This is a genomic window from Sphingomonas sp. Marseille-Q8236, assembly GCF_965112005.1.
Genome location: NZ_CBCOPO010000001.1, coordinates 2,105,132 through 2,160,150, shown reverse-complemented (window position 1 = coordinate 2,160,150; position 55,019 = coordinate 2,105,132). Strand labels below are relative to the sequence as shown.

60 protein-coding genes and 1 pseudogene (2 of these 61 running past the window's edge) are annotated in these 55,019 nt (G+C 66.6%); 11 read left to right on the top strand and 50 right to left on the bottom strand.

The genetic code is table 11. From position 1 onward, the window contains the following. The 4 genes from ilvC to ACWPWT_RS10390 all read left to right on the top strand — a co-directional run. On the top strand, positions 1-215 hold the end of the coding sequence (gene ilvC / locus ACWPWT_RS10405) for a ketol-acid reductoisomerase (protein WP_261270961.1). Its footprint begins 805 nt before the window's first position; 215 of the gene's 1,020 nt are visible here — the last part of the coding sequence; the start codon falls outside the window, past its left edge; the stop codon is at positions 213-215. 213 nt (positions 216-428) lie between these two features. Next, complete coding sequence (locus ACWPWT_RS10400) at positions 429-1,043, top strand: YceI family protein (protein ID WP_261270960.1); 615 nt, start codon at positions 429-431, stop codon at positions 1,041-1,043. A 300-nt stretch (positions 1,044-1,343) separates the two neighbouring features. Continuing rightward, on the top strand, positions 1,344-3,002 hold the full coding sequence (gene leuA / locus ACWPWT_RS10395; protein WP_454279572.1) for a 2-isopropylmalate synthase: 1,659 nt from the start codon (positions 1,344-1,346) through the stop codon (positions 3,000-3,002). 137 nt (positions 3,003-3,139) lie between these two features. Continuing rightward, positions 3,140-3,973, top strand: a complete 834-nt coding sequence (locus ACWPWT_RS10390) for a hypothetical protein (RefSeq protein WP_454279571.1) — start codon at positions 3,140-3,142, stop codon at positions 3,971-3,973. A gap of 66 nt (positions 3,974-4,039) precedes the next feature. On the opposite strand, the gene ACWPWT_RS10385 is transcribed toward ACWPWT_RS10390, so the two are convergent. From ACWPWT_RS10385 to ACWPWT_RS10345, 9 genes are all read right to left on the bottom strand, one after another. Then, on the bottom strand, positions 4,040-5,491 hold the full coding sequence (locus ACWPWT_RS10385; protein ID WP_454279570.1) for a porin: 1,452 nt from the start codon (positions 5,489-5,491) through the stop codon (positions 4,040-4,042). 102 nt (positions 5,492-5,593) lie between these two features. Further along, a complete protein-coding gene (locus ACWPWT_RS10380; RefSeq protein ID WP_454279569.1) occupies positions 5,594-5,947 on the bottom strand; it encodes a dihydroneopterin aldolase in 354 nt (117 codons plus the stop codon). Further along, entirely contained in the window at positions 5,944-6,690 is a 747-nt protein-coding gene (locus ACWPWT_RS10375) for an SDR family oxidoreductase (protein WP_454279568.1), read from the bottom strand. The genes ACWPWT_RS10380 and ACWPWT_RS10375 overlap by 4 nt, the downstream gene beginning before the upstream one ends. Continuing rightward, a complete protein-coding gene (gene folE / locus ACWPWT_RS10370; RefSeq protein ID WP_307100183.1) occupies positions 6,687-7,313 on the bottom strand; it encodes a GTP cyclohydrolase I FolE in 627 nt (208 codons plus the stop codon). The genes ACWPWT_RS10375 and folE overlap by 4 nt, the downstream gene beginning before the upstream one ends. Positions 7,314-7,502: 189 nt before the next feature. Continuing rightward, on the bottom strand, positions 7,503-8,345 hold the full coding sequence (gene fghA / locus ACWPWT_RS10365) for an S-formylglutathione hydrolase (RefSeq protein ID WP_454279567.1): 843 nt from the start codon (positions 8,343-8,345) through the stop codon (positions 7,503-7,505). Beyond that, positions 8,342-9,205: a formyltetrahydrofolate deformylase gene (gene purU, locus ACWPWT_RS10360; RefSeq protein WP_454279566.1), complete on the bottom strand. Its 864-nt coding sequence runs from the start codon at positions 9,203-9,205 to the stop codon at positions 8,342-8,344. Before purU ends, fghA begins: the two co-directional genes overlap by 4 nt. After that, complete coding sequence (locus tag ACWPWT_RS10355; protein ID WP_454279565.1) at positions 9,202-9,591, bottom strand: VOC family protein; 390 nt, start codon at positions 9,589-9,591, stop codon at positions 9,202-9,204. The genes purU and ACWPWT_RS10355 overlap by 4 nt, the downstream gene beginning before the upstream one ends. Before the next feature lie 22 nt (positions 9,592-9,613). Then, a complete protein-coding gene (locus tag ACWPWT_RS10350) occupies positions 9,614-10,000 on the bottom strand; it encodes a VOC family protein (RefSeq protein WP_261270950.1) in 387 nt (128 codons plus the stop codon). Then, a complete protein-coding gene (locus tag ACWPWT_RS10345) occupies positions 10,000-11,112 on the bottom strand; it encodes an S-(hydroxymethyl)glutathione dehydrogenase/class III alcohol dehydrogenase (RefSeq protein WP_454279564.1) in 1,113 nt (370 codons plus the stop codon). The genes ACWPWT_RS10350 and ACWPWT_RS10345 overlap by 1 nt, the downstream gene beginning before the upstream one ends. A 107-nt stretch (positions 11,113-11,219) precedes the next feature. Between ACWPWT_RS10345 and ACWPWT_RS10340 the strand changes: the two genes are divergently transcribed. Beyond that, positions 11,220-11,423, top strand: a complete 204-nt coding sequence (locus ACWPWT_RS10340) for a hypervirulence associated TUDOR domain-containing protein (RefSeq protein WP_261270948.1) — start codon at positions 11,220-11,222, stop codon at positions 11,421-11,423. A gap of 56 nt (positions 11,424-11,479) precedes the next feature. Then, the gene (locus ACWPWT_RS10335; protein WP_261270947.1) at positions 11,480-11,740 is read left to right on the top strand and encodes an SWIB/MDM2 domain-containing protein; all 261 of its coding nucleotides are present in this window, start codon (positions 11,480-11,482) and stop codon (positions 11,738-11,740) included. A 54-nt stretch (positions 11,741-11,794) separates the two neighbouring features. Here the strand turns inward: ACWPWT_RS10335 and ACWPWT_RS10330 are convergent, their stop codons facing one another. From ACWPWT_RS10330 to ACWPWT_RS10300, 7 genes and pseudogenes are all read right to left on the bottom strand, one after another. Beyond that, positions 11,795-12,223 (bottom strand): hypothetical protein, encoded by a 429-nt coding sequence (locus ACWPWT_RS10330; protein WP_454279563.1) that lies wholly within the window; start codon positions 12,221-12,223, stop codon positions 11,795-11,797. A 159-nt stretch (positions 12,224-12,382) separates the two neighbouring features. Next, the gene (xth, locus tag ACWPWT_RS10325) at positions 12,383-13,159 is read right to left on the bottom strand and encodes an exodeoxyribonuclease III (protein WP_454279562.1); all 777 of its coding nucleotides are present in this window, start codon (positions 13,157-13,159) and stop codon (positions 12,383-12,385) included. A gap of 1 nt (position 13,160) precedes the next feature. After that, complete coding sequence (erpA, locus tag ACWPWT_RS10320; RefSeq protein WP_454279561.1) at positions 13,161-13,499, bottom strand: iron-sulfur cluster insertion protein ErpA; 339 nt, start codon at positions 13,497-13,499, stop codon at positions 13,161-13,163. Positions 13,500-13,681: 182 nt separating this feature from the next. Then, a pseudogene (locus ACWPWT_RS10315) lies at positions 13,682-14,278 on the bottom strand (M23 family metallopeptidase); the annotation flags it as partial. A gap of 237 nt (positions 14,279-14,515) precedes the next feature. Then, positions 14,516-15,343, bottom strand: a complete 828-nt coding sequence (locus ACWPWT_RS10310; protein WP_454279560.1) for a ferritin-like domain-containing protein — start codon at positions 15,341-15,343, stop codon at positions 14,516-14,518. After that, positions 15,340-15,798, bottom strand: coding sequence for a peroxiredoxin (locus ACWPWT_RS10305; RefSeq protein ID WP_454279559.1), 459 nt, complete (start codon positions 15,796-15,798; stop codon positions 15,340-15,342). The genes ACWPWT_RS10310 and ACWPWT_RS10305 overlap by 4 nt, the downstream gene beginning before the upstream one ends. A 4-nt stretch (positions 15,799-15,802) precedes the next feature. Beyond that, complete coding sequence (locus ACWPWT_RS10300) at positions 15,803-18,469, bottom strand: bifunctional [glutamine synthetase] adenylyltransferase/[glutamine synthetase]-adenylyl-L-tyrosine phosphorylase (RefSeq protein WP_454279558.1); 2,667 nt, start codon at positions 18,467-18,469, stop codon at positions 15,803-15,805. A gap of 114 nt (positions 18,470-18,583) precedes the next feature. Between ACWPWT_RS10300 and ACWPWT_RS10295 the strand changes: the two genes are divergently transcribed. Next, positions 18,584-18,775, top strand: a complete 192-nt coding sequence (locus ACWPWT_RS10295) for a hypothetical protein (protein ID WP_261270940.1) — start codon at positions 18,584-18,586, stop codon at positions 18,773-18,775. On the opposite strand, the gene ACWPWT_RS10290 is transcribed toward ACWPWT_RS10295, so the two are convergent. From ACWPWT_RS10290 to ACWPWT_RS10275, 4 genes are all read right to left on the bottom strand, one after another. Beyond that, on the bottom strand, positions 18,754-19,350 hold the full coding sequence (locus tag ACWPWT_RS10290) for a class I SAM-dependent methyltransferase (RefSeq protein WP_454279557.1): 597 nt from the start codon (positions 19,348-19,350) through the stop codon (positions 18,754-18,756). The two genes, ACWPWT_RS10295 and ACWPWT_RS10290, sit on opposite strands and share 22 nt — an antisense overlap. Positions 19,351-19,423: 73 nt before the next feature. Next, positions 19,424-20,062: a sigma-70 family RNA polymerase sigma factor gene (locus tag ACWPWT_RS10285; RefSeq protein WP_261270939.1), complete on the bottom strand. Its 639-nt coding sequence runs from the start codon at positions 20,060-20,062 to the stop codon at positions 19,424-19,426. Between the two features lie 106 nt (positions 20,063-20,168). Continuing rightward, positions 20,169-20,306: a hypothetical protein gene (locus ACWPWT_RS10280; protein ID WP_261270938.1), complete on the bottom strand. Its 138-nt coding sequence runs from the start codon at positions 20,304-20,306 to the stop codon at positions 20,169-20,171. A 63-nt stretch (positions 20,307-20,369) separates the two neighbouring features. Next, positions 20,370-21,170 carry a response regulator gene (locus ACWPWT_RS10275; protein ID WP_454279556.1) on the bottom strand — a complete coding sequence of 267 codons (801 nt, stop codon included), beginning with the start codon at positions 21,168-21,170 and terminating at the stop codon, positions 20,370-20,372. A gap of 264 nt (positions 21,171-21,434) precedes the next feature. On the opposite strand from ACWPWT_RS10275, the gene ACWPWT_RS10270 reads away from it, so the two are divergent. From ACWPWT_RS10270 to ACWPWT_RS10260, 3 genes are all read left to right on the top strand, one after another. Continuing rightward, complete coding sequence (locus ACWPWT_RS10270; protein WP_454279555.1) at positions 21,435-21,590, top strand: NepR family anti-sigma factor; 156 nt, start codon at positions 21,435-21,437, stop codon at positions 21,588-21,590. A gap of 11 nt (positions 21,591-21,601) precedes the next feature. Next, positions 21,602-23,188: a sensor histidine kinase gene (locus ACWPWT_RS10265; RefSeq protein WP_454279554.1), complete on the top strand. Its 1,587-nt coding sequence runs from the start codon at positions 21,602-21,604 to the stop codon at positions 23,186-23,188. Positions 23,189-23,453: 265 nt separating this feature from the next. Further along, complete coding sequence (locus ACWPWT_RS10260; protein ID WP_007405456.1) at positions 23,454-23,588, top strand: entericidin A/B family lipoprotein; 135 nt, start codon at positions 23,454-23,456, stop codon at positions 23,586-23,588. 264 nt (positions 23,589-23,852) lie between these two features. Here the strand turns inward: ACWPWT_RS10260 and tatC are convergent, their stop codons facing one another. From tatC to argS, 8 genes are all read right to left on the bottom strand, one after another. Further along, positions 23,853-24,638: a twin-arginine translocase subunit TatC gene (tatC, locus tag ACWPWT_RS10255; protein WP_454279553.1), complete on the bottom strand. Its 786-nt coding sequence runs from the start codon at positions 24,636-24,638 to the stop codon at positions 23,853-23,855. After that, positions 24,635-25,069, bottom strand: a complete 435-nt coding sequence (gene tatB, locus ACWPWT_RS10250; RefSeq protein ID WP_454279552.1) for a Sec-independent protein translocase protein TatB — start codon at positions 25,067-25,069, stop codon at positions 24,635-24,637. The genes tatC and tatB overlap by 4 nt, the downstream gene beginning before the upstream one ends. A gap of 29 nt (positions 25,070-25,098) precedes the next feature. Then, on the bottom strand, positions 25,099-25,335 hold the full coding sequence (locus ACWPWT_RS10245) for a Sec-independent protein translocase subunit TatA (RefSeq protein ID WP_261270932.1): 237 nt from the start codon (positions 25,333-25,335) through the stop codon (positions 25,099-25,101). A gap of 141 nt (positions 25,336-25,476) precedes the next feature. Further along, on the bottom strand, positions 25,477-26,097 hold the full coding sequence (gene scpB, locus ACWPWT_RS10240) for an SMC-Scp complex subunit ScpB (RefSeq protein WP_454279551.1): 621 nt from the start codon (positions 26,095-26,097) through the stop codon (positions 25,477-25,479). Then, positions 26,094-26,816, bottom strand: a complete 723-nt coding sequence (locus tag ACWPWT_RS10235) for a segregation and condensation protein A (protein WP_454279550.1) — start codon at positions 26,814-26,816, stop codon at positions 26,094-26,096. Before ACWPWT_RS10235 ends, scpB begins: the two co-directional genes overlap by 4 nt. Before the next feature lie 141 nt (positions 26,817-26,957). Then, the gene (locus tag ACWPWT_RS10230) at positions 26,958-27,962 is read right to left on the bottom strand and encodes a glycoside hydrolase family 3 N-terminal domain-containing protein (RefSeq protein WP_454279549.1); all 1,005 of its coding nucleotides are present in this window, start codon (positions 27,960-27,962) and stop codon (positions 26,958-26,960) included. Between the two features lie 52 nt (positions 27,963-28,014). Further along, positions 28,015-28,755 (bottom strand): SPOR domain-containing protein, encoded by a 741-nt coding sequence (locus ACWPWT_RS10225; protein WP_261270928.1) that lies wholly within the window; start codon positions 28,753-28,755, stop codon positions 28,015-28,017. Further along, on the bottom strand, positions 28,755-30,488 hold the full coding sequence (gene argS, locus ACWPWT_RS10220; protein WP_454279548.1) for an arginine--tRNA ligase: 1,734 nt from the start codon (positions 30,486-30,488) through the stop codon (positions 28,755-28,757). Before argS ends, ACWPWT_RS10225 begins: the two co-directional genes overlap by 1 nt. A 232-nt stretch (positions 30,489-30,720) precedes the next feature. Between argS and ACWPWT_RS10215 the strand changes: the two genes are divergently transcribed. Then, positions 30,721-31,017: a hypothetical protein gene (locus ACWPWT_RS10215; protein WP_454279547.1), complete on the top strand. Its 297-nt coding sequence runs from the start codon at positions 30,721-30,723 to the stop codon at positions 31,015-31,017. Positions 31,018-31,100: 83 nt separating this feature from the next. Here the strand turns inward: ACWPWT_RS10215 and ACWPWT_RS10210 are convergent, their stop codons facing one another. The 22 genes from ACWPWT_RS10210 to ACWPWT_RS10105 all read right to left on the bottom strand — a co-directional run. Continuing rightward, positions 31,101-31,280, bottom strand: a complete 180-nt coding sequence (locus ACWPWT_RS10210) for a hypothetical protein (protein ID WP_454279546.1) — start codon at positions 31,278-31,280, stop codon at positions 31,101-31,103. A 343-nt stretch (positions 31,281-31,623) separates the two neighbouring features. Then, complete coding sequence (locus tag ACWPWT_RS10205) at positions 31,624-32,790, bottom strand: deoxyguanosinetriphosphate triphosphohydrolase (protein ID WP_454279545.1); 1,167 nt, start codon at positions 32,788-32,790, stop codon at positions 31,624-31,626. Between the two features lie 8 nt (positions 32,791-32,798). Continuing rightward, entirely contained in the window at positions 32,799-34,838 is a 2,040-nt protein-coding gene (locus ACWPWT_RS10200) for an SPOR domain-containing protein (protein ID WP_454279544.1), read from the bottom strand. A gap of 519 nt (positions 34,839-35,357) precedes the next feature. Then, positions 35,358-36,902, bottom strand: coding sequence for a cell division protein FtsZ (gene ftsZ / locus ACWPWT_RS10195; protein WP_454279543.1), 1,545 nt, complete (start codon positions 36,900-36,902; stop codon positions 35,358-35,360). A gap of 119 nt (positions 36,903-37,021) precedes the next feature. After that, entirely contained in the window at positions 37,022-38,281 is a 1,260-nt protein-coding gene (ftsA, locus tag ACWPWT_RS10190; protein ID WP_454279542.1) for a cell division protein FtsA, read from the bottom strand. 7 nt (positions 38,282-38,288) lie between these two features. Further along, entirely contained in the window at positions 38,289-39,245 is a 957-nt protein-coding gene (locus ACWPWT_RS10185; protein ID WP_454279541.1) for a cell division protein FtsQ/DivIB, read from the bottom strand. Then, positions 39,242-40,216: a D-alanine--D-alanine ligase gene (locus tag ACWPWT_RS10180; RefSeq protein WP_454279540.1), complete on the bottom strand. Its 975-nt coding sequence runs from the start codon at positions 40,214-40,216 to the stop codon at positions 39,242-39,244. The genes ACWPWT_RS10185 and ACWPWT_RS10180 overlap by 4 nt, the downstream gene beginning before the upstream one ends. Further along, on the bottom strand, positions 40,183-41,070 hold the full coding sequence (gene murB / locus ACWPWT_RS10175) for a UDP-N-acetylmuramate dehydrogenase (RefSeq protein ID WP_454279539.1): 888 nt from the start codon (positions 41,068-41,070) through the stop codon (positions 40,183-40,185). Before murB ends, ACWPWT_RS10180 begins: the two co-directional genes overlap by 34 nt. Continuing rightward, complete coding sequence (gene murC / locus ACWPWT_RS10170) at positions 41,067-42,482, bottom strand: UDP-N-acetylmuramate--L-alanine ligase (protein WP_454279538.1); 1,416 nt, start codon at positions 42,480-42,482, stop codon at positions 41,067-41,069. The genes murB and murC overlap by 4 nt, the downstream gene beginning before the upstream one ends. Then, a complete protein-coding gene (murG, locus tag ACWPWT_RS10165; RefSeq protein ID WP_261269064.1) occupies positions 42,479-43,630 on the bottom strand; it encodes an undecaprenyldiphospho-muramoylpentapeptide beta-N-acetylglucosaminyltransferase in 1,152 nt (383 codons plus the stop codon). The genes murC and murG overlap by 4 nt, the downstream gene beginning before the upstream one ends. Beyond that, complete coding sequence (locus ACWPWT_RS10160) at positions 43,627-44,859, bottom strand: FtsW/RodA/SpoVE family cell cycle protein (protein WP_261269065.1); 1,233 nt, start codon at positions 44,857-44,859, stop codon at positions 43,627-43,629. The genes murG and ACWPWT_RS10160 overlap by 4 nt, the downstream gene beginning before the upstream one ends. Continuing rightward, positions 44,856-46,142, bottom strand: coding sequence for a UDP-N-acetylmuramoyl-L-alanine--D-glutamate ligase (murD, locus tag ACWPWT_RS10155; protein WP_454279537.1), 1,287 nt, complete (start codon positions 46,140-46,142; stop codon positions 44,856-44,858). The genes ACWPWT_RS10160 and murD overlap by 4 nt, the downstream gene beginning before the upstream one ends. Next, positions 46,139-47,209: a phospho-N-acetylmuramoyl-pentapeptide-transferase gene (gene mraY, locus ACWPWT_RS10150; RefSeq protein ID WP_261269067.1), complete on the bottom strand. Its 1,071-nt coding sequence runs from the start codon at positions 47,207-47,209 to the stop codon at positions 46,139-46,141. The genes murD and mraY overlap by 4 nt, the downstream gene beginning before the upstream one ends. Before the next feature lie 5 nt (positions 47,210-47,214). Beyond that, a complete protein-coding gene (locus ACWPWT_RS10145) occupies positions 47,215-48,588 on the bottom strand; it encodes a UDP-N-acetylmuramoyl-tripeptide--D-alanyl-D-alanine ligase (protein WP_454279536.1) in 1,374 nt (457 codons plus the stop codon). Beyond that, positions 48,585-48,716 (bottom strand): hypothetical protein, encoded by a 132-nt coding sequence (locus ACWPWT_RS10140; protein WP_261269069.1) that lies wholly within the window; start codon positions 48,714-48,716, stop codon positions 48,585-48,587. Before ACWPWT_RS10140 ends, ACWPWT_RS10145 begins: the two co-directional genes overlap by 4 nt. Next, positions 48,713-50,143: a UDP-N-acetylmuramoyl-L-alanyl-D-glutamate--2,6-diaminopimelate ligase gene (locus ACWPWT_RS10135; RefSeq protein WP_454279535.1), complete on the bottom strand. Its 1,431-nt coding sequence runs from the start codon at positions 50,141-50,143 to the stop codon at positions 48,713-48,715. The genes ACWPWT_RS10140 and ACWPWT_RS10135 overlap by 4 nt, the downstream gene beginning before the upstream one ends. A gap of 10 nt (positions 50,144-50,153) precedes the next feature. Continuing rightward, complete coding sequence (locus ACWPWT_RS10130) at positions 50,154-51,872, bottom strand: peptidoglycan D,D-transpeptidase FtsI family protein (protein WP_261269071.1); 1,719 nt, start codon at positions 51,870-51,872, stop codon at positions 50,154-50,156. Next, on the bottom strand, positions 51,869-52,534 hold the full coding sequence (locus tag ACWPWT_RS10125; protein WP_454279534.1) for a hypothetical protein: 666 nt from the start codon (positions 52,532-52,534) through the stop codon (positions 51,869-51,871). Before ACWPWT_RS10125 ends, ACWPWT_RS10130 begins: the two co-directional genes overlap by 4 nt. Next, complete coding sequence (gene rsmH, locus ACWPWT_RS10120; RefSeq protein WP_454279533.1) at positions 52,531-53,511, bottom strand: 16S rRNA (cytosine(1402)-N(4))-methyltransferase RsmH; 981 nt, start codon at positions 53,509-53,511, stop codon at positions 52,531-52,533. The genes ACWPWT_RS10125 and rsmH overlap by 4 nt, the downstream gene beginning before the upstream one ends. Further along, on the bottom strand, positions 53,508-54,032 hold the full coding sequence (locus ACWPWT_RS10115; RefSeq protein ID WP_454279532.1) for a division/cell wall cluster transcriptional repressor MraZ: 525 nt from the start codon (positions 54,030-54,032) through the stop codon (positions 53,508-53,510). The genes rsmH and ACWPWT_RS10115 overlap by 4 nt, the downstream gene beginning before the upstream one ends. Positions 54,033-54,459: 427 nt before the next feature. Beyond that, on the bottom strand, positions 54,460-54,687 hold the full coding sequence (locus ACWPWT_RS10110; protein WP_454279531.1) for a hypothetical protein: 228 nt from the start codon (positions 54,685-54,687) through the stop codon (positions 54,460-54,462). A 108-nt stretch (positions 54,688-54,795) separates the two neighbouring features. Then, positions 54,796-55,019, bottom strand: partial view of a cysteine synthase A gene (locus ACWPWT_RS10105; protein WP_454279530.1) — the 3' portion only. The gene runs 742 nt beyond the window's last position; 224 of the gene's 966 nt are visible here — the last part of the coding sequence; the start codon falls outside the window, past its right edge — the gene reads right to left on this strand; the stop codon is at positions 54,796-54,798.

Below are 55,019 nucleotides of genomic sequence, written 5' to 3'. Positions count from 1 at the left end.
AAGAGACCAAGAAGGAAATGAAGCGCGTCCTGGCCGACATCCAGTCGGGCCGCTTCGTGAAGGACTTCGTCCTCGACAACCGCGCCGGCCAGCCCGAACTGAAGGCCAGCCGCATCGCCGCCAAGCGCCACCAGATCGAACAGGTCGGCAGCGAACTGCGCGCGATGATGCCGTGGATCGGCGCGAACAAGCTGGTGGACAAGGAAAAGAACTAAGTCGTCCCGCATGGTGGAGGGGTGTCCCGCTCTCGAGAGGGCGACACCCCTCCGTCAGGCCTTCGGCCTGACACCTCCCCTTGCAGGGGAGGAAATGAAGGCGTCAGAGCCTCTCGGATCTGACCCCAACGGAAACGCATCGTTGCGACCTTGGCCTTTGACGTGCGTTATGCGCACCGGCCACACAGTCACGGTCCAACAGGGAGTTTACCCATGCGTTTCGTCCTTCCCGCCGCCCTGGCGCTCGCCTTCGCTGCCCCCGCCATTGCCCAGACCGCGCCGACGGGTACGCCGGGCGCGCCGGTTGCCTCGCGCGTCGTCGCGGGCACCTATGCGGTCGATCCTGCCCATACCCAGGTCACCTGGTCGCTGAACCATATGGGCTTCTCGATGCTGGAGGGGCAGTTCGGCGCGTCCGAAGGCACGCTGACCCTCGACCCGGCCCGTCCGCAGGCCGCCAAGGTCGATGTCACCTTCAAGATCGATGATCTGTCGGTCACCGCCGCCCCGTTCGCCAATCACCTGAAGTCGAAGGATTTCTTCGACGCCGCAACCTATCCGACCGCGCGCTTCGTCTCGACGGGCGTTAAGGTGATGGGCAACAAGGCAGTCATCACCGGCAACCTGACCATCAAGGACCAGACCAAGCCGGTCACGCTGAACGCGACCTTCTTCGGTGCTGGGACGAACCCGATGTCGAAGAAGCTGAACATCGGCTTCCGCGCGACCGGCAAGATCAAGCGTTCGGACTTCGGCGTTGGCGCCTATGTGCCGGTCGTCGGCGACACGGTCGACCTGACGATCAACGCCGCCTTCACCGCGCAGTAATTCACCCGTTCACACCCGAAAGGCGAGGTCGCATTCCCCGGCGGCCTCGCCTTTTTCATGTCCGATGATGATCGGCGTCAGGCGGCCGTCATCATTCTCGATATGGACAAGTGCGCGGCGACACGGCATGACCCCGCCATCATGATCGCCGTGCTGCCGCTTCGTTCGCTTCGACTTATCCGCCCTTAGGGGAGGATCGGCGTGGCCATGCGCGACTTCCCTAAGGGCTGAATGAACCGATAAGCCTGTCCCCGCCGTGCCTCTGGCCAGACGCGGCCGAGAATGTTGGAAGACCCGATCATGTTGCGCGATCCTTCGACCAAATACCGCCCCTTCCCGACCATCGCCCTGCCCGACCGGCAATGGCCGAACCGCACGATCACGAATGCACCGCGCTGGCTGTCGACCGATCTGCGCGACGGCAACCAAGCGCTGATCGACCCGATGGACGCCGAGAAGAAGACGCGGATGTTCGACCTGCTGGTCAAGGTCGGGCTGAAGGAGATCGAGGTCGGCTTCCCCTCTGCGGGCGCGACCGAGTTCGACTTCATCTCGGGCCTGATCAAGAACGACCGCATCCCCGAGGATGTGACGATCCAGGTGCTGACCCAGTCGCGCCGCGACCTGATCGAGCGCAGCTTCGAGAGCCTGGAGGGCGCGCGCACCGCGATCGTCCATCTCTACAACGCGGTCAGCCCGGCCTGGCGCAAGATCGTGTTCGGCATGACCCGCGACGAGGTTCGCCAGATCGCCGTCGAGGGCGCCAAGATCCTGCGCGACGAGGCGGCCAAGCGGCCGAACACCGACTGGTTCTTCGAATACAGCCCCGAAACCTTCTCGACCGCCGAACTGGATTTCTCGGTCGAGGTCTGCGCCGCCGTCATGGACGTGCTGAAGCCCACGCCCGAGCATCCGCTGATCCTGAACCTGCCCGCCACCGTCGAATGCGCGACGCCGAACGTCTATGCCGACCAGATCGAATGGTTCGGGCGCAACATCCCCAATCGCGATTCAGTGGTCATCTCGCTCCATACGCATAACGACCGCGGTACCGGCGTCGCCGCCGCCGAGCTGGGCGTGATGGCGGGGGCCGACCGAGTCGAGGGCTGTCTGCTGGGCAATGGCGAGCGGACCGGCAATTGCGACCTCGTGACCGTCGCGCTCAACATGTACACCCAAGGGGTCGATCCGGGCCTGAACCTGTCCGACATCGACGAGGTGGTGAACACGGTCCAGTACTGCACCAACCTGCCCGTCCATCCGCGCACACCCTATGCGGGCGACCTGGTCTTCACCGCCTTTTCGGGCAGCCATCAGGACGCGATCAAGAAGGGCTTCGCGGCGCAATCGGCGCGCAACGACGATCTGTGGGAAGTCCCCTACCTCCCCATCGACCCCGCCGATCTCGGCCGCTCTTACGAAGCGGTCATCCGCGTCAATTCTCAATCGGGCAAGGGCGGTGTCGCCTGGGTGATCGAGCAGGACAAGGGCCTGAAGCTGCCCAAGCGGCTCCAGGCCGATTTCAGCCGCCATGTCCAGGCGATGGCCGATGCGACCAGCCGCGAACTTAACGCCGCCGACATTTGGGGTGGGTTCGAGGCGGCCTATCTGCCTCGCGAAGGCGACCGCTTCGTCCTGCGCGATTATGAGGAAAGCGGCTCCACGGGCCAGCGGATCTTTATCGGTCGCGTCCAGGTGGATGGCGAGGAAAAGTCGATTTCGGGGCGCGGCAACGGCCTGATCTCCAGCGTGATCGCGGCACTGGCCGACACGACCGGGCCGAACCTGGAGGTGATCGACTATAACGAACATGCGATCGGCCATGGCGCCGATGCGCAGGCCGCCGCCTATGTCGAGGCGCGGACCGCCGATGGCCGGATCGTGTTTGGTGTCGGCCTCGACACCGACATCGCCACCGCCAGCGTCCGGGCGGTCCTGTCCGCCGCCAACCGGGCCTGATCCGGTGTTCCACGCCCAACTCGGCTAAGACGGCGACCGGTGAACGCGATCGGCCTGTCGCCTCTTCCTCCCCTGCATGGGGAGGTGGCAGGCCGAAGGATTGACGGAGGGGTATCCCGGCTGGTGATGAGTCGATCATGAGCGGCGATTCCCCTCCACCATCCGTCGGATCGCCGCCCTCCCCCGCCGCCAAAGACAAATGGGCGTTTATTCCCGAACGCTATCGCGAGACGCTGCGGGAACGGGGGGCATCGATCACGCTGACCGTGCTGGCGCATCTGCTGCTCGCATGGCTGCTCTTCCATATCGCGCCCAAGCTGATCGACCCGGAAACATCCTCGTCGCTCAGCACCTTTTCGGTGTCGCCTTCCGATCAGGATGCCGGTGCGCCGGTGCCGAAGACGCGCACGGTTACCCGCAAGCCAGCGGCGGCGGGGGGATCCAAGGCCCCCGCCCCGCCCAAACAGCCCGACACCCCCACGCCGCCCGCAGAGAAACAGGCCGACACCTCCGCGCCGACGCCGTGGCAATGGGGGGACAAGTCGCTGTTCGCGGCGGGTGACATCGGCGCTTTGCCCAAGGGTGAGGGCAAGGGTGTCGGGTCGAGCAAGGGCGACGATCGCGGCGAGGACAGCGCCTCGGCCTATGGCCCCGGTGAGGGGCCGGGCGGCAAGCGGCTCTACAATGCCGAATGGTTCCCCCGCCGTCCGACCAATGCCGAACTCTACGGCTATCTGCGCAGCCCGCCACCACCGGGCGGCTGGGCGCTGATCGCGTGCCAGACCGTCCCGGACCATCGGGTCGAGAATTGCCGAATGCTGGACGAATCCCCCGTCGGATCGGGCCTGGCGCGAGCGATGCGCGAGGCCGCCTGGCAATTCCGCGTCCGCGCGCCCCGCATCAACGGCAAGGAGATGGTCGGCGAATGGGTGCGCATCCGCATCGACTTCACCACCAAGGGCGGTGACTGAGGCCGTTCACGCTCTACCCCAGCAAAAGTAGCTATCCGGCGACGGATGGTGATCGTGCCGTGCGCCTCAGTAGGTGAACTGCAACTGCGTGCGGATCAGGTCGCCCGTCGCACGGCCGGTCCGCCGGGCATCCGCCTCTCGCCGTTCCATCCGGGCATAGGCCAGCGTCAGCTCCAGCGCATCGATCAACTGGATTTCGGTGCCGAGTTCCCATTCATCGGTTTCCATGCGGGGCGCATCGACATTGGCCTTCCACCCGCCGCGATAGCGTTGCCAGCGCGCATAGGGGATCATCCGGCCAAGCGGGGTCCGCCCCATATCCGCCATCAGCTGGACATAGCCGCCGCCCGCCCGGCTGGACCGGATCGTCCGCAGATCCCCGTCATATTGGGGGGCCCAGCCGGTCGTCCATTCGGTCTGGATGCCGAAGGGCTGCGGATAGAGGATGGCGTGGAACGCCACCCGGTCGTCGCGATAGTCGATCGGGCTGACGCCGCCGCTGCGAATCTCCGGGCGGAAGCGGTTGAACATCGCCGAGCCCCCCAGTTCCAGCACCTGTCCCTGGAATAGCGGACCCAGCCCATCGAGCGCGAAGGGCCAGGTCGCCATCGCGACCTTCATCAAACTGCCGTTGCGCTCGGTCCGGTTGGTCCCCTGCCCGTTGTACAGCGCCACGCCGAACGCACCGTAATTGCCGAACAGCTTCTGCTTGCTCTTGGTCAACCGGTCCCAGATCGCTTGGACGGCATCGGGGGTATAATAGGCATTGACGCCGACGTCGCGCTCGCCCGGTACTCCGCTGTTGATCGCGTCCGATCGGTCGAGCGGCACCCGGTTGGATGAGGATTGAAGATTCTCCCACCCGAACGGCACCTTGGACTGGCCGAAGCGCAACCGCAGACGGCGTTCGGGATCCAGGAACCAGTCGACATAGACGTCGCGCAGCTGCCCGAAATTCTCGCGCCGCTCGGTGCTCGACTGGTTGTTCACCGCCGCACCGAAGTCATGCTGGAAATAGAGTTGCAGCCGGTCGGTAATGTCGCCCTGAAGCACCAACCGCACGCGACGAAGCAGGAAGCCGCCATCGTCGTTGATCGACGTGTCGTGGACCGAGCGAAGCCGCGAGCCCGTGGCGGACAGTGGCTCGTCGTCGTCCAGCACCGCATTATAGCGAAGCTGCGTATAGCCGCGCAGCCGCATCCGCTCATACCAGGGGGGGCGGGCCGATGGTGGCTTGGCGACCGCGACGACGCGTGGGCTCGGGCTGGGAGTCGCGGGGGTGGATGCCGCCAGTTGCGGCGCGGGTGTGGGTGCGGGCGCGGCGGCGGTCGGCGGCGGCGCCGCTGCCGTCGCCCCTTTCTGCGCGTCGGTCAGCGCCTTGATCTGCGCCTTCAACTCATCAATCTGGCGCTGTAGTTCCTGCACCGTCTGCGCGGCCGCAGGGACCGGGCAGGTTGCCAGCAGCATGGCAGCGACAACCCGGTAGCGCGCCGGGAGAGGTTTTGCCTTGATCGCCATGCTCGTTCCGCCCTGTTTCCGGCGGCGGCTTAGGCCTGCTCCAGCCCCGTTCGCAACAAATTGATGACAGTCCGGTGATATTTTCGTGACAACGACGCGCCGTCACCGCGTCCGTTCGATCTCGCACCCCACCTGCGCATCGGGATAGATGCCCGTCTTCATCGATCGCACCCGGACCGCGACCACGCGAGGATCGGCCAGGCAGAGCGCCGCGACCGCCTCGCACAGGCTTTCCTGCAAGGCGAAACCGGGGCCCTGCGCCATTGCCACGATGCCCTCGCGCAGGAAATCATAGTCGAGCACCTCCTCGATCCGGTCGGCGCTGGGCGGGGCGGGATAGGCAACGGTCATCGCGACCGACAGGGTGACCGGCTGCGGCTCGGTCTCGTACGGGTGGATGCCCAGGCGCATCGCGACGCGGAGTTCGTCGAGCAGGATGGTGTAGGTCGCGCTCATCCCCGCCCCTCAAACATCACATCGCCGTCGCGGCGGCAGAAGCGCTGTCCGCAATCGACATGGAGGACCTGTCCTCTGATTCCCCGCGCGGTCAACAGGAAGGACACGGCCTCCGCCACCGCCGCCGCACCGATCGGGCGGCCAAGCAGGTTCTTGACCGAGGCCGTGGCGAATTCCGCATCCGACTGGTCGCCGCTTTGCAGGGTCAGGCCGGGCGCGATCGCATTGACCGCGATACGCGGCCCCAGCGCCTGGGCCAGCATCATGTTCGCCCCCGCGAGCGCGAACTTGGCGCAGCTATAGGCGAAGAAATCGGGGTTGGGATTGGCGAGCTTCTGGTCGAGGAGATCGACCACCGCCCCGTCCGTCACCTCGTCCTGCCGAGCCAATGCCGAGGTCAGCAGCGCAGGCGCGGCGGCATTGATCGCGTGGAGCCTTGCCATCAGTGCCGCATCCACCTGTGGCGGACGGTCGAAGACAAAGGCCGATGCACTGTTGACCAGCCCATCGATCGGCCCGCCCGCCGCGTCGCGCGCACGGGCGAAGAGCGCGTCAATGCCATCAAGATCGGCTAGATCCCCCTGCACCGTCGGCGCATCCAGTTCCTCGGCGAGCGCTTCCGCCTCGTCCTGCGAACCGTTGTAATGGAGCACCGCCCTGTGCCCGTCCGCCGCCAGCCGGCGCGCGATCGCCGCGCCCAGCCGCTTGGCCGCGCCGGTCACCAGGACGGTGCGGGTCGTCATCCGCCCAGGCCCATCAGCGACAGCACTTCCTTGCGGCTGCGGTCGTCGTCGCGGAACACGCCCATCATCCGGCTGGTCACCATCGACACGCCCGGCGTGCGCACCCCGCGCGCGGTCATGCAGGCATGGGTCGCCTCGATCACCACCGCGACGCCCAGCGGCTTCAGGTTCTGCCAGATGCAGTCGGCGACCTCGGCGGTCAGCCGCTCCTGCACCTGCAACCGGCGCGCGAAGCCGTGCAGCACGCGGGCGAGCTTGGAAATGCCGACGACATGGTTGCGCGGCAGATAGGCGATATGCGCGCGGCCGATGATCGGCGCCATGTGATGCTCGCAGTGCGACTGGAAGGGGATGTCCTTCAGCAGCACGATCTCGTCATAGCCGCCGACCTCCTCGAACACGCGCGACAGGTGGACAGCCGGGTCATCGCCATAGCCCGCACAATATTCGCGCCATGCCCGCGCCACCCGCTTCGGCGTATCGACCAGCCCCTCCCGCGCAGGGTCGTCGCCCGCCCAGGCGATCAGCGTGCGGATGGCCTGCGCCACATGATCGGGCACGACGACCTTGCCGTCCTCTCCGATCAGGTCGCCATCCTCCGGGTCGCCATGCGCGCAGCTCATATCATGTCCTTCACGTCAAAGCCGGTGCGATAGCGGATCGATTGTCGGGGTGCAAAACTCCGTCCCCCCGTAACCCATGGCCCCGCATTCCGTTCAGCCTGAGCGACGTCGAAGGCCAAGGGAATCTGCCCAGGTTCAGGCGATACAGCGTGGCCTTCGACGATGCTCAGGCTGAACGGCGGTCGGGATTTACCCGCGCAACCGCTCCGCCGCCCAGGCGACATGGTCGCCCATGAAGGTGGAAATGAAGTTGTAGCTATGGTCGTACCCCGGCTGCATCCGCAGGGTCAGCGCAATCCCAGCCTTCTCGCAGGCTTCTGCCAGCAGTTCCGGCCGCAATTGCTCGGTCAGGAACTGGTCGGCATCGCCCTGATCGACCAGCAAGTCCGGGACCCGCGCACCGTCCTCGATCAACGCGACCGCGTCAGCCTGTCGCCATGCCGCACGATCGGGGCCCAGATAACCGCCGAGCGCCTTCTCGCCCCATGGCACCTGGCCCGGCGCAGCGATCGGCGCGAAGGCCGACACGCTGCGGAACCGATCCGGATTGCGAAGTCCGATGGTCAGCGCGCCGTGGCCGCCCATCGAATGGCCGGTAATGGCTTGCGCGCCCATATCGGCGACGGGGAAATGCGCGGCGATCAGCGCGGGCAGTTCCTGTTCGATATAGCTCCGCATCTTGAAGTGCTTTGCCCAGGGCTCCTGCGTCGCGTCGACATAGAAGCCCGCGCCCTGCCCCATGTCATAGGCGTCGTCATTCGCCACGCCTTCGCCGCGCGGCGAGGTGTCGGGCGCGATGAAGATCACCCGGTGCTCCGCGCACGGCCCCCGGAACTCGCCCTTGTCGGTGACATTGGCATGGGTGCAGGTCAGACCCGACAGATACCAAAGGATGGAGAGTTTCTCCCCTTCCTCATGCGCGGGTACGAAGACCGAGAAGGTCATCCGCGTCCCCGTTACCGCGCTGTCATGGGCATAGACGCCCTGAATGCCGCCATGAGTCTTGGAGGTCGAAATCGTCTCGATCGTCATCGGAACACCACCGTCCGGTTGTCATTGAGGAAAACGCGCCGCTCGCCCACCCAGGCCACCGCGCGGGCCAGCACCTGCGCCTCGATATCGCGGCCGATGCGGATCAGGTCGTCGACGCTGGCACGGTGATCGACGCGTTCGACCGCCTGTTCGATGATCGGCCCTTCGTCGAGGTCCGCCGTCACGAAATGCGCGGTCGCGCCGATCAGCTTCACGCCGCGCGCATGGGCGCGGTGATAGGGCTGCGCGCCCTTGAAGCCGGGCAGGAAGCTGTGATGGATATTGATGCACCGCCCCGGCAGCGCCGCGACCAGCCGCTCGCCCAGCACCTGCATATAGCGGGCGAGGACGAGGTAATCGGCCCGGCTTTCGTCCATCAGGGCGAGCATCGCCGCCTCCTGCTCCGCGCGATTGGCGTCGCTGACGGGGAGGTGGTGCCAGGGCAGGCCATGCCACTCGACCAGCGGGCGAAGGCTGTCATGGTTGGAGACGACCCCGGCGATTTCGACCGGCAGTGTGTTGGTCCGCCAGCGATGGAGCAGGTCGTTCAGGCAATGCGAGCCCTTCGACACCGCGATCAGCATGCGGGGGCGTTCGCTGGCGGGCGCGACATGCCAGTCGAAGCCGAACCGCGCCGCCGGTTCGTTCAGCGCGTCCTTCACCCCCTCGACCGAGGCGGGAAAACGCGCCCCCTGGCCGGTGAAGACGATGCGCAGGAAGAACCGCCCCGTCTCCAGATCGGCATATTGCTGGCTGTCGAGGATGAACCCGTCAATCCCCGCCAGCGTGCCCGACACGGCGGCGACGATGCCGACCCGGTCCTGGCACGCCAGCGTCAGGATATAGTCGGCGTCGCTCATGCGGCGGGCAGGCGGCAGCCGAGACAGAGCTTGTTGCCGTCCGGATCGCGCAGATAGCCGAGATAGGCCTTGCCCAGCCCGGTGTCCCGCTCGCCGAGCGGCCCCTCGATCGCGGTGCCGCCATGGGCGATCCCGGCGGCATGCGCTGCGTCGACCTGCGCCGGATCGACCGCGCCCAGCCCGATCGTGCCGCCATTGGCATGGGTGGCGGGCTGGCCGTCGATCGGCCGGGTCACGATGAACACCGCACCATTGTGCAGATAGAGGACACGCTCGGCACCTGACGCCTGCCGACCCGGTTGGCCGCCCAGCGCGGCGAACAGCCCGTCATAGAAGGTCTTGGACCGCGCGATGTCGTTCGATCCGACCATGATATGGGTGTACATGTCCATTCCCCCCTTGGAACCGTCAGGCGGCGGGCACCAGATAGCGCGCGCACAGCTTGTTGCCGGTCGGATCGCGCAAATACGCCAGATAGATCTTGCCGACCGGCGGATAGCGATAGCCGGGCGGGTCCTCGATCGCGGTGCCGCCATGCGCCAGCCCGGCGGCATGCCAAGCGTCCGCCTGCTCGATCGACGTCGCCGCGAAGCCCAGCGTCCCGCCATTGGCATGGGTCGCAGGCTCGCCGTTCAGCGGCCGGGTGAGCAGGAAGCGCGAGCCTTCATGGCTATAGACCAGCCGCCCCCAGGGATCGATCACCCCCTCGGGCGCGCCGAGCACGCCCAGGATCGCGTCGTAGAAGCGCTTGGCCTCCGCGATATCGTTCGCGCCCAGCACGACATGGCTGAACATCAGAAGATCACCACGCTGCGGATGCTTTCGCCCTTGTGCATCAGGTCGAAGCCCTTGTTGATCTCCTCCAGCGTCAGCCGGTGGGTGATCATCGGGTCGATCTCGATCTTGCCGTTCATATACCAGTCGACGATCTTGGGCGTATCGGTTCGCCCGCGCGCGCCGCCGAACGCGGTGCCGCGCCAGTTCCGGCCCGTCACCAGCTGGAACGGCCGCGTGCTGATCTCCTTGCCCGCCTCGGCCACGCCGATGATGATCGAGGTGCCCCAGCCGCGATGGCACGCCTCCAGCGCGGTGCGCATCACCTCAGTATTGCCGGTCGCGTCGAAGCTGTAATCCGCGCCGCCATCGGTGAGCTCCAGGATCTTCGCGATCGTCTCTTCGCGCGACAGGCCCTTGGAATTGAGGAAGTGGGTCATGCCGAAGCGGCGGCCCCATTCCTCACGGTCGGGGTTGAGGTCGACGCCGATGATCCGGCCCGCGCCCGCCAGCTTGGCGCCCTGGATGACGTTCAGGCCGATGCCGCCCAGGCCGAAGACGACGATATTCTCGCCCGGCTGGACCTTGGCGGTGTTGACCACCGCGCCCACGCCCGTCGTCACGCCACACCCGATATAGCAGCTGGTGTCGAACGGCGCGTCCTCGCGGATCTTGGCGACCGCGATTTCGGGCAGGACGGTGAAGTTCGAGAAGGTCGAGCAGCCCATATAATGGAAGATCGGCTGGCCCTTATAGCTGAAGCGGGTCGTGCCGTCGGGCATCAGCCCCTTGCCTTGCGTCGCGCGGATCGCGGTGCACAGGTTGGTCTTGCCCGACAGGCACGACTTACACTGGCGGCATTCGGGCGTGTAGAGCGGGATGACATGGTCGCCGGGCACGACGCTGGTCACGCCCGCACCCACCTCGCGCACGATGCCGCAGCCTTCATGGCCGAGCACGCTGGGGAAGATGCCTTCGCTGTCCAGGCCGTCCAGCGTATAGGCGTCGGTATGGCAGATGCCGGTCGCCATGATCTCGACCAGGACCTCGCCCGCCTTGGGGCCTTCCAGATCGAGTTCGACGATTTCGAGCGGCTTCTTCGCTTCGAAGGCGACGGCGGCGCGGGTCTTCATGAATTCCTGTCTCCTTGGATGGCGTCCTGATGCCGTGTCATGGGCTCGCGTGCAACCAACGAAAGCCCCGGTGGATTGATACGCATCAGACCGATGGGAGAGCAGAGATGACCGAATTTAAAAAGGACGATCGCGTCACTTGGAACAGCCATGGCGGCACCGCCGAGGGCAAGGTCCTGAAAAAGCAGACCAGCGACACGCAGATCAAGGGGCACACCGTCCGCGCTTCCAAGGATGAGCCGCAATACATAGTAGAGAGTGACAATGGCGGAAAGGCGGCGCACAAGGCGGACGCGCTCAAAAAGGCGTGATTCACGCGCGGCCCGCCCGACGGCTGGGCCGCAGAAGGATTAAGGGAAGGAAACACATGGCCACCGCAACCACGGGCACCGGCATCCACGCGCCGGTTCAGCCGTCCGAGGAACTCGGCGCGATCGTCGGCAACGACAAGCTGCCGCGCAGCCAGGTCATCAGCAAGGTGTGGGATTACATCAAGTCCAACAACCTGCAGAACCCGGAGAACAAGCGCGAGATCCTGGCCGACGACAAGCTGAAGAAGGTGTTCGGCAAGGATAAGTGCACCATGTTCGAGATGAACAAGTTCATCTCGGCGCATCTGAAGAAGTAAGCCTTAGCAGACGCCTCGGTCGTTCGCACCGGGGCGCCTTTGCCCGCCGCGCCGTTATCGCAGGTCCAGGACCAGCGGCTTGCGCGCGGCGGGCGTAGCGGCCGGAGCCGGCATTTTCGCCCGGCCGCGCGTCGCAGACGGCGTCGCCGTCGCCGTCGCCGTCGCCGAGGGTGCCGGAGCCGGCGCATCCACAGCGCTCACCCGCCCCGCCTCGATCTGGTTGAGCCGCTGCTCGACCAGTTGCGCATCCAGCAGCTTGCGATCCCCCTGCATCGCCGCGACCTGCGCCTCCAATGTCGCGACGCGCTGTTCCAGCATCTTGACCCGCACCTGATCCTCGGTCTGCTCGACCATTTCCCTCGCCTGTTTTTCCTGGCGCGCCCGGTCCTGCGCGTCGGCATCGGCGAGACGCGCGTCGGGGCTGCGTTGTCCGCAGCCGGTGACGGTCAGGGTGACAAGGATCAGGGCGGCAGCACGGCGCATCGGCGTTCTCGGATTTGGGAAATTCCTTCCCTGCAAGGGGAGGGGAACTACCGCGAAGCGGTGGTGGAGGGGTTTAGCCGCCTGCGATTAATCACGCCACCGGCCGCGACACCCCTCCGTCAGGCCTACGGCCTGCCACCTCCCCTTGCAGGGGAGGAACTACTGGTCCCGCAATCTCACCCAGGTCGGGGCATGGTCGCTGGCCTTTTCCCGGCCGCGATAGCTTTTGTCGACACCGGCATCGACCAGTCGGTCAGCCGCCTGCGGACTGAGCAGCAGATGGTCGATCCGGAACCCGGCATCGCGCTGCCACGATCCGGCCTGATAGTCCCAGAAGGTCCACACACCCCCCTTGGGCGCGCGCGTTCGCAACGAGTCCGTCCATCCTTGCGCCAGCAAGCGGCGATAGGCGGCCCGGCTTTCCGGCTGCATCAGCGCATCGCTGGCCATGGCGGGGACCGAGAAAGTATCGTCGTCATTGGGAATGACATTATAGTCGCCCGCGAGCACGGCAGGCACTTCCTCCGCCAGCAATTCGCGCGCGCGCGTGGCCAGCCGCTCCATCCAGCGCAGCTTGTAATCGAATTTCGGCCCCGGCTGCGGGTTGCCGTTGGGCAGATAGAGCGAGGCGACGACCAGCCCGTTCACCTCGCATTCGAGGTAACGGCTATGCTTGTCCTCATCCTCGCCCGCCAGACCCCGCTGCCGCTCTACCGGCTGGGTGCCGCGCGCCAGAACGGCGACGCCGTTCCAGCTCTTCTGCCCGTGCCAGACAGCGCCATAGCCTGCCGCCTCGATCTCAGCGGCGGGAAACGTTTCGTCGCTGGCCTTCAACTCCTGAAGACAGACGATATCGGCGTCCGCCTCCGCCAGATATTCCAGCAAGCGAGGCAGACGGGCCTTGATCCCGTTGACGTTATAGGTGGTGATCTTCACGTCAGACCGAGAAGCTGGTGCCGCAGCCGCAACCCGAGGCCGCGTTGGGGTTCTTTACCTGAAACGCCGCGCCGCCGAGCGATTCGACATAATCGACCTGCGCGCCCCGCACGAGGTCCAGACTGATGCTGTCGACGACCAGCGTGACGCCATCGGTCCGGGCGATCGCATCGTCCTCGGCGGGGGCATCGGCCAGGCCGAATTTATACTGGAAGCCGGAGCAACCGCCGCCCTCGACCGACAGGCGAAGAATGGCAGGCTTGTTCTGCCGCTCGGCGATCGTCGCGACGCGTGCCGCGGCGGCCGGGGTCAGCGCGATTTCGGAAATGCTGGTGGCCATAGGGTTCAGATAGGCGCGGGTGGCGAGAGGGGCAATCCCGGTCGCACTATTCCTCCCCTTGCCAGACGGAAGTCGCACCTCGCTGAACGGATAAGGGGTGTCAACGCCGGCGAGTTTCCCCTCGCGAGCATCGACACCCCTTATTCAAGCTTCGCTGCCCCCGTTCGGGAGAGAATTATCCGTCAGTCCTGCGCGGCGGGGCCATCGGTGGAAACGGGAATTTGGTGGATCGCATGATCCTGCGACGCGGTGAGATAGTCGCCGGTGGTCAGGAAGGGGACCGGGTTGACCGCATGGCCGTCCATACGGACTTCATAATGGAGGTGCGGGCCGGTCGAGCGCCCGGTCGAGCCCATCAGCGCGATCAACTGGCCGCGCTTCACCCGCGTGCCGTCGGCGACCAGGATCTTGGAGAGATGGCCATAGCGGGTCGCAATGCCCTTGCCATGATTGACCTCGACCAGATTGCCATAGCCGCCCTGCCAGCCCGCATGATCGACGATGCCGTCGGCGGTGGCATAGATGGGGGTGCCGACCGGGCCGGGAATATCGACCCCGGCATGCATCGCGGCGGTGCCCCGGAACGGGTCCGAACGGATGCCGAAATTGCTGGTGAACTGAAGCTTCTCGACCGGATGGACCGATGGGATCGCAATCACGCCCTTTTGCAGCGTGTCCATCTTCTTCCAGGTCTGGAACAGGGTGCGGAACTGCTGGTCGGTACGAAGGTCGGCCGAGGCCTCGCTGCTATTGGCCGGAATGAACTCACCGCCGACAGCGGTCGGAGCATGGTGCGGTGCCTTGGGGCCTATGGGGGCCGAGGAAGCCGCGAGCGCGGCGTTGCCGGTCAGCGCGATGACGGCGGCGGTGGCAAGGACGGATCGGGCGCGCGAGGTAATCGATTTCCCCGAGAACTGAAGCTGCTTCATCGAACCCCGACATGCTTGCGCCGAGCGCCCCCGCAGTCGGGTTTGCCGGCTTTGTCCCATCCAATCCTGTTTCGCAGCCCCACCGCGTTACAGACGCTCAGCTTGTGCCTGTCCGGGTTCCATGTCCGCAAGGGGTTCGTAGAAATCGCGCGTCAAACCGGCTGACTCGCGCGCCGAAACGTTGAACGGTGGCTTAACCGCCCCGCGGAAATGGCGGCGGACCAGCATCTGCCAATGCGCGGCGGGTTCGATGTCATGCCCGGCGGCCAGATAGCCGAACCATTTCGCGCCGAAACCGACATGGCGAATCTCGTCGGTATAGATACGGTGCAGGATACGCGCCGAGGCCTCGTCGCCACCGCCGCGAAAGCGGGCTACCGTCTCCGGCGTCACGTCCAGCCCGCGCGCCTCCAGCACCATCGGCACGATGGCCAGCCGCGCCATCGCATCGTGCGCGGTCTCCTCGGCAGCCTCCCACAAGCCGGCATGGGCGGGCAGTTCGCCATAGCCCGACCCCAGGGTCCGCAGGCGCCGGTGGAGAACCGCGAAGTGCATCGCCTCATCCGCGCCCACCGAAATCCAGTCGTCGACGAAGCTGCGCGGAAACTGTTCGCCGAACCGCCCCGCGGCGTCAAAGGCCAGGTCGATCGCCGAAAATTCGATATGCGCCAGCGCATGGAGCAGCGCGATCCGCCCCTTTTCCGATCCCCCTCGCCCCCGCTTCGGCATGCGGTTGGGGGGCAGAAGCTCGGGCCGATCGGGACGTCCCGGCGCATCGGGCATGGCGGCGTCGAACCGATGGTCCAGCGACCCCCGCCGCCAGGCGCGCGCGGTCGCACGCGCCAGCCGGACCTTGGCGAGCGGATCGCTCTCGCGCAGCACCGCCGCGCAGGCCGTGGCGATCGATCCCGTCATGAAAGCGCGCGCGCCGCCTCCAGCACCGCCTCGGCATGACCGGGTACCTTCACCTTGCGCCAGCTTTGCACCAGTCGCCCATCGCGGCCGAACAGGAAGGTCGCGCGCTCGATCCCCATATAGGTCTTGCCGTAGAGCATTTTCTCGCCCCACACGCCGAACGCCTCGCACGCCGCACCGTCCTCGTCGCTTGCCAGTTCGACGGTCAACGCATGCTTCTCGGCGAATTTGCGGTGCTTGGCGGGACTGTCCTTAGACATGCCGATCACCCGCACGCCCGCATCCGCAAAAGCGGGGGCGAGTGCGGTGAAGTCCTGCGCCTCGCGGGTGCAGCCGCTAGTGTCGTCCTTGGGATAGAAATAGACGACCAGCGGCCCGGCCAATTCCCTCAATGCCAATGGCTCACCCGCCGCCGTCGTGACCGTCACCGCCGGGATCGCATCGCCCTGTTCCATCGCCCTATCCTCCTTGCCAGACTTGCGAGACCTCCTGCCGCGTCGCCTCCAGCGTGGCAACCACCGCATCCCAATCGGGCAGCCCCATAGCCCGCGCGATCAGCGGCCGGGTCGGCTCGGGCGGTTCCTGGCCATCGGGCACCAGCAGCCGGAAGGCGACCAGCGCACGGGTCAGCACGTCATGCGCCCGCGCCATGCCCGGCGGCATCAGCTCCTGCCCCACCAGCGCCGCGATCGCCCGGCCCAGATCGGGGTCGAACCCGGTCCGATGGGCCAGTTGCGTGCGGTGCACCGCGAACTCCAGATCGACCAGTCCGCCCGGCACCAGCTTGACGTCGAGCGGCCCCTGCGGCGGTTTGTGCCGCGCCATTTCGGCCCGCATCTCCCCCGCCTCCGCCACTACGTCCCGCTCGGGTCGGTTGCCGTTCAGCACATCGGCAATGACGGCCGCGACCGCCTGGCGCGCCTCGACCGAACCGAAGATGGGCCGGGCGCGGGTCAGCGCCATATGCTCCCAGGTCCATGCATCCCGACGCTGATAGCCGGCGAAGCTCGCGACCGAGACGACCAAAGGCCCCTGCGTTCCCGATGGCCGGAGCCGCGTGTCCACCGGATAGAGCGGCCCCGCCTGTGTCGGCACCGACAACGCCGCCGTCACCCGCTGCGCCAGCCGGTTATAATAGAGCGTAGCCCCCAATGGCTTGGGCCCGTCGGATTCGGCGGAAAACTCGCCCGTGAAGAGATAGACCAGGTCGAGGTCAGACGCATGGGTCAGCGCCGCTCCCCCCATCCGCCCCAACGCCAGGATGACGAGTTCGCTGTCGGGCACCCGGCCATGCGCGGCGACGAATTCGTCCACCGTCGCCTGGGTCAGCACTCCCACCGCCGCCTCGGCCACGCGGGCATAGCCGCCCGCGACCTCCAGCGGATCGGCACGGCCCGCCACGATCTGCGCGCCCAGGGCGAAGCGCAATTCGCCCACCACGCGCCGGACATGGTCCAGACGATCCTGATAGTCCTGCCGCGCCTCACCCCCGCGCATCGCCCGTTCGAGCAACGGGACCGCCGGCACCGGATCGAAGGCGGAGGCGTCGATCAATCCGTCGAGCAGCGCGGGACGACGCGCCAGCTCGGCGGACAGGGGGGCCGCATGGCTGAGAATCGCGACCGTCAGGCTGGCGAGTCCGGGCCGCGCCTCCAGCAGGCGGAAGATGTTGATCGCGCTCGTCATCCGCTCGAACAGCGAATCGAGTTTCAGCAGCGCGGCGTCGGGGTCCGGGGCCTCGCCCAGCGCCTCGACCAGAGTCGGCAGCACGGCGTCCAGCGCTTCGCGAGCGGCCGGACTGCGCAGCGCGGCATAGTCGCCGCCCCGCCACGCCGCGATCCGCCGCGCCGCTGCCTCGGTATCGCGAAGCCCCGCCGCGATCAGCCGTTCGTGGAGCAACACCGGATCATGCGGCAAGCGCGGCCGCTCATCGGCGTCGAGCGCGTCGTAGAACCGCCCGACCTGCGCCGTCACCGGTGCCAGCATCGCGACCAGCGCATCCCCATCCGCCAGGCCGTGAAGCTGCGCCACACGGGTCAGACCATCACCCAGCGGCAGTTGATGCGTCTGGCGATCGTCGATCATCTGCACGCGATGCTCGATCGTGCGGAGCAGGACATAGGCGTCGGACAATGCCGCCGCCTCCCCCGCATCGATCCGCCCCGCCTCGGCCAGGCGGGCCAGCGCATTGCGGGTGGCAGGCGCACGAAGCGCGGGATCGCGTCCGCCATGGATCAGTTGATGGATTTGCGCGAAAAACTCGATCTCGCGGATGCCGCCGCGCCCCCGCTTCAGATCATAGCCGGGCCCCATGGCCTGCCCCTGGGCATGGTGATCGCGGATGCGCCGGGTAAGATCGCGAATCTCTCCCACCGCCCCGAAGTCGAGCGCGCGCCGCCAGACGAACGGACGAATCGCGTCGAGAAAGCGCTGGCCCAGCGCCACGTCCCCCGCCGCCGCTCGCGCCCGGATGAACGCGGCTCGCTCCCAGGTCAGCGCCTGGCTTTCGTAATAGGCGATCGCGCCCTCGACCGGGATCGCGATCGGGGTCGCCTCCGGCGAAGGTCGCAGGCGGAGGTCGACGCGAAGGACATAGCCGTCGCCATCGCGCGCCTGGAGCAGTTCGACGACCCGCTTGCCGATCCGCACCGCCGCCTCTTCGGGCTCCTCGCGCGCACGACGCGGCAATGTCTGGGGGTCGAAGATCAGGATCGGATCGATATCGGAGGAATAGTTGAGTTCCCGACTGCCTTGCTTGCCAAGCGCGATGGCGGCGAAACCGACCGGCTCCGCGCCCGGCGTCCGCTCCTCGATCGCCGCGCGGATCGCGCGGGTCAGCGCGCGGTCGGCAAAGTCGGTCAGCCGGTGCGTGACCTGTGTCAGGTCGTACAACCCCGCCAGATCGCCCAGCGCCACCGTCAGCGCGAGCGCCCGCCGCTCCCGACGCAGCGCCGTGGCGACCGGAAGATCCGGGTCGACGGCAATCGCTGTCGGCAACTGCCCTTGCTCCGCCAGCCGCGCAATTTCGGGTTCCCGATCCAGAAGCATGGCGAGGAATGGCGAATGGCGTCGGGCACGACCGACAGCGTCGGGCAGGTCCGCGAATGGGTCGGTCACCGGGGGCATATTCATTCCCACCGTCTATCCCAACGGCACAGAATGGACCAAGCCTTTCCAAATCATTACGAAGATCGCTTCATAATAATTTGAACTTGTCAAGCCATAGATCGTTATGATCGTATGACGAGTACAGAGCCCTGGACCAGCGACATCCGCTTCGTTCCCGCGCCGCGCCGCGTGGACGATATTGGTTTCGCGTTGCGCTCCGCCTTTTCGGAGCCTTCGCGGCTGCCCGATCCCTGGGTTCGGTTGCTCGCACGGCTGGATCGTGTGTGTGGCGTGGCGAAAGCCTATTCGCCGGAGAACGGTTGATCCTCGGATCGGGTGGCATGGCAATAATGATTGCCGCCCTCATCGCGATAGCTGCCTAGAACCGAATAGCCCGCATTCGTCAGTATGCGGCTATATTCCGTTTCGCCCAGCGAACAAGATCGGCGCCCCGTCAGGCTATCATCCCATTGGCAGGATATTTCCGGGGCGCTGAACAGCAGATGGCCTCCCGCTTCCATGGCCTTTGCGATCCGCAGCAGCACTTCGCCTTGTCGGTCCGCGGGTAAAAGGAACAGAAGGCCGATCGCGACGACCCCCTCGAACTTGCGATCGAAGAACCGGCTGGTCTCGGCCGGTTCCTCGGCGGCCACGGCTTCCGGCACGTTACGACGGAAGGCCGCGAGCAATGTCGGCGAGGGATCGACGCCATGAATGGAAAACCCGGCATCGCTGAGCGCGCGCGCGACCGGAAGGCCGGTCCCACAGCCGACATCGAGAATCGCACCGCCGGTTGGGATATGCGTCGCCCAGTGGAGGACGACGTTGCGGCCTATATCGGAGCGGAGCGCGGCGAACCGCCCTGCCGCGCCTTCCCAACCGAAGGACGGATCATCCATCGCCACGGCCGGACACAAAAAGACCGCCCCAACCCGGTGGCCGAGGCGGTCGGAACACCATGGCCGGCAGAATTTACCGCCCGCCGCTCAACTGATCGACATCGCCCATGATGCTGTCGAGCGCGGTCTTGCTGCTGTCGGTTTCATGCTCGCGACGCGAGGGCAACGAGCCTTCGGTCAGGATCGCCTCCAGCGCGACGCGGCCCCGCGCGACGCGGCTCTTGATCGTGCCGACAGCGACATTGCAGATTTCCGCCGCCTCCTCATAGGCGAAGCCACCCGCGCCGACGAGGATCAGCGCCTCGCGCTGCGGCTGAGGCAAGTGCATCAACGCGCGCTGCATATCGCCCAGTTCGACATGGCGATCCTGGCTGGCAGGCGCGGCGAGGATGCGGTCGGCGACCAGATCGTCCCACTCGCCCTTGAAGCGCGCGCGGCGCATCTGCGACAGATAGAGGTTGCGCAGGATGATGAAGGTCCAGGCACGCATATTGGTGCCCGCCTGGAACCGCTTGCGCGCGGCCCATGCCTTGAGCAGCGTTTCCTGCACCAGATCGTCGGCCAGATCGCGGCTGCCCGACAGCGAGCGGCCAAAGGCGCGAAGATGCGGAATCACGCGAGCCAGTTCCGCCTTGAATTCGGAGTCGGGCAACGCGACGTGTTCGACGGGTGCGTCGTCCTCGATTTCGTCCCGAGTCAGTGGCTGCGTCATGAAAATCCGATCGTCGGAAGCGGCCGAACACACGACCGCTTCGAAATATAAGGTACCGGCTCAGAAATAGCCAGTCGTGTCAGAGCCCTGATCGGGCGACCTCGCGTCAGCGCAACACCAAAAAGGCGAAGATCACGATCACGAGGACCAGCGATATGGGCAGGATGTACCGCGTGACATGCGGCGTCGATCCTGCCCGGGCATCTTCTTTGGCGACATGAATGGGTTCATTGGGATCAGCCATGTCAACCTCAACGCCTGTAAACCGTTTTGGGTCCGTAACCGAAACGCGTTGCCGTTAGAGACCTTATTCGGCGGGAATGGTGGTCTGATCGAAGAACAGAGCCTGGCTGATCGCCGCCTTCACGGTCGAACGCTGGAACGGCTTGGTGATCAGGAAGGTTGGCTCGGGCCGCTCGCCGGTCAGCAGGCGCTCGGGGAAGGCGGTGATGAAGATCACCGGCACCTCGAACTCGGCCAGGATGTCCTTGACCGCATCGATGCCCGAGCTGTCGTCGGCGAGCTGGATGTCCGCCAGGACCAGACCCGGACGATCTTCCATGGCAAGCGCCACGGCCTCGTCGCGGGTCACGGCGACGCCGGTCACTTCATGACCCAGATCGCGCACGATCGTCTCGATATCCATCGCGATGATGGGCTCGTCCTCGATGATCAGGACGCGGGCGCGGGTCTGCTTCTCGATCTCGGCCAGCGCCTCGGACACCAGCGCCTCGACCTCGCTCGGCTCGACATCGATCAGATAGGCGGCGTCTTCGGGCGTGAAGCCTTCCATCGCGGTCAGGAGCAGCGCCTGACGCGACAGCGGCGTCATCCGGGCCAAACGCGCACGGGCAACGCCCTCATTGCCTTCGGCATCGATGCCTTCCCGGTCCAATTCGTCATAATTGGCCGACGACCAAATGCCCTGGAACATACGGTAAAGGCCCAGGCGCGGATCGACTTCGCGCGGAAACTGGTCGGGGGCCGCGACGATCGCTTCCAGCGTGGCGCGAACATATCTGTCGCCGTGCATCTGGCTGCCCGTCAGGGCCCGGCCATAGCGCCGCAGAAAGGGAAGATGGGGCGCGAGCTGCTGTCCAAGCGACATGGGTAATAATCACTCCCTGAGGTATTCGCGGTGACTCATGTGCTGGCCCCCGCGCCGGTTTTCAATGCCGTTTCCCGAAATCCCCTATGGCCGAGCCGGATCGAACCGACCGTCGGTTTTTTCGTATCGCATCGGGAACCAACAAGATCGAATTTGGTTTCATCGCCACATCAACTATGGCTCTTGGCGTAACGCCGACCGGCGGCGCCATACTGCGTCGACATGTCGGTTGCCCCGCTTGGTGGGTCGTTTCAGGGGGATATTTTGAGTTTGGGCAACAAGACGAAGCAGACGCCGTCATCCGCACCCCAAAAGGGTGGCGAGAAGGATGCGGGCTCGGCACTTCGCCAGGCGTATCAAAAGACCGTCAACGAAAAGATTCCTGACGAGATGCTTGACCTTCTCAGCAAGCTGGATTGACGTCCGGCCGCATGGCCAGTGCCCCTCCCCAAGAGACCGAGGTTATTGAACGCCTCCGCCCCGCCCCGCCTCGCCTGACGACGGGTGCCAAGCTGGTGCTCGTGCTCGGCGGTACATTGCTGATCCTGGCCGCCATCGCGGTCTTCGCCACGCTCCAGACGACAAGACTTGCCGATAGCGAGGCCAGCGGCCGGTTGCGGATCGCCGCCAATGAGGATGCGCGCGCCATCGCCGCCGAGTTGATGGGCGACATGACCGCGCTGCGCGTCGCGGTGCGCGCCATGGGCCAGGACCCGCTCGACATGCCCAGTTGCGCGCGGGCGCAGGGCGTCTTCGCCCAACAATCGCTGACCGGCGCGCGATTCCTGATCACCGATCGTTCGGGACGGACGCTGTGCGGCGTTCCCCTGCCCGCCGCCGTGCCGATGCCCGTCGACGGCTCCCCGATCGGCGCCGACATTCTGCCCGGCAATGGATTGGTCCTGTCGGTCGCGCATCAGGGTGGCCGGGCCCAGGCGCGTGCCTTCTTCCCATTGCCGTTCCTTCAGTCGCTGATCGAACAGAATAATCACAGCGACCCGATCGTCTCCGCCCTGGAGCTGGACGGTGAATCGCTGCTGCTGGAACAGGGCGAGAAGCGCGGGCCGCTGGAACGGGTGAAGTCGATACGGACCGAGTTGGGCATTGCCGGTCTCGTCCTGCGCACATCGGCCCCCAGTGCGCCCATCACCTCCGCGCTGATCGTCGCCCTCGCCCTTCCGTTGCTGATGTGGCTGGCGGCGGTATTGATCGGGTGGTTCGTCGTCGACCGTCTGCTGATCCGCCCGTTGCGCCAGTTGCGGGGGATCGTCGCCGCCTATCAACCCGGCGAGGTTCTGGACATCAGCCGGGTCGAGGCCGCACCGGCGCAGGAAATCCGCGATCTGGCCGATACCTTCGAGGCCATCACCCGGACCGTGGCCACCCATGAGGCAGGGCTGGCCGAAGGACTGGTCCGCCAGACCAAGCTGACACGCGAGGTCCATCACCGCGTCAAGAACAACCTCCAGGTCATCTCCAGCCTGATCAACTTCCATGCGCGCGGCGCGACCGGGCCGGAGGCGATGGCCGCCTATTCCTCGATCCAGCGACGGGTCGACGCGCTGGCCGTGGTACATCGCCATCACTTTGCCGAGCTGGAAGAAAATCGCGGGTTGAACCTGCGGACCATGATCGGCGAGTTGGCGGCCAATATTCGCGCTACCGCACCGGAGAATGCCGCCGGGATCGGCATCTCGCTCGACGTCGCGCCCTTGCTGGTCAATCAGGATGTGGCGGTCGCGGTCGCCTTTCTGGTGACCGAGACGATCGAACTGGCGATGAACTGCGACCCTGCGGCCCAGATCCGCGTCGCGATCAAGCCGGCCGAGCAGGAAGGGCGCGCGGTCGTCCGGGTCGTCTCGCGCGCGCTGGTGGAAACCGACGAGCTTCGTCACCTGATCGGCAAGCGCTATGGCCGGGTGATGGAAGGGCTGGCTCGGCAGCTTCGCGCACCGCTGCATCACGATCCGTTGACCGGCGCTTATGAGATTGCCGTACCGATCGTCGGGCGCGACTGAATTTTTTCGAAAAAGATTCGCGATTGCGGGAAAATGCCGGGAACCGACCGCCCGGCGATGGGTTCTGCTCTTCGGATAGCGAACTTATGCCCCCCCGCTCTCGCTGTCCAAGCCATAGGCCTGGAAGCGTCCACCCTCCCCCCCCCGGTGACGTTTCCAGGCCTTAATCTTTTTTAAGCGTCAGCCTCCGTCGTCCGTGACAGCACCGGAACGAATGCCGTGTTGAGGCATTGGGCCGAGACGGATTTCGTAGAGGAGACAGAGAATGCGTAAGCTCATGGGTCTGGCGATCGTCGCCGGTGCGTTGTTGGTCAGCGCCTGCAACACCGTAGAGGGCGTGGGCCGCGACGTCAGCTCGGCGGGCAACACCGTCGCCAAGACGGCGGACGACGCCAAATAAGCCACTCACCCGGCTGAATGGCAAAGGGTCTCGACGGACAGCGTCGGGGCCCTTTTCCTTTTTCGGGAGCCTTCGGGGGTGGGCGATGTTCGAGGGCTCTTCCCATGTCTTTCGACGTCGCTCAGGCGGAACAGCGCGACGCGGAGCGCTCATGCCCCCAAAAGTCGTTCAGCCCGAGCGACGTCGAAGGCCAAGCCCCGCTCTCATCACAAAGAAAAAGGGCCCCGACGTTTGTCGAGGCCCTTTTCAAAAAAACCGAGGCGATCAAGCCGTCGCGTCGGCTTCCTCGTCCGGCACCTGCTTCGCCCGCGAGCGTTCGGTAAACCAGATGCCGATGATCGCCAGCTCGTACAGGATAATCAGCGGCACCGCGAGCAGCACCTGCGACATCAGGTCCGGCGGCGTCAACACGGCCGCGATCGCCGTCGCCGCCACGATCGCATAGCGCCGCGCGCCGATCAGTTGCTTGCGCGTGACGATCCCCGCCCGCTCCAGCAGCATCAGCAGCACCGGCAGCAGGAACGCCAGACCGAAGGCGAAGAGGAACTGCATGATGAACGACAGATAGTTGCCGATGGCGGGCAGCGCCTCGCGCCGCACGCCCCCGACCACGCCGTCAAAGCCCAGCAGGAAGTGCAGCGCCATCGGAATGGCGATATAATAGGCCATCGCCGCGCCCATCAGGAACAGCACCGGCGTCGCCAGCAGGAAGGGCAGCAGAGCCCGCTTTTCCTTGCGATACAGACCCGGTGCGACGAATTGCCACAACTGGTTGGCGATGACCGGGAAGGCGATCATCACCGAGGCGAAGAACGCCACCTTCACCTGAACGAAAAAGGCCTCGAAAATCTCGGTATAGACCAGCTTGCCCTGCCCCGCCGCGAGCAGCGGCTTGGCAAGGAAGCCGAAGATGGACTCCGAGAAATACATCGATACGCCGAAGCCGAGGGCGACCGCGACGATGCAATAGAGCAGGCGCCGACGCAGCTCGATCAGATGGTCGAGCAAGGGCGCGCGGCTGGCGTCGATTTCGTCATGATCGTCGCTCACGACGCCGCCCCTTCATTGGGACGCGGGGCATGAGGTGCGGTCTCGACCGGCGCAGCGGCGACCACGGGCTTTTCGACCATGACCGGTTGGTCGCTATGGTGCCCATGGCCCCCATGCTCCGTCCTTGCCCCGTCTTGGACGGTAGCCTCGGAAGCGGAAGGGGTGTCGACGAGCGGGGAAGTGGGCGGCGCGTCGGCGGCATGTTCACGCATGATGCGCTCATTTTCCGCCGCCCAGCGCTTTTCCATTTCCTCCAGCTCAGCCTCGCGCACCATATTGTCGAAGCCCTGCCGGAACTGGCGCGAGACGCCACGCGCCTTGCCCACCCAATAGCCGACGACCCGCATCGCCTTGGGCAAATCCTTGGGACCGATCACGACCAGCGCCACGATGGCGACCAGCAGGAACTCGCTCGAGTCGATGTTGAACATGGAGATCCGGTGTTAGAAGGCGAACCGGATCAGCGATCGTCGCGCACGCGCTCGCCATCGCGGTCGAAGGCGGGCTCGGCCGACTTCTGCGCCTCGATGCGGGCGGACGGCTTGGCGTGCGTCTCGTCTTCCTCGGCCATGCCCTTCTTGAAATTCTTCACACCCTTGGCGACATCGCCCATCAGGTTGGAGAACCGGCCACCGCCGAGCAGAAGGATCGCGACGACCGCGAGGACGAGAAGGTGAATCGGGCTGAAGCTGCCCATGGCGCGTCTCCTAGGAATCTATAGTCTATCTAGGCCTTGGCATCGCCAGCGGCAATGGTTGAGCGATGCGAACGGCCGTCAGCGGACATGCCAAAGCCGTGGCAAGGCATTGTGACGCGGCCATGACGCAAAGGAAAGCGATCAATCGGCCTTCCGGGCTTCGCCTTGCGACTCCGCCGGGTTGTCGGGCAGGTCGTCGTCGCCCATTCGCTCCAGCGCCAGGTCGACGGGATCGAGCAGCCCGGCGGCGCGCAAATCCTCGATCCCAGGCAAGTCACGCCGGCTGGTCAGCCCGAAATGCTGAAGGAAGGCGGGGGTCGTCGCATAGATGAGCGGCCGCCCCGGCACCTCGCGTCGTCCCGCCGGACGGACCCAGCCCGCCTCCATCAGCACGTCCAGCGTCCCCTTGGAAATGGCGACGCCGCGAATGGCCTCGATCTCCGCGCGGCTGACGGGTTCGTGATAGGCGATAATCGCCAGCGTCTCGATCGCGGCGCGCGACAGGCGACGCGTCTCCTCCCGGTCGCGCCGAAGCAGATGCGCCAGATCGGGCGCGGTCTGGAAATGCCAGCGATCACCCCGCCGGACCAGCACGATGCCGCGCCCGCGATATTGCGCTTCCAGCGTCTCGAGTGCCGATCGTATGTCGCCGCCGCGCTGGCCGACGCCGACATGCGCGCGGATCGAATCGATCCCCATCGGCTCGGGCGAGGCGAACAGCACCGCCTCCACCGCCCGAACGGTCGGGTCGATCCCGCTCATGCCGGTTGCCGGATCATCAGCGGGGCAAAGGGTGCGGCCTGGCGCAACTCGACCTTGCCCTGTCGCGCGAGCTCGAGCACCGCGAGGAAGCTGGAGGCGAGCGCGGATCGCCTCAACCTCTCGCTGCCATCGGGCAGGAAGGTTTCGATCGCGGACCACTCCACCCGGCTGCCGACCAGCATCGAGACGCGTTCCAGCGCGGCCTCCAGCGTCATGACCTGCCGATCCGCCACGACATGCATCACCGGGCGCGTCCGCGCATTGATCCGGCCATAGGCGGAGATCAGATCGTAAAGCTCGGCCTGCCACATCGCCTTGCGCTGTACCGCCAGCCCCTCGGGCGCGCCACGCGGGAAGACGTCGCGGCCCAGCCGGTCCCGCGCCATCAGCCGCGCCCCCGCCTCGCGCATCGCCGCCAGCCGTTCGAGGCGGAGTTGCAGGCGCAGCGCCATGTCCTCCGGATCAGGCTCTTCCTCCGGCTGGCGCGGAAGCAGCAGCGAGGATTTGAGATAGGCCAGCCACGCCGCCATCACGAGATAATCGGCGGCCAGTTCCAACTGCATCCGCCCCGCCCGATCGACGAAGCGCAGATATTGTTCGACCAGAGCGAGGATCGAAATCTGTCGCAGATCGACCTTTTGCGAGCGGGCCAGCGACAGCAGCAGGTCCAGCGGCCCTTCCCACCCCTCCAGATCGAGCGTCAGCTGTTCCCCCGTCATGATGCGGGACCCTAGCGGCGATATGGGTGGAACGCGAGATGGGGGCGACCGACAAAATCCCCTCTATCGCTGTTGGAGGGTGGCATCGCGAGGCGAGGACAATGGGGCCCCGACCACCGCGTCGGCGGAAGGATCGCCGGCTTACCCCGCCAGCGCCAGCAGAGCGTCGCGACGGGCGATCAATTCGGCAAAATCCCCCTCGCCCGCGCCGACGCTGGCCATGGCGCGGTCCAGGCGCATGCGGGCCGCGTCGCCGATCGCTGGGACGCGGCCCGCAATCTCGACCATTTCGTCCATCCGAGCCCAGCAATCGAGAACCACATCGCACCCGGCAGCCAGCGCTCCCGCGGCCTTTTCGCCCGCCGTGCCGCTCAGCGCCTTCATGTCGATGTCGTCGCTCATCAGCAGGCCGTCAAAGCCGATCCGCCCCCGGATGATCCGATCGATCACCACCGGCGACAGGGTCGCGGGACGATCGGCATCCCAGGCCTCGAACACGATATGGCTGGTCATGCCCATCGGTGCGCCGGCCAGCGTACGGAAGGGCTCGAGATCGATCTCCAATTCCGCCTCGCTCGCGGTGACGGTGGGGAGGAGATGGTGCGAATCGACCAGCGCACGTCCATGGCCGGGCATGTGCTTGACCACGCCGACCACGCCCGCGGCCGCCAGCCCCTCCAGCATCGCGCGACCCAGCGCGGCGACCTGCATCGGCTCGGCCCCATAGGTCCGACAGGCGATCGCCTCGGTCGTATCGACCTGCGCGACATCGAGCAGCGGCGTGCAATCGACGGTGATCCCCACCTCGCGCAGCATCAGGCCCAGCGCCTGTCCATTGGCGCGCATCGCCTGGATCGCCGACATGGGCGCGGCCTCGTACAGTCTGGCGAAGACCGGACCGGCGGGAAAAGCGGGCCAGTGGGGCGGCTTCATGCGGGCGACGGGGCCGCCTTCCTGATCGATCAGGATCGCCAGATCGTCGCGCCCCGCCAGCGCGCGCAATGCGTCGGTCAGCGCGCGCAGCTGCACGCGATCGACGATATTGCGCTTGAACAGGATATAGCCCGCCGGTTCGACCGACGCGAAAAAGGCGCGCTCGTCGGGGGTAAGCACGGGGCCCGACAGGCCGAAAATGACGGGGATCATGGACGCACACTCCGGCCCCCCGCCCGCCGATGCGGACCGGGGGCGTGATCGATCAGCTCGCGACGAAGCAGCTTTCGCCCGCCACGCGCAGGCGGCCGCAAATGTCGGCGGCCTGGTTGGCCGACCCGGCGTTCACGCGCAGGCGGTACAGGGTCTTGCCGTTCGACGCGACCGGCTGAACCACCTTGCCCAGCGCCGCGACATAGGAAAAGCGCTTGGAGAAGCGATCCCAGGCCGCATTGGCCGAGGACTCGCTGGGATAGGCGCCAAGCTGCACCATCGCGCCACTGCCGGTCGGAGTGGCGGCGGGGGCACGGGCGGCGGTGACGGGCGCGGGAGCGACCAGCTTGCCGCCCGATTCGGGTACCTGCGCCACCGCGTTGCGGCCGCCATTGGGCTCGGCAGGCTTCTGGACGACGCGCGTGCCGTTCATCGGCGCTTCGGGCACCGCGCGCAGATCGATCGCGCCATTGCCACCGGGCTTGCCCGCACTGGTGGCGATGGCCGTATTGCCCTCGCCCTTGACCTTCAGACCGCCCGGATCGGACGGACGGACCTTGTAATCGCCTTCGGGCGCCGTGATCAGCGCGCCACCGCCATCCGCCGCCGCGCGATTGGCCTGCCACTTGTACAGGCCGAAGCCGATGGCGGCGAGAAACGCCAGGCCCAATATGACCAGCGCCACGACCTTGCCGATGGCAACCCCCTCCGGCTCGTCCGGCTCGACCGTTTCCAGCCAGGGAAGACGATCCTCGTCCTGGTCATAGCCGCGCAGGTCCATCTCGTTCGCCATCACTTCATCTCCGAAACCGCTTCGACACCCATGAGCGCCAAACCGTTACGAATGATTTGCCCGATCCCATCGCTGAGGAAAAGACGCGCACGCGTGACGTCGGGATTCTCCGCGATCAGGAAGCGGCGATCGGAGCGATCGTTGCCGACATTCCACGCCGCGTGGAAGGCTGCCGCCAGATCATAGAGATAGAAGGCGATTCGGTGCGGTTCGCGCGCCGCCGCCGCCGTCTCGACGATGCGCGGGAATTGCGCCGCCAGCTTCACCAGACCCAGATCTTCCGCATCGAGCAGCGACAGATCGGCGGCACCGCCATTCTCAAGGCTGATCCCCGCCTCGGCCGCGCGGCGCTTGAGCGAGGCGATGCGGGCATGGGCGTATTGCACGTAGAAGACGGGATTGTCCTTCGACGCCTCGACCACCTTGGCGAAGTCGAAGTCCATCTGCGCGTCGGCGCGGCGGGTCAGCATGGTGAAGCGCACCACATCCTTGCCGACTTCGCGCACGACATCGGCCAGCGTCACGAAATTGCCCGCGCGCTTGGACATCTTCACCGGCTCGCCGCCACGCAGCAGGCGGACCATCTGGACCAGCTTGACGTCGAACTTGGTCTTGCCGCCGGTCAGCGCCTCGACGGCCGCGACGATCCGCTTGACGGTGCCCGCATGGTCGGCGCCCCAGATGTCGATCAGCTGATCGGCGGTCTGCGCCTTCTGATAGTGATAGGCCAGGTCGGCACCGAAATAGGTCCAGGCGCCGTTCGACTTCTTGATCGGGCGATCCTGATCGTCGCCGAACTGGCTGGAGCGGAACAGCGGCAGCTCGACCGGCTCCCAATCCTCGGGCGTCTCGCCCTTGGGGGCCTCCAGCACGCCGTCATAGACCAGACCGCGCGAGCGCAACTCCGCCTCGGCGGCTTCGGGCTTGCCCGCCGCCTGCAACTCGGCCTCGGAGGAAAACAGGTCGTGATGGATGCCCAGCAGCGCCAGATCCTCGCGGATCATCGCCATCATCGCCGCCACCGCACGGGTGCGGAAAAGGATCAGCCATTCGCGCTCAGGCGCCGACACGTAACGGTCGCCGAACTCGGCGGCCAGCGCCGCGCCCACCGGCTTCAGATACTCGCCCGGATACAGGCCTTCGGGGATCTCGATCGTCTCACCCAGCGCCTCGCGGTAGCGCAGATGCGCCGAGCGGGCGAGAACGTCGACCTGGCCGCCCGCATCGTTGACATAATATTCGCGGATCACCTTGTGACCGGCAAACTCCAGCAGCGTGGCAAGCGCATCGCCCACCACCGCACCGCGGCAATGGCCCATATGCATCGGGCCCGTCGGATTGGCCGAGACATATTCGATATTGACCGTCACGCCATTCCCGCGCGTCGAGCGGCCATAATCGCCCGCAGCCTTTGGGATCGCGGCCAGCTCGTCGCGCCATGCCGCATCGGTCAGCCGCATGTTGAGGAAGCCAGGCCCCGCGACCGACACGCTGTCCACCTCGTCCAGCTTGCCCAGTTCGGCGGCGATCGCCTCGGCCAGTGCGCGCGGATTCGTGCCGGCGGGCTTGGCCAGCACCATCGCCGCGTTGGTGGCAAGATCGCCATGCGACGCATCGCGCGGCGGCTCGACCGTCACATTGCGGCGATCCAGCCCGCCGGGCAGCGTGCCGGCGGCGACCAGCGTGTCCAGCGCCGCATCGATATGCGCGGCAAAGCGGGTGTAGAGGGTCATCACATCGTCCGATCGGGGTAGCAAAGCGTTGCGCTCTAGCGAAATCGGAGGCTCGCTTCAAATCATGCCTTGGCCGCCGCGTGCAGCGATTGCGCCGAATGCAATTGCCCTGAAACCCTTTGCAGTTGCGGCTCATGCTGCGATGCAATAATTCGGTATACGAAAGTTAAGCGCGAAAACGCGCGAGAGGACCTGATCCGGCTCCACGCCCTATAGCGAGAGAGTTTCGATCATGCGCAAGACCATCCTGATCCTGGCCGCTGCCGTTGCCGCCGTCCCCGCCGTTGGCGCAATCGCCGCCGAAGGCGAACAGCGCTTCGTCCATGAGGGCAGCACCTATGTCTACACCCGTTCGACCGAGAACGGCCATGCCGTCATCGAAGGCCGCCGCTATCCCGGCGCCGAGCCGTTCCGCTTCGTCGTGAAGGGCCACCGCGTGACCGGCACGACCGGCAACACCCAGGTCGCCTTCACGACCGACGAAGCCCGTGGCGCACTGGGCGCGGGCGTCGAGACCAGCGCTCGCTGATCTGCCTTACGGCTTAAAAAACGGCTCGTTCTTCCGATGGGGAGAGCGGGCCGTTTTCTATCTGGGGCGACCGACAGGCGTGTTCATGCACCGCTGATCTTCTGTCCCGAATGCCCATCCTCCTTGTTCGATTTCTGAGGGGCGGTCTTCTTCGCTCCGGTGCCCGTGCCACCGCCTCGCCCGGTCCCCAGGCTGCCACGCGCGCCGTCTCCGCCTTTGGCTGTAACCGCTCCCGGATTACCGCCTGCGCCCTTCTGTGCCATGATCCATCTCCTGTGCAACCGATCAAGAACAGGATCAAACCGCCGCACGTTCCATTTAAATTCAGTGACTTAGATTATAGCGGACTGGGACAGGGGCAGTCCCAATTCGCGCAGCCCCCCGTAGCTGAGAACGGTCAAGGGGACGGCCATGCGAATCCACATTCGCCATCGATAGAGATCATGATCGGACCGGAAGGGCGGCGGCTCCGCACCGCTCGCTTTGGCAGTTGGGCCATAGGAAGGTCTTCGAGATCGCAACCAACCGGTCGAGTGCTGTCGCATGACGGCACGATAGCGCTTATCGGGCCGGAATTGCCACCAGTCCCGAAAAACCGCCTTCCGGTCAGAAGCCGTCCGGCAGGTCGATCACGCCGATCACCTCGCGATAGCAGCGCACCGCGTAACGATCGGTCATTCCTGCGATGAAGGCGGCGATATGCCGACTCCGTGCCGGTTCGTCCTCTGGCAAGCGTTCGCGCCATTCCTCAGGCAGTTGCGCCGGGTCGGCGCGATAGGCGGCGAACAGGCCCTGCACGATGCCGTGCGCCGCATCCGCCGCCGCCAGCTGGCGTGGGTGGTGGTAGAGATTGGCGTACATGAACCGCTTCAGGTCGCGCTCCTCGACCCGCATCACGTCGGAGAAGCCGACCAGCGCACGGCCCGCCGCACGAACATCGGCGACATCCCCTACCCCGCTATCCGCGACTCGGCGGCGGGTTTCGGCGACCAGGTCGTTGACCATCACCCCGATCTGCGACCGGATGAGTTCGCTTGCCAGCCTTTTGGGTGCGACGTCGGGGAATTGCGCCCGCGCCGCGTCCCATCCGCGCGCCACCAACGGCACGCCGAGCAACTGGTCGAGCGTCAGCAGCCCGGCGCGCAGGCCGTCATCGATATCATGATTGTCATAGGCGATATCGTCCGCCAGCGCGGCGACCTGCGCCTCCAGCGAGGCATGGCTTTCCAGATCGAGCGGAAATCCCGCATCCGCCTCTCGCAGCGCCCAGCCGGGATGGCGGACCGGTCCGTTATGCTTGGCCAGCCCCTCCAGCGTTTCCCAGGTCAGGTTCAGCCCATCCCATCGCGGATAGGGGCGTTCGATCTCGGTCAGGGTGCGCAGCGTATGGCCGTTATGATCGAAGCCGCCATGATCGGCCAGCGCCGCCTTCAGCGCATCCTCACCCGCATGACCGAACGGCGGATGGCCGATGTCGTGCGCCAGGCATAATGCCTCGGTCAGGTCCTCGTTCAGCCCCAATGTCCGCGCGATCGTTCGCCCGATCTGCGCCACCTCCAGGCTGTGGGTCAGGCGGACGCGGAAATGATCGCCATCGGGCGCCATGAAAACCTGGGTCTTGTGCCGCAGGCGCCGAAAGCTGATCGAATGGATGATCCGATCGCGGTCGCGCTGGAACGCATCGCGCGGACCCCGCTCCAGCCCTTGCGCCTCGCCATGGCGACGCCCCCGGCTTTGGTCGGGATAGGATGCCCAGGGGGCGAAAAGGCTCATCGACACGCTTATTTCGAATCGAGCCGCGTCACAGCCTGCCCCGCCCCGCTGGTGACCGGGAAGGCCGATACGCCCTTCTTCGCCAATTGATTGACGAAGGCGCGCGCTTCCTCATCGGTCTTGAACGGGCCGGTCAGCACGCGGTGGGTGGCGCGCAGCGGGGTCTTGTAACCTTGTCGTCCCGCAAAAACGGCGGGTGCCTTCGCCCTGGTCGCGGCCCAAGCCTTGGGCAGATCATCCTCGTTCGCACCGCCCGCAACCTGTACCCAGATGCGTTCGGGGTTGGACCGGGCGCGGCGCTTCTCCTCCGCCTCGGCCTTGTCGGCGAGCGCCTTCTTGGCCGCTTCGGCCTTTTTGGCGGCAAGTGCTTTCTTGTCGGCGGCCGCCTTGGCCGCAGCAGCCTTCCGCTCGGCGGCGGTCGGCGTATGCGGGGCCGAGTCGATGGTCTCGGCGACTTTTTTGCGCGCATCCTCGTCACGCTCGGCCTTGGCACGCGCTTCGGCGAGAACGCGCTGGGTGCCACTGTTTGCGGGCGTATTGGCGGCGAGCGCGGCCGGGCGTTCGGGTCCATCCACGCCCAGTTCGGACGCCGGAATGGAGAGATTGGCAACAATCCGCGCCAGTACCGAATCCTCACGCACGGCGCGCGCAGCGGCGAGCGACGGGCGGCGCGTGGCGGTTCGCGTCGAACGCGGAGCCGGCGAGACGGTTCGTTCCGGCGGGGCGGACGCAAGGGCGACCGGTGCCGGCGTCGCGGAGGCCACGTCCGCCGTGTGAACCGGAGCAGGAGCCGAGACCGGGGTCGCAGGAAGCGGCTGCACCATGGCGGTGGCGCTGCTCGGTGCGGGGACCGGCGTCGGCTGCACGGCCGGTAGCGGCTCGATGGGCTGACGCGGCGGCGTATTCGCGGCGATGGCAACCGGCGCACGGCTTTCGGCGGGGCTCACCGCGCCGGAATTGCCGGGTACGGTCGGGCTGACGCCTGGCAAAGGCTGGACCGTTGGAATGGGCGTGGCCGCCGCGACGACGCGCTGCTCGGGCGGGGTCGCCGGGATCGCTTGCGCCGGGACAGGCACCGCATTCGGCACGGGCGTCATCGGCTGCGGAACCGCCGCCGCAAGGGCAACGCCACGATTGTCGCGCGATGATCGTCCACCGCGCCGCCGTTCTTCGCGCCTCGTCACCGGGGCCGCCGCGACCGGCGTCGTCACCCTTGCCGACGCCAGCGCCACCGGGGCCTCGGGGGCGAGCGCGGGCAGAGTGGGCGCCAGTCGCGCATCGGCGAGACGCTCGGGCGTGGCGCGCGTCTCGCCGAAATGGACCGCAAAGGCGCGGTCCACCGCAGGCAAGGTCGGCAGGCGCTGGAAAAAGGGTTGCAGCCCCTGCGCCAGTTGCGGGGGCATCATCGTGCTCGCGATCCGTGTCGCTTCTGGCAGGTCGCCGGCCATGGCGAGGATGAACGCCCGCGCGCGCCATGCCGCACGGTCCGTCTTGCGCAGCAGCGGATCGAGCTGTTCCAGCGCCTGCTCACGCTGTCCCGAGATACCCAGCGACAAGGCGTAGCGGCGGATCACCTCGTCGCTCGCGCCATTGGCCAGTGCCAGCCGATAATCGCGCTGCGCCCGCGCCTGATCGCCGATCAGGTCATAGGCCAGACCACGATCGGCGGCGAAACGGGCGGCGGGCAGGCCTGCCGCCTCGGCCTGCGTGAAATAGCGAAGCGCCTCGCCCGGGCGTTCGGACCGCACCAGGATCGACGCCATGCCCGCCTTGATCCGTGGATCGCGCGCATCGACCTTTTCCGCTCGGGCCAGAAGCGACGCCGCACCGGACAGGTCGTCCAGCTTGATCGACAGATCGGCTGCCTCGACCAGCGCATCGACGTTCCGGGGATTTTGCGCCACGCGGCGCATCACGTCCCCCAGGCGATCGGCATCGGTGGTGCCGGGAAGCGGCTGTACCACTTCCTGTGCGGACAATGGCACCGGCGAAACCGCGAGCGCCAGGACGAGCGCCAACGAGGCGCGGGGAAGAAATGCGAACGTCATGAGACCATGTTCCATAAAGCGCGTTTCGGCGCGCGCGGCAATGCCCATCGCACAGCTTGCGCGCCCGAGTGCACCGGGCGGTCGACCAACAGGCGGAGCGAAGCTTGGCGGTTGGCGGACCTGGCATTGGGGCCAAGCCGACGGCGGTGTGGGGACCGTGCGGTTGGGGACATGCCTCCGCCAGGATTTCACCCTGTGACCTCCCCTTGCGGGGATCGTTGCAAAACGCGCCACGCAATCCCCGCATGGGCCAGCATCCGGTTGGAGAAGCGCTGCCAGCTTACGTCAATCGGCGCGTGACGGGCCTTCGGCCTATGCCGGAGTGATGCAGGACGAACCGATGCCCGCAACGCTCCCCTGCGAGCGAGGGAAGGCGAGGCCGCTCCGCCGGAATGTCGACGCGGTCCAGGGATACCGAACACCATCCCCCCGAAAAGCACGAAGGGCCCGCGCAACCCTATGGCGCAGGCCCTTCGCTGTTATGCCCGCTCCGCTCTTCCGAACGGATCGGGCGACGCCTTACTGGTTGTTCTGGCGATGCAGGAAGCGCGGAATGTCGAGCGACGAGTCCGATCCACCCTGGCCATTGTCATCGCGTTGCGCGCCACGGGCGGCGTTCGACATACGCTCGAACAAGGTGCCGCCCAGCTTCACGCGAGGCGCGGGTTGCGCCGGAACCTCGCCCGCTTCGCTGCCTGGAGCCAGCCAGCGACGACGCGCCTCTTCGCTGCCGGGGGCGGGCTCGACCGCCGCCTGGGTCGGTACGGGCTGTGCCGGGGCAGCGGCGCTGGGGACGATCGTGTCGGTCCCCAGAACCAGTTCGTCGTCCTGGGACGGAGCGACGGGCGCAGGCTTGGGAGCCGAACTGCCGAGCGTCGACGCCGCCGGGGCGACGGGCTGGACCGGAGCCGGGGCGGGCGTCGGCGCGGCAGCCGCCGGCTGCGCGACCGGAGCAGGTGCCGGCGTCGGGGCGGAAGACGTCGTGGCCGCCGGCTCGCTCGGACGATAGCTGGGGGTTTCGTCGGCCTTGCGCGCCATGCCGCCCATGCTGAAGCTGCTGCGCTGCGCCTCGGTCGGCGCCGCCGCACCCGGCTTCACATCGGCGTCGATGCCGGTGGCGACCACCGACACGCGGATGCGGCCTTCCAGTTCGGGATTGAAGGCCGAACCCCAGATGATGTTCGCATCCGGATCGACCAGCTCGCGAATGTGGTTCGCCGCCTCGTCGACCTCCAGCAGGCGCATGTCGTCGCCGCCGGTGATCGAGATGATGACGCCCTTGGCCCCCTGCATCGACACGCCGTCGAGCAGCGGGTTGGCGATCGCCTTCTGCGCCGCCTCGATCGCGCGATTGTCGCCGGTGGCTTCACCGGTGCCCATCATCGCCTTGCCCATCTCCTGCATCACCGAGCGGACGTCGGCGAAGTCGAGGTTGATGAGGCCCGGCATGACCATCAGGTCGGTGATGCCGCGCACGCCCTGCTGCAGCACCTCGTCCGCCATCGAGAACGCTTCCTTGAAGGTCGTGTTCGCATTGGCGATCAGGAAGAGATTCTGGTTGGGGATGACGATCAGCGTATCGACGTACTTCTGCAGCTCCTCGATGCCGCCGTCCGCCGACTTGGCGCGACGATTGCCCTCGAAGGCGAAGGGCTTGGTCACCACGCCCACGGTCAGGATGCCCATGTCGCGCGCCGCCTTGGCGATGACCGGGGCAGCACCGGTGCCGGTGCCGCCGCCCATGCCCGCCGCGATGAAGCACATATGGCTTCCCTCAAGCAGCTTCGACAGATCCTCGATCGTCTCCTCGGCGGCCGCACGACCGATTTCGGGGCGGCTGCCCGCGCCCAGGCCCTGGGTGATCTTGGCACCCAGCTGGATACGCTGCGGCGCGATCGACTGCTTCAACGCCTGCGCGTCGGTGTTGGCGACGAGGAAATCCACGCCCTGCACCTCGGCGCGCATCATGTTCGCGATCGCGTTGCCGCCGGCACCGCCGACACCGATCACCGCGATGCGCGGCGTCAGTTCGTCGACCTCGGGTGCGATGAATTCGATGCTCATCCCAATATTACTCCGCCGTTCCCGGTCGATACGCTAAGACCAGGCCCCTGAATGATCGTTAGTGCACCAGAGGACTGCCCGGTGCCAACATAAAACCGTCCAACTTGGAAGGCTTTTCCTTAATAATTTGCCTTAGCCGCCTGAATCAGCCGCCGAAACAGCCCCATACCACTCGGCCGGTGAACGGTCTGGTTGGCGGGAGCGATGCTGCGCAGGTCGATCGGGTCGGTCGCGGCGTAGAATGCCAGCCCAGCGAGCGTCGCGAAAGCCGGTCCGCCATGCGCATCGGGCAGGCCGGACAATCCGCGCGGTCGCCCGATCCGAACCGAACGGCCCAGCGCTTGTTGCGCATAATCGGCAATACCCTTCAGCTCCGCACCGCCCCCGGTCAGCACCACCTGGCGGCCCACCGGCCCTTCGAACTTCAGATGCTGGAGCGCCTTGCGAATCTCGCCCATCTGATGCTCCAGCCGCTGGCGGATCACGCCGATCAGCTGCGCCTTGGTGATCTGCATCGTATCGCCGCCGTCCTCGGCGGAGATCGGCGTCACCTGGATCATGTCGTGATTGTCGCGCGGGGAAGCGTTGGCCGAGCCGTGGAAGCACTTCATCCGCTCGGCCATCTGGCGCCGCGTGCCGAAGGCGGAGGCGACATCGTCGGTAATATCCGCCGCCCCCATGGGCAGCGAGCAAAGCCCGACCAGCATTCCCCCGGCGAACAGCGAGACGTTGGTGATCCCCGCCCCCATCTCGACCAGCGCGACGCCCAGTTCGCGCTCTTCATCGGACAGACAGGCCAGACCCGTCGCGACCGGCGCGGCGATGATCGACTTCACCTCCAGATGCGCCGAGCGGACGCACAAATCGAGGTTGCGGACCGGCGAACCGTCGGCGGCGACGACATGGATATGCACGCCCAGCCGGTCGGCATGCAGCCCCAGCGGCTTCTTCACCCCGGTCAGCCCGTCGAGCGTGTAGAGCGCGGGCTGCGCGTGCAGGACCATCCGCCCCTGCGGATCGATCGAGTTGCGCCCGGCCGCCAGCAGCGCGTCGATATCGCCCTGTTCGACCTGATGGCCGCCCAGCTCGAACTCGACCTCGGCCACGTCGGACACCAGCCCTCCGGCCGAGAAGCCGACCCAGACATTCTCGATATTCAGCCCGGCGATCCGTTCGGCCTGTTCGACCGCTTCGCGCACCGCGGCTTCGGTCGCGCCCATATCGGCGATATAGCCACGCTTGACGCCCCGGCTTTCGCGCTGACCGGTGCCCAGCACGATCAGTTCGCCGCCATCCCCCTTGCGGGCGATCAGCGCGGATACCTTGGACGATCCGATGTCCAGGGCGGTGATCAGCCCTTCGGGCGCAATTTTCGCCATGGTCCCGTTACCCCTGTGATTCCCCCGTGCCGGACGCACCTTCGGCGTCGCCCTCCGGCACGGTGCCTCCCTTGGCCGATCCCCCGGCCTGCACCGGTTCGGCCAGTGCATGGTTTTGATTCAAACCGGGCTTTCGCGCAACCAGCTTCGTGGGGTCGCGCATGTCGAACCGCAGCCAGCCCCGGCCGAGCAGCGGCCGCGATCCGTCCATCGCCGCGAAACGCATCAATGCCGCCCCCGCCCCGTCCTCGGGAAGCGCCAGCGTCTCGCCGCTGTCGAAGGTAAGGTCCCAACGGCGGTTGCCGATCCAGGTCGCGGCCTTCACGCGCGGCTTCAGAGCAGGTGCGGCGGACAGCAATGCCTGATAGGCCGGTTCCTGCAAATTGGCGCCCGGCCCGATGACCAGCGGCAGGTCTGGCATCGCCTCTGGCTGGACCGGCTCCAGCAGCACACCGCCTGCGTCGATCAGCGTCAGCTGGCCGTTATCCTGCCACACCGCCGCCGGGCTGCGCTCCTCGATGTCGACAAGCAGCGTGTCGGGCAAACGGCGCGAGACATGCGCGTCCTTGATCCAGCCATAGCGAAGCAGCTTGGCGCGGACATCTTCCAGATTGACCAGCGGCATCGCCCGGCTCTGCTGATCGAGCGCGACGGCATAGACGGTCATCCGGTCCATGCGCTTCAGTCCGGTGACCTCGATCTGCTGGACGCGGAACCCGGCATGGCCCGCCTGCTCGGCGATTGCGGTGCCGATCATGCCCGGCACGCCGATATAGGTCGCCACCGCCAGAGCCGCCGCGCCCGCACCGCCCAGGATCGACCAGGTGACCGCCTTCTTGATCGTCTCCTCGCTGACCGGCAGGCGACCGAGCAGCCGTTGCGCCAGCGTCTCGCGACGCACCGGCTGACGGCGACGCGGGACGGGACGGCGGGGCGATGGCCCGCGCTTGATCGTACGGCTCATCCCGCCTGGTCCTTGTACCAGGCCACCGCCTCATCGACGATCGCCTGGACCAGCGTGTCGTAATCCATGCCGACATGGCGGCCCTGCTCGGGCACCAGGCTGAGCGGCGTCATGCCCGGCTGGGTATTCACCTCCAGCAGGAACAGCCCGTCGACGCCGCGTTCATCGTCCCAGCGGAAATCGGAACGCGACGCACCCCGGCAACCCAGGATACGGTGCGCCTCCAGCGCCAGCGACTTGCACGCCTCGGCGATCTCGTCCGGAATCTGCGCGGGGCAGACATGCTCGGTCAGGCCATCGGTATATTTGGCATCGAAATCATACCAGCCATTCTTGGGCTTGAGTTCGGTCACCCCCAGCGCACGGCCGCCCAGAACAGCGGTCGTCAGTTCACGGCCGCGGATATAGGGCTCGGCCAGCAATTCCTCGAACTCGCCCCACGGACCTGCCGCATCGCGCGCGATCGGGCTGCCATGGTTGCTGGTGTCGGTGACGATCGCGACGCCGACCGACGAGCCTTCATTGACCGGCTTCAGCACATAGGGGCGCGGCAGCGGATCACCCGCGAACAAATCCTCCGACTTCACGATCCGGCCGCCGGGCATGGGAATGCCGTGCGGGACCAGCGCCTGCTTGGTCAGCACCTTGTCGATCGCGATGACCGAGGTGGCGAGACCCGAATGGGTGTATGGAATGCCCATCAGGTCGAGCATTCCCTGCACCGTGCCGTCCTCGCCGGGCGAGCCGTGGAGCGCGTTGAAGACGATGTCAGGCTGGGCCTCGACCAGTTTCGCCGCGACGTCGCGGCCCATGTCGATCCGGGTGACGCGGTGGCCGTTCCGCTCCAGCGCATCGGCGACGCCCGCGCCCGACATCAGCGACACCGGCCGCTCCGCCGACCAGCCGCCCATCAGAACCGCGATATGGAGATGATCGGTCACTTCGCGATTCCCACTCTTTGAATTTCCCATTCGAGCGTCACGCCCGACTGCGCCTTGACCTTGGCTCGGACGTCCTCTCCCAGCGCTTCGATCTCCGCCGCCGTGGCATTGCCGAGGTTCAGCAGGAAGTTGCAGTGCTTCTCCGACACCTGCGCATGGCCCAGCGTTAGCCCGCGACACCCCGCCGCATCGACCAAAGCCCAGGCCTTGTGCCCCTCCGGATTCTTGAAGGTCGATCCGCCGGTCTTCGACCGCAGCGGCTGCGACGCTTCGCGCGCGGCGGCGATGCGGTCCATCTCGGCCTGAATGGCTTGCGGTTCGGCCGCGTGCCCCCGGAACGTCGCCTCGACCACCACCGTGCCGTCGGTCAGGTTGGAGTGGCGATAGGTATAGCCCAGGTCGGCGGCGCCCAGCGTCTCGACCGTGCCGTCCCGGCGGACGACGGTGGCGGAGACCAGCACATCGGCCACCTCGCGGCCATAGGCCCCGCCATTCATCCGCACGAAGCCGCCGACCGTGCCGGGGATCGAGCGCAGGAATTCCAGCCCGCCAATGCCCGCATCGCGGGCGTTGGACGAGACGAGGATGCCCGACGTGCCTCCGCCGCAGGTGATGAGGTGCCCCTCTCCCGCCCGCGCATAGGCGAAGGGCTTGCCCAGCCGCACCACCACGCCCGGCACGCCGCCGTCACGCACGATCAGGTTGGAGCCGAGGCCCAGCGCCATCACCGGCACATCCGATGCCAACTCGCGCAGGAAGGCCGACACGTCTTCGACGCTCTTCGGCTCCAGCAGATATTCGGCCGGTCCGCCCGCCTTGAACCACACCAGCGGCGCCAAGGGTGCGCTGGGGGTCAATCGGCCGGCGGTGTCGGGCAGGGTCATCGACGCGCCTCGACCGCTGCCGCGAGGCCCGCCGCCCATTTGGTGATGTCGCCTGCCCCCAGGCAGACGACCATGTCGTCCGCACGGATCGAGCCCGCCAGTTCCTCGGCCAGTGCATCGGCATCAGCAACGGTCGCGGTCGAGCGATGCCCGCGCCGCTTCAGCCCCTCGACCAGCGCCTGCGCATCGACGCCCTCGATCGGCTGCTCGCCCGCCGCATAGACCGGGGTTACCAACACGCGGTCAGCATCGTTGAAGGCGGTCTGGAACTCCTCCATCAAATTGCCGAGCCGGGTGAAGCGGTGCGGCTGCACCACCGCGATCACGCGACCCCGCGCGCCTTCCCGCGCGGCGGCCAGCACCGCACGAATCTCGACCGGGTGATGACCGTAATCGTCGATCACGGTCGCCGTGCCGCCGTCCACCGCGATCTCGCCGACTTTGGTGAAGCGGCGCTTCACGCCACCGAACTGACCGAAACCCTGCTGAATGGTCGCGTCCTCGATGCCCAGTTCCAGCGCGACGCCGATCGCCGCCAGCGCGTTCTGGACATTGTGGCGGCCGGGCATGGGCAGTTCGATCCCCTCGATCGAGCGGCTGGAGCCATCGCGGTTGCGGATGATCGCCTCGAAGCGGTTGCCGCCGGGAATCGGCGTGACGTTGACCCCGCGCACGTCCGCTTGCGCCGAAAAGCCATAGGTCACGACACGCCGGTCGCGCACGCGGGGCAGGATATTCTGTACCTCGGGGTGATCGAGGCAGAGCAAGGCCGCGCCGTAGAAGGGCACATTCTCGACGAACTCGACAAACGCGTCCTTCACCCGGTCGAACGAGCCATAATGGTCGAGATGCTCGGGGTCGATATTGGTCACGACCGCGATCGTGCCGTCCAGCCGCAGGAAGCTGCCGTCGCTCTCGTCGGCCTCGACGACCATCCAGTCGGAGGCGCCCAGACGCGCGTTCGAGCCATAGCTGTTGATGATGCCGCCATTGATGACGGTCGGGTCCACCCCGCCCGCATCCAGTAGCGCGGCGACCATCGAGGTCGTCGTCGTCTTGCCATGCGTCCCCGCCACCGCGACAGTGGACTTCAGCCGCATCAACTCGGCCAGCATCTCGGCGCGGCGCACCACGGGGATGCGGCGTTCCAGCGCGGCTTCGACTTCGGGGTTGGAGCGGGTGATCGCGGTCGAGGTGACGACCACCGCCGCATCGCCCAGATTATCGGCTGCGTGGCCGATCGCGACCGGAATCCCCTTGTCGCGCAGCCCCTGCACGACATAGCCTTCGGCCACGTCGGAGCCCTGCACGCGGTAGCCGAGATTCTTCATCACTTCGGCAATGCCCGACATGCCGATGCCGCCGATACCGACGAAATGGATCGTGCCGATGTCCGTCGCGACGCCCTTCATGCGCCCATCCCCGCCAAATTCCCTGTCCTTTGCGATTTGCCCACCGGCAAGACCATGCGCGGTGCGTCGAGGCTTTCGACCAGATCGGCGAGATCGCTCGCCGCTTGCGGTCGCCCACAGCCGCGCGCGCGACCCGCCGCATTCTCCAGCGCCGCCGGGTCGAGGCCCAGCTTCTGCATCTGCTTGGCCAGTTCGACCGGCGTGAAATCCTTCTGCGCGATGGTGCGCGCACCGCCCGCCTTGGTCATCTCACGTGCATTCACCGTCTGGTGATCGTCGGTCGCGCTCGGCAAGGGCACCAGGATCGCGGGCCGACCCGCCACGGTCAGCTCGGCAAGCGTCGAGGCCCCTGCCCGCGCGATGACCAGATGTGCCCAGGCCAGTTGCTCGGGCAGGTCGGGCAGATAGGTGGCGAGTTCGGCCGGAATCTCATGCTCGGCATATTTCGCGCGGACTTCGTCGATATCCTCGATCCGCGCCTGATGCGTCACCTGCAACCGCCGCCGGAAAGTGACGGGGAGCATGGCGAGGCCATCGGGCACCACCTTGGACAGGATGCTCGCCCCCTGGCTGCCGCCGGTGACGAGGACTCGGAAGATGCCGTCCTCCTCCAGCAGCGGATAGGGCCGCGACCGCAGTGCGAGCACTTGATCGCGCACCGGATTGCCGACGAGCCGGGTCTTGTCCGAATGCTTGGCGCTCAGCCGCTGCGTATCCTCATAGGACAGCGCGATCGCATCGACCTTGCCCGCGACCAGCCGGTTGACCCGCCCCAGCACCGCATTCTGCTCATGGATCGCGGTCGGAATCCCCTCAGCGAACGCCGCGAGAAGGGCCGGCATTGCGGGGTAGCCGCCAAAGCCGATCACCGCCGCCGGGCGGAACGTCTTGTAAAGCTCACGCGCCATCGCGCGGCCGCGCCACATCTCGCGCAGCGCCTTGCCCCAGCCGACGGGACCGCCGGCGAAGCGCCCGGCGGGCAGGACATGCGTTTGAATATCCTCGAACAGCCCCGGGAAGCGTACCCCGCGCGCGTCCGACACCAGCGCCACTCGGTGGCCGCGCCGGGTCAGTTCGGCCGCCAGCGCGGCGGCAGGGACCATATGGCCGCCGGTACCCCCGGCGGCGAGGACGAAGTGACGGCTCATTGCCCGCTCCACCTGACAACATAGGGGCTGCGCGTCAGGAACGGGTTGCGCCGGGTGAATGCCAGCAACAACCCCATCCCGATCGACAGCGCGATCATCGACGAGCCGCCATAGCTGATGAACGGCAGGGTCATCCCCTTGGACGGGGCCAGCCCCGTGTTCACCGCCATCGAAATCAGCGCCTGCGCACCGAACTGCACCGCCAGCCCGGAGGCGGCGTAGAGCTTGAACTCGTCCTGTTCGTCAAGCAGCTTCACGAACACCCGCACCACGATCGCCAGGAAGACGAGCGCGATGATCGAACAGGCGATCAGGCCGAACTCCTCGCCGATCACCGAGAAGATATAGTCGGTATGCGCCTCCGGCAGGCCGAACTTGGCCGAGCCCCCGCCCGGCCCCGTGCCGGTCCAGCCGCCCGCCGTCAGCGTGTTGTGCGCGGCATTGACCTGAAAATGGTCGGCCGCCCCCTCGCCATCGACATCGGGAAACAGGAAGGCGTTGATGCGGCTGCGCGCGACGCCATAGAACATATAGGCGGTGACCAGCCCGATCGGTGCCAGCGATCCGATCGCCAGCATCACCTTGAGCGGCGTGCCCGCGATCATCAACAGCGCGACCCAGACCAGGCAGAAGACGATCGTCTGGCCGAAATCGGGTTGCAGCATCAACAACCCGGCGACCATCCCGGTCATCCCCATGGTGATAAGGGTTGCGGGCAGATCGCGCTCCTTGGCCTTGAGCGACAGGATCCATGCCGTCGTGACGATGAACATCGGCTTCAGGAATTCGGAAGGCTGGAACTGCGCGATGCCGAAGCCGATCCAGCGCCGCGCGCCGTTGATCTCGACGCCGATAAAGGGCGTGACCGCCAGGATCGCGATCAGAATGCCCGTCCCCAGCACCGCCATTCGCCGCGCGGTGACGACGGGCAGCATCGAGACGCCGAACAGCACGGGCAGCGAAACGCCGACCCACATCACCTGTCGCCAGAAATAGTAAAGCGGCGCGAATTTGCGGTGCTCGCCCGAATAGCGCATCGCGGTCGCGGGACTGGCGGCGGCGACGGCGATTAGGCCGATCGCGATCAGGAACAGGGTGAGCAGCAGCAGCACCCGGTCGATGTCCCAGAACCAGGTGCCCAGCGGCGACCGGTCGCCGCGGCCGCCGCGGCCCTTGATCGATCCGATCAGGCCGGGGCGCGGGGCGGTCTTGGCAACACGGTCCTTCACGCCAAAGCCTCCACCGCCGCGCGGAACGCGTCCCCGCGCGCTTCATAATCGCGGAACTGGTCGAAACTGGCGCAGGCAGGCGACAACAGCACCGTCTCGCCCGGCAGCGCCGCCGCCGCCGCATGGGCGACCGCCGCCTCCAGCGTACCGGACTGCTCGACCACCGGCACCTTGTCCTTCAACAGGTCGAAGAACAACGGCGCCGCCTCGCCGATGGTATAGGCCGCGACGACATGATCCAGATGCGCGGCGCAGGCGTCGAGATCGTCGCCCTTGCGCTTGCCGCCGACGATCCAGTGGACGCGCGGAAAGGCCGCCAGCGCGGGCGCGGTGGATTCGGGATTGGTCGCCTTGGAGTCGTTGACGAACGCCACGCCGTTGCGGATCGCGACATGCTGCATCCGGTGCGGCAGGCTGGCATAGCTGGCGAGGCCCGCTTCGATGGCGTCTTCATTGATGCCCAGTGCACGGGCAACGGCGATAGCGGCCTGCGCATTCTGGGCATTGTGCGGGCCTTGCAGCGTGGGCCAGCGGCTCTGGTCGATGACGCCCGGCGCTATGGTGACGAGATCGTCGGTCCGTCCGGCAAGCCCTTGCGCGATGCTGGCCGAAGCCTCGTCGCCCGTGCCTACCACCGCGACATGTCCCGCCGACTGCATCGTGAACAGCCGCGCCTTGGACGCTGCGTAACCCGCAAAACCGTCATAGCGGTCGAGATGATCGGGCGTGATGTTGAGCAGCACCGCCACGTCGCAATCCAGGCTCCGGGTCAGGTCGATCTGGTAGCTGGACAGCTCCAGCACATAGACCCCGCCCTCGGGCAACGGTTCCTGCCCCAGGATCGGCAGGCCGATATTGCCGCCCATCAGGGTCGGTACGCCCGCCGTCTTCAGGATATGATGGACCAGCGCGGTGGTGGTCGATTTACCGTTGGTGCCGGTGATGCCGACGACCTTGGGTGGCGGCAGATCGTGCCGAGCCTGGGCGAAGAGTTCGATGTCGCCGATTATCCGCACCCCCGCCGCACGCGCCGCAGCGGCCAGCGGATGGGTGTTGAGCGGCACGCCCGGGGATACGACCAGCGCATCGAAGCCTGACAGGTCGTCCAACGGAGCAATGCTCAGCCGGTCATGGGCGGTGAAGGCCTCACGCTTGGCGGGATCGCTGTCCCAGGCCGCGACGCTCGCCCCGCCCTCCAGCAATGCCGAAACGGTCGCGGCGCCGGAGCGCGCCAGCCCCAGCACCGCGAAAGTCTTGCCCGCCCAGTCGCGCGAAACGATCATCGCAGCTTCAACGTCGACAGGCCCGCCAGCGCCAGCACGAATGCGATGATCCAGAAACGGATCACCACGGTCGGCTCCGACCAGCCGAGCTGTTCGAAATGATGGTGGATCGGTGCCATGCGGAACACGCGCTTGCCGGTCCGCTTATAGAAGAAGACCTGGATGATGACCGACATCGCCTCGACCACGAACAGGCCGCCGATGATGCCCAGCACGATCTCGTGATGCGCGACCACCGCGATGGTGCCGAGCGCGCCGCCCAGCGCCAGGCTGCCCGTGTCGCCCATGAACACCGCCGCCGGGGGCGCATTGAACCACAGGAAGGCGAGGCCTGCGCCGACCACCGCACCGCAAAAGATCGCCAGCTCGCCCGCGCCCGGCACATGCGGGATGCCCAGATAATCGGCGAACTTCACGTTACCCGCCAGATAGACGATGACCATGAAGGCGACGCTGGCGATGATGACCGGCATGGTCGCAAGCCCGTCCAGCCCGTCGGTCAGGTTCACCGCATTGCCGAACGCCACGATCGTGAAGGCGGCGAACAGCGGATAGACATAGCCGAGGTCGATATACATGCGCGAGGTGAAGGGCAGATAGAGGTGCGGCCCGTTCTGCCCCATGATGATCCAAGCGGCGATCCCGGCGATGGCGAATTCCAGCAGCAGCCGCGTCCGCCCGGACACGCCCGCCGTCGAGGCTTTGCGCACCTTGTCGTAATCGTCGAGGAACCCGATCGCCCCGAACCCCAGCGTCACGAACAGGCACGCCCAGACGAAGGGATTGAAGACGTTCATCCAGATCAGGATGGACAGCGTCATGCTGGTCAGGATCATCAGCCCGCCCATGGTGGGCGTGCCACGCTTGGCGAGGTGCGTCTGGGGCCCGTCCGCGCGGATCGGCTGCCCCTTGCCCTGGCGGACGCGCAGCCAGCCGATGAAGCGCGGCCCGATGATCAGGCCGATGAACAGCGCGGTCGCGACCGTCGCGCCGGTCCGGAACGACTGGTAACGGATGAGGTTGAGAAGCCCCGGAAACCCGAGATGCTCCGCGATCCAGTACAGCATCTAACTCACGCCCCGCCCGTTCGGATTTCGTCGCGCAGGGCGGCTACGACACGCGCCAACCCCACCCCGTTCGATCCCTTGATCAGCACCACGTCATCGGGTGCGACAATCGTGGCCAGCGCCTCGCGCGCGGCCTTCGCATCGGCCACATGGACGAAATCGACCCGCCCCTCAAGCGCAGCCGCCAGCGGCGTCATCGATTTACCGACCAGCAGCGCCTTTTCGACGCGCGCGGCCAGGATCGGCTCGGCCAGGCCCGCATGATAGTCGGCGGAATCCTCACCCAGCTCGCGCATTTCGCCCAGCACCGCGACATGGCGGCCTGGCTCCTCGGCCAGCACCGCCAGCGTCGCGCGCATGGAGGCGGGATTGGCATTGTAGCTTTCGTCGATGATGAGCGCGCCATTGCCCGCACGGAACCGCGCGCCACGTCCGGGCAAGCCACCCATTTCGGCCAGCGCCAACCCGGCAAGCCCCAGATCGCCGCCCGCCGCATCCACCGCCGCCAATACGGCCAGCGCGTTGGACACCCAATGGCGTCCCGGCTGCGACAGGGTGAAGTTCAACTCCCGTGCGCCCAGCCGCGCGGTGACGAAGCTGCCACCGGTCGGCCCGCGCATCGCCTCGACCGCGCGGACATCAGCCTCCGGCGTGAAGCCGAAGGTCACGATCCGCTCGGCATAGGGCTTGGCCGCCGCGATCAGCCGCTCGCGATGCGGGCTGTCATAGGGGATGATCGCGGTGCCGCCGGGCTCCAGCCCCCGAAAGATTTCCCCCTTGGCATCCGCGATGGCGGACTCGTCGGGGAAGAATTCGGTATGCGCGGGGGCGATGGCGGTGACGATTGCAATGTGCGGGCGCACCATCGCGGTCAGCGCGGTCAGTTCCCCCGCATGGTTCATCCCCATCTCAAACACGCCCGCGCGCATCTCGCGCGGCATCCGCGCCAGGCTCAGGGGCACGCCGGTATGGTTGTTGTAGCTCTTGACCGAGCGGTGCACCGCCCCGCGCCAGCCACGCTCCAGCGCGGCATAGAGCGCTTCCTTGGCGCTGGTCTTGCCGACCGATCCGGTGACGCCGATGATCGTCGCCGGCGTTCGCGCGCGCGACGCACGTCCCAGATCCTCCAATGCATGGAAACTGTCAGCGACACGCACATGCGGGTGGTCGGTATCGGCGCTGACCAGCGCGCCCGTCGCCCCTTGCGCAAAAGCCTGATCGAGGAAGCGGTGGCCGTCGGTCGCCTCCCCCGACATCGCGACGAACAGGTCGCCCGGCCCCACTTCGCGGCTGTCAAAGGCGACGCCGGACACGGCGAAGTCACCCGAAGCGGTGCCGCCGGTCGCCTGCGCGATCTCCTGAGCGGTCCAAAGGCTCACTTTCCCTCCCCCTTCGAAGAGGCGCCATAATGGAGCGACAGCTTGGGGCGGACCCGCGCGGGCGTCTCCGACGGCGCGGTATCGCTGGTCTGGGCGGGGGGCGTCTTCGTCGTCGGCTTGGCCGTCATGCCGCGCACTCCCGCGCGACCGCCACATCGTCGAAGGGCAGGACGAGGTCGCCGATGATCTGCCCCTGCTCATGCCCCTTGCCCGCGATCAGGACGATGTCCTGCTCGCCCGCCTCGGCGATGGCGGCGGCGATGGCGTCGCGGCGGTCACCGATCTCGATCGCACCGGTCGCGCCGCGCATGACCTGGGCACGGATGGCGGCGGGATCTTCTGTGCGGGGATTGTCATCGGTGACGATGACCCGGTCCGCGTGCATCGACGCGACCTGCCCCATCACCTCGCGCTTGCCCGGATCGCGGTCTCCGCCCGCCCCCAGCACCACGATCAGCCGCCCGCCCGCATGGGGCTTGAGCGCGGCGATCGCCGCCTCGATCGCATCGGGGGTGTGCGCATAATCAACATAGATGGGCGCGCCGCTCTTGGCGATGGCCGCCCGCTCCAGCCGTCCGCGCACCGGCTGCAACCGGGCGAGATCGGCGATGGTCTTCGCCACGTCGCCCCCGGTCGCGATGACCAGCCCGGCGGAAACCAGTGCATTGGCTGCTTGATAGGCGCCGATCAGCGGCAACTGGACCTTGTGCACCGTCCCCTGCTCGTCCTCGATCACCAGGCCTTGACCCAGCAGCGTGGGATGCCGCTCGATCAGCTTCAGCGTCGAGCCCCGCTCGCCGACCGTGACCAGCCTGTTGCCGCGCGCCCGCGCCAGGTCGATGACCCGACCGCTCTGCACGTCATCGGCCCAGACGACCGCCGTCCCCTCGGGCGACAGCACTTCGGAGAACAGCCGCATCTTCGCGGTCAGATAGGCGCCCATATCGCCATGATAGTCGAGATGGTCGCGCGACAAATTGGTGAAGGCTGCCGCCGATACCGTCAGCCCTTCGGTGCGATATTGAGTCAAGCCATGGCTCGACGCCTCGAATGCCAGATGGGTCACCCCCTCGCGCGCCAGCCCGGCGACGTTCGACAGGAAGGTAACGACATCGGGCGTGGTCAGCCCGGTATAGGTCCGCTCATCCGCCGTGGTGACGCCCAGCGTCCCGATCGAGGCGGCGTGATGCCCCGCCATCCGCCAGAGCTGGCGCGTCATCTCGACGGTCGAGGTCTTGCCGTTGGTCCCGGTCACCGCCACCGCCGTCGCCGGGAAGGGCGCGAAGAACGCCGCCGCCAGCCGGGCAAAGGCCGCACGCGGCTCGTCCGAGGCGATATGAACCGCCCCCTCCACCGTCGCGCCGGGCCGCGCGACCACCGCTACCGCGCCGCTGCGCACCGCATCGGCGATGAAGTCCTCGCCATTCACCCGCGCGCCCTGAAAGGCGCCGAAGATGGTGCCCGGCGCGACCTTGCGATGGTCGATCGCAAAACCGGAGACGAGGGCGTCGCCGCCCTCGCCCGTGATGCCATGGTCCAGTTGATTCAGCTTCATGCGGCCAGCCTCATCGCCCATCCGTCGGCGGCGCCTTGGGATCCTGCCACAGCGTGGGCAGAATGTCGGACACGTCCACATCCTTGTTGGCGTCGGGCACCACGCCCAGCATCGAGCCCACCCGAGCGATCGTCCGCCCGACCACCGGGGCGGCGTTCCAGGCTGCGGTCTTCCACCCGAACGTCTCCTTCGTACCCTTTGGCGAGTCGAGCATCGCCAGCACCACATAGCGCGGCGCATCCATGGGGAACGCCGCGGCAAAGGTAGCCACGTTGCGCGACCGATCATAGCCACCCGCGACCGCCGCCTCCGCGGTACCCGTCTTGCCCCCGACGCGATAGCCGGGCGCATCGCCCTTGCGACCCGTGCCGCGCATCACGATCAGACGCAACATCTGGCGCATCTTGTAGCTGGTCGCCTCGCTCAACACCCGGCGTCCCGCGGCGCCGTGGCCGGCTTCGACCTTCAACAACGTCGCAGGCCGCCAGATGCCACCGTTGACCAGCGCGGCATAGGCCGAGGCCAGATGGAGCGGCGTCACCGCGATGCCATGGCCATAGGCCGTCGTCATCGTCGTGGTCCGCGCCCAATAGGTCGGCAGCAGCGGACGCCCCTTTTCGCGCAGTTCAATGTCGGGCTTGGTATCGAAGCCCAGCTTGCGGAACATCGCCTGCATCCGCTGCGGCCCGATCTCGTCGGCGACGCGCGCAGTGGCGATGTTGGACGAATAGATCAGCGTCTCGGCCATGTTCAGCCAACGCTTCGGATCGCCCGCCTCGTCATGGATGGTATAGCCGCCGACCTTCAGCGGATGGGTCGCGTCGAAGCGCCGCTGCATCGAGGTGACGACGCCATTCTCCATCGCGGTCGCCATGGTGATCGGCTTGAAGGTCGAACCCAGTTCGAACACGCTCTGCGTCGTGATGTTGCGCAGTTCGTCGGTGCCCGCCATGCCGACCCGGTTGGGGTTGAAGGTGGGCAGCGAGACCATCGCGATCACCTCGCCGGTATGCACGTCCAGGATGATGCCGCCGCCGCCGCGCGCCGCGAAGGTGTTCATGGCGCGACCGAGTTCGCTCTCCAGCGCGGCCTGCGCGCGGGTGTCGATCGACAGGGCGACGGGCTTGCCCGCCTGGGTCGGGTTGAGCAGCCGCTCGTCGAGAACGCGCTCCATGCCGCTCATGCCGTGCCCATCGGTCGACAGGAAGCCCAGCGCATGCGCGGCGAGCGTGGATTGCGGATAGAGCCGCTGCGTCTCGCGGTCGAAAACCAGGCCCGGCTCGCCGATGGCATTGACCTGCTCGACCAGGGTCGGGCTGGCGCGGCGTTGCAGATAGACGAAATTGGCCTTGCGGGTCAGCTGGTTGTAGAACCAAGCCTGGTCCCCGCGATCAGGCATCAGCGCGGCGAGGCGCGCGGCGATATCCATCGGATCGCCGATCAGCTTCTTGGGATGGACCGCGATGGTCCAGCTATCGATCGTACGCGCGAGCGGCGCGCCGTTGCGATCGACGATGTCGCCGCGCGCGGCCAGCGTCGCGGTCCGCGCCGCCGCATCCGCCGGGCCGGCGAACACCGCCAGCAGCATCAGCCGCCCGATCACGACGACCACCGCCGCGCCGAACAGCATCATCAACATCATCAATCGCATATGCGTCGTCGCGACCAGCGCATGGCGCTGGCCGGCGGTACGCTGCGTTCCGGTGGGACGCGCGACGAGAACGCTCAATGCCGCCGCCGCGATTCGGACTTGGCCCCCTTCAGAATGTCGCCAAGCGTCGTGTCGGACAGAAGCTGGCGGTCGAGCATGGCGACCGCCTGCGGACGCACCTTGGCCACGGCGGCGGCGGTGCGCACGGTCGCGATCGGGGCGGGCTTCCCGGCCTTGGCCGCATCGCCGCGCGCGACGATGCGTTCGGCCACGGCCTTCACGACCTGCGGCTTGGGCAGCTCGACCTTCGCCAACTGCACGACGGGGGCGGGTGCGGAGGGCTTGGTCGCAGCGGGGACGGCGGCCATCGCATCCGGCTGGGCGACCGGAACGGGCTGCGAGGGGACGAGCAAGGCGGTCTGGACGGCACCCGATTCCGGCCCGCGCGTCACGTCGAGCGAGGCGAGTTGCGCCTCGTCACCCACGAACTGCCCGGCGACCGGCGCGGTCAGCGCCAGCGTATCGCCGTTCCACTTTTCGAGCTGGACCAGATTGGCGCGTGTGTCGAACTCGGTCTCCAGCGCACGGATGTCACGCTCGGCGGTGCGGATGCGGACGTTGACGTCGTCGAGCTTCTTGCGCTCCGCCGCCACCTGCAGGGACACCAGGTAAAAGCCCAGGACGACCGCCACGCAGCTCCCGAACCACCCGATCCCCTTCAACCGATACGCCGCCGTCATACGCCCCACTCCTGACCCAACTCGCCCCCCGGCGCCCGCCCCTGCCCCGCCGACCAGGCGGGGAATTCCGTTCGTGTCGCAAACCGCAACGTCGCGGACCGCGCGCGCGGATTGCGGGCCAGTTCGGCCTCGCCTGCGCGGATCGCCTTGCCGACGTTCGTGAAGCTCGGCGCACGCGTGGCCGCCTGCTCCGGCAGGTGGCGCGATCCGCCCGGCATCTGCCCGGCCCGCTCGCGGAAGAAGCGCTTGACCATGCGATCTTCCAGACTGTGAAACGTCACCACCACCAACCGTCCGCCGGGCTTCAACGCGCGCTCCGCCGCCGCCAGCCCATCGGCCAGTTCGTCCAGTTCGCGGTTCACATGGATGCGGATCGCCTGGAAGGTCCGGGTCGCCGGATCCTTCTTGTCATGCGGACGATAGCCCAGCGCGCGGCGCACCACGGCGGCCAGATCGCCGGTTCGGGTCAGCGGACGCGCGGCAACGATAGCCTGCGCCACCCGACGCGAGCGCGGCTCTTCGCCATAATGATACAGCACGTCGGCGATAGCGGCCTCATCGGCGGTGTTCAGAAAATCCGCCGCCGATTCGCCTTCTTGCGCCATGCGCATGTCGAGCGGCCCGTCCCCCTGGAACGAAAAGCCGCGCTCGGCCTGATCGAGCTGCATCGAGGATACGCCGATGTCGAGCACGACACCGTCCACCGGCTCGGCCAATTCCTGATCCAGCCCCGAAAATTCGCGATGGACCAGGGTCAGCATGGGCACGGCCGCGACCAGCGCCTGGCCATTGGCGATCGCATCGGGATCGCGATCGAAGGCGATGACCTTTGCCCCCTTGGCGAGCATCGCACGCGTATAGCCGCCCGCGCCGAACGTGCCGTCGACATGCGTCTCGCCGGGCAGGATGGCGAGCGCGTCGAGGACTTCGTCGAGCAGGACGGGGATGTGCGGAGCGTCGTTGACGGCGGGGCTCACAGCGCGATCCCCTTTTCATGGCAATGGAAGCGCGCGGCCGAGATCATCTTCGGCGGCAGGCCCGGCGTGTCGACCAGCGTCTTGGGATCCCAGATTTCGATATAGTCGAACGTACCCCAGAAAAAGGCATGGCCCGCAATCCCGGCATGGAAACGGGGAAAGCCCGGCATGATGAAACGGCCCGACCCGTCAAAGGGCACCGCCTCGCCATTCGCCAGGTCGCGCTTGATATTATAGTCGATGCGCCCGTCCGGCCCGCGCGACATCTCGGTCCGCGCGTCCAGTTCCTTCTTCAGCACGGCAACATAACCCGGATCATAAGCGATCAGACAACGCTCGGTTTCGTGGACCGCGATGATGATGGTTCCGCCATCTTTTCCATCAGGGCGCGGCGCATTTTGAGCCAGCGTGGAGCGGAGCGCATTAGGGATGGCGACGCGGCCCTTGTCGTCGACAAGGCCAATGCCACTTCCCTGATACAAACCCCTTTCGGACACGCCAACCTCGCACATGGCGCGCATGCCCCACCGTTTCGGAACCCGACCCGAGCCGCATTCCGACCATTTCTGGATAACAGTGAGCCTGCCCCTCTGTTGGAAATGGGTCTACCTATAGCAGAACCGGGAGGCAACGGGATTTTTGGGGATAACCGGGGAAACTACTCCCAAAACATGGAATATGCGACGAACGGCTGGGCGAAGAACGGGATGGGACGATCAAGGAAGTAACGGCAGAGTGGCCTGAATCAGCCCTTCAGGCACGATTTCCCCGATTTTCCCCGCGCGTTTCCGGGCCCATAAAAAAGAGTCGCCGAGGAGCGGGAGTTAACCGCGAAAGCGGAGTCGATCGGCGCAAATTGGGCGCTTCGAACAAGCGACTCTGACGAATAGGATTCGCGATTCCGGTCGGCGCCCACTCGGGGCCGCTGGCCAACGCCGGATGCGCCGATCAGCGTCCGGCGTCGGCGGAAGCCTGCGCGTTCACGGGTGCCGGGGCGACGCCGAGTTCGGCCAGGGGCTCGTTGCTCGGCGCATTGCCGTTGGTCATCGCCATATCGGCGACCATGTTGGACTGGGCCGCACCGGCGGCGGCCACGGGCGGCTCGTCGCGATTGAGCGAACCCAGAATGGTGCTGGCGACCGCGATCAGCAGGATAACCGAAGCCAGGCCGATCATACCGACTTTCACGCGTTGCATGATATGATGATGGTCGGGTGATTTCATGTATGCGATGTTATTACCCTGTCCCCGGCATGCTGTCGACCTTCGGAAAAGGGCCCTTATTTACAGCCCCTTGTCCGCTCGCCACGCCGGATTGTGCAGCGTGGAGAGGTAGCGGAACCCCGTATCGCATAAAATGGTTGCGATACGCTTACCCGGTCCCAGCGTGCGCGCCAGCGCGACTGCGCCGGCCACGTTGATACCCGATGACAGCCCCAGGCACAGCCCCTCTTCGGTCAAAAGCCGCTGCACCCAGTGCCAGCCATCGGCGTCGGAAATGCGGAATT

Bases quoted from the DNA above. Each gene is read 5' to 3' on its own strand.
- ACWPWT_RS10115 (WP_454279532.1), bottom strand. From the start codon at position 54,032: ATGCGCGCCATGTGCGAGGTTGGCGTGTCCGAAAGGGGTTTGTATCAG.
- ACWPWT_RS10125 (WP_454279534.1), bottom strand. From the start codon at position 52,534: ATGACGGCGGCGTATCGGTTGAAGGGGATCGGGTGGTTCGGGAGCTGC.
- ACWPWT_RS10185 (WP_454279541.1), bottom strand. From the start codon at position 39,245: ATGAGCCGTACGATCAAGCGCGGGCCATCGCCCCGCCGTCCCGTCCCG.
- ACWPWT_RS10300 (WP_454279558.1), bottom strand. From the start codon at position 18,469: ATGCCCCCGGTGACCGACCCATTCGCGGACCTGCCCGACGCTGTCGGT.
- ACWPWT_RS10375 (WP_454279568.1), bottom strand. From the start codon at position 6,690: ATGACGACCCGCACCGTCCTGGTGACCGGCGCGGCCAAGCGGCTGGGC.
- ACWPWT_RS10295 (WP_261270940.1), top strand. From the start codon at position 18,584: ATGACGAGTACAGAGCCCTGGACCAGCGACATCCGCTTCGTTCCCGCG.
- ACWPWT_RS10355 (WP_454279565.1), bottom strand. From the start codon at position 9,591: ATGTACACCCATATCATGGTCGGATCGAACGACATCGCGCGGTCCAAG.
- ACWPWT_RS10275 (WP_454279556.1), bottom strand. From the start codon at position 21,170: ATGTCGCTTGGACAGCAGCTCGCGCCCCATCTTCCCTTTCTGCGGCGC.
- ACWPWT_RS10135 (WP_454279535.1), bottom strand. From the start codon at position 50,143: ATGAAGCTGAATCAACTGGACCATGGCATCACGGGCGAGGGCGGCGAC.
- ACWPWT_RS10390 (WP_454279571.1), top strand. From the start codon at position 3,140: ATGAGCGGCGATTCCCCTCCACCATCCGTCGGATCGCCGCCCTCCCCC.
- scpB (WP_454279551.1), bottom strand. From the start codon at position 26,097: ATGAGCGGGATCGACCCGACCGTTCGGGCGGTGGAGGCGGTGCTGTTC.
- ACWPWT_RS10245 (WP_261270932.1), bottom strand. From the start codon at position 25,335: ATGGGCAGCTTCAGCCCGATTCACCTTCTCGTCCTCGCGGTCGTCGCG.
- ACWPWT_RS10230 (WP_454279549.1), bottom strand. From the start codon at position 27,962: ATGATCCCCGTCATTTTCGGCCTGTCGGGCCCCGTGCTTACCCCCGAC.
- murC (WP_454279538.1), bottom strand. From the start codon at position 42,482: ATGAAGGGCGTCGCGACGGACATCGGCACGATCCATTTCGTCGGTATC.
- murB (WP_454279539.1), bottom strand. From the start codon at position 41,070: ATGACCCTGCCCGACACCGCCGGCCGATTGACCCCCAGCGCACCCTTG.
- ACWPWT_RS10385 (WP_454279570.1), bottom strand. From the start codon at position 5,491: ATGGCGATCAAGGCAAAACCTCTCCCGGCGCGCTACCGGGTTGTCGCT.
- ACWPWT_RS10200 (WP_454279544.1), bottom strand. From the start codon at position 34,838: ATGACGTTCGCATTTCTTCCCCGCGCCTCGTTGGCGCTCGTCCTGGCG.
- ACWPWT_RS10330 (WP_454279563.1), bottom strand. From the start codon at position 12,223: ATGCGCCGTGCTGCCGCCCTGATCCTTGTCACCCTGACCGTCACCGGC.
- murG (WP_261269064.1), bottom strand. From the start codon at position 43,630: ATGAGCCGTCACTTCGTCCTCGCCGCCGGGGGTACCGGCGGCCATATG.
- argS (WP_454279548.1), bottom strand. From the start codon at position 30,488: ATGACCCTCTACACCCGCTTTGCCGCGCATATCGATGCGGCGCTGGAC.
- ACWPWT_RS10260 (WP_007405456.1), top strand. From the start codon at position 23,454: ATGCGTAAGCTCATGGGTCTGGCGATCGTCGCCGGTGCGTTGTTGGTC.
- ACWPWT_RS10345 (WP_454279564.1), bottom strand. From the start codon at position 11,112: ATGAAGACCCGCGCCGCCGTCGCCTTCGAAGCGAAGAAGCCGCTCGAA.
- erpA (WP_454279561.1), bottom strand. From the start codon at position 13,499: ATGGCCACCAGCATTTCCGAAATCGCGCTGACCCCGGCCGCCGCGGCA.
- ACWPWT_RS10340 (WP_261270948.1), top strand. From the start codon at position 11,220: ATGACCGAATTTAAAAAGGACGATCGCGTCACTTGGAACAGCCATGGC.
- folE (WP_307100183.1), bottom strand. From the start codon at position 7,313: ATGAGCTGCGCGCATGGCGACCCGGAGGATGGCGACCTGATCGGAGAG.
- ACWPWT_RS10290 (WP_454279557.1), bottom strand. From the start codon at position 19,350: ATGGATGATCCGTCCTTCGGTTGGGAAGGCGCGGCAGGGCGGTTCGCC.
- murD (WP_454279537.1), bottom strand. From the start codon at position 46,142: ATGATCGTTTCGCGCGACTGGGCGGGCAAGACTTTCGCGGTGCTGGGG.
- ACWPWT_RS10235 (WP_454279550.1), bottom strand. From the start codon at position 26,816: ATGACGGGGGAACAGCTGACGCTCGATCTGGAGGGGTGGGAAGGGCCG.
- fghA (WP_454279567.1), bottom strand. From the start codon at position 8,345: ATGACGATCGAGACGATTTCGACCTCCAAGACTCATGGCGGCATTCAG.
- ACWPWT_RS10335 (WP_261270947.1), top strand. From the start codon at position 11,480: ATGGCCACCGCAACCACGGGCACCGGCATCCACGCGCCGGTTCAGCCG.
- ACWPWT_RS10110 (WP_454279531.1), bottom strand. From the start codon at position 54,687: ATGATCGGCCTGGCTTCGGTTATCCTGCTGATCGCGGTCGCCAGCACC.
- ACWPWT_RS10205 (WP_454279545.1), bottom strand. From the start codon at position 32,790: ATGAGCCTTTTCGCCCCCTGGGCATCCTATCCCGACCAAAGCCGGGGG.
- ACWPWT_RS10400 (WP_261270960.1), top strand. From the start codon at position 429: ATGCGTTTCGTCCTTCCCGCCGCCCTGGCGCTCGCCTTCGCTGCCCCC.
- mraY (WP_261269067.1), bottom strand. From the start codon at position 47,209: ATGCTGTACTGGATCGCGGAGCATCTCGGGTTTCCGGGGCTTCTCAAC.
- ACWPWT_RS10210 (WP_454279546.1), bottom strand. From the start codon at position 31,280: ATGGCACAGAAGGGCGCAGGCGGTAATCCGGGAGCGGTTACAGCCAAA.
- tatB (WP_454279552.1), bottom strand. From the start codon at position 25,069: ATGTTCAACATCGACTCGAGCGAGTTCCTGCTGGTCGCCATCGTGGCG.
- ACWPWT_RS10305 (WP_454279559.1), bottom strand. From the start codon at position 15,798: ATGGAACAGGGCGATGCGATCCCGGCGGTGACGGTCACGACGGCGGCG.
- ACWPWT_RS10140 (WP_261269069.1), bottom strand. From the start codon at position 48,716: ATGACGGCCAAGCCGACGACGAAGACGCCCCCCGCCCAGACCAGCGAT.
- ACWPWT_RS10280 (WP_261270938.1), bottom strand. From the start codon at position 20,306: ATGGCTGATCCCAATGAACCCATTCATGTCGCCAAAGAAGATGCCCGG.
- ACWPWT_RS10285 (WP_261270939.1), bottom strand. From the start codon at position 20,062: ATGACGCAGCCACTGACTCGGGACGAAATCGAGGACGACGCACCCGTC.
- purU (WP_454279566.1), bottom strand. From the start codon at position 9,205: ATGAGCGACGCCGACTATATCCTGACGCTGGCGTGCCAGGACCGGGTC.
- leuA (WP_454279572.1), top strand. From the start codon at position 1,344: ATGTTGCGCGATCCTTCGACCAAATACCGCCCCTTCCCGACCATCGCC.
- ACWPWT_RS10380 (WP_454279569.1), bottom strand. From the start codon at position 5,947: ATGAGCGCGACCTACACCATCCTGCTCGACGAACTCCGCGTCGCGATG.
- ftsA (WP_454279542.1), bottom strand. From the start codon at position 38,281: ATGGCGAAAATTGCGCCCGAAGGGCTGATCACCGCCCTGGACATCGGA.
- ACWPWT_RS10310 (WP_454279560.1), bottom strand. From the start codon at position 15,343: ATGACGGGATCGATCGCCACGGCCTGCGCGGCGGTGCTGCGCGAGAGC.
- ACWPWT_RS10350 (WP_261270950.1), bottom strand. From the start codon at position 10,000: ATGTTCAGCCATGTCGTGCTGGGCGCGAACGATATCGCGGAGGCCAAG.
- ftsZ (WP_454279543.1), bottom strand. From the start codon at position 36,902: ATGAGCATCGAATTCATCGCACCCGAGGTCGACGAACTGACGCCGCGC.
- ACWPWT_RS10180 (WP_454279540.1), bottom strand. From the start codon at position 40,216: ATGGGAAATTCAAAGAGTGGGAATCGCGAAGTGACCGATCATCTCCAT.
- ACWPWT_RS10265 (WP_454279554.1), top strand. From the start codon at position 21,602: ATGGCCAGTGCCCCTCCCCAAGAGACCGAGGTTATTGAACGCCTCCGC.
- ACWPWT_RS10215 (WP_454279547.1), top strand. From the start codon at position 30,721: ATGCGCAAGACCATCCTGATCCTGGCCGCTGCCGTTGCCGCCGTCCCC.
- ACWPWT_RS10225 (WP_261270928.1), bottom strand. From the start codon at position 28,755: ATGGCGAACGAGATGGACCTGCGCGGCTATGACCAGGACGAGGATCGT.